Origin of the sequence: Mahella sp. (genome assembly GCF_020054945.1) — a bacterium.
In the GTDB taxonomy this organism is placed as follows: domain Bacteria; phylum Bacillota; class Clostridia; order Mahellales; family Mahellaceae; genus Mahella.
Window position 1 is genome coordinate 1 of the sequence record NZ_JAIHAU010000018.1, and the last position, 40,568, is coordinate 40,568.

Genomic DNA, 40,568 nt, shown 5'->3' on the forward strand with positions numbered 1-40,568 from the left:
CGCTTTTGCAGAAGGAGACGCTTGGTGAAGAAGAAATAGATGCTATTGTTAAAGGAAAGGCAACGGCGTTAAGTTGCTAGAGGCTAAAACCAAAAAAGGCCGGGGATTAATTCCCGGCCTTTTTTGGTTTTAGCCTCTAGCAACTTAACGCCGTTGCCTTTTCTTTAACAATAGCATCTATTTCTTCTTCACCAAGCGTCTCCTTCTGCAAAAGCGCATGAGCAAGATGATCCAAAGTAAATCTATGCTCCCCAAGCAAGCTGCATACATCTTTATAGAAGCCGTCCATAAGCCTCTTGCATTCATCCACCAGCTCAGCGCCTATACTTTGGAGCGAATTGTTATATAACACATCATAATTCAACAAGCCGCCTTTGGCGCTCATACCAAAGCGTTTAACCAGTGCCAACACTATATTTGTAGCTTGTTCTATATCGTTGCTGGCACCTGTGGTTATGTTATCTTCTCCGAATACCAGCTCTTCTGCCGCCCTCCCAGCCATTGCTATGCGTATCTGGTTCTCCATATCCGCTTTGCGCTGATACATCCTGTCGGGCGGTATATTCATACTGAAGCCGCCTACCCCTCTAGTGCTCGGTATTATGGTTACCTTCGATACATGATTCTCCGGCGCTATAAGCTTGGTTACAAGCGCATGGCCGGCCTCATGATAAGCGGTGATTTTCCTATCGATATCCGATACTTGGCTGCTATAATAGCCGCCTCATTGAGCATGCTCTCAAGCTGTGCTCCGCTGAAGTACACCGTCTGCTGCGCCACTTTCCACAAATCCACTTCTGTAGCTATAGGCTTATTGCCGCTATGAAGCTTCAATATTTTATATCTTCCATTTACGTCAGGCAGTCCTACCTCTATTTGCCTGTCAAAACGGCCGGGCCGCAAAAGTGCTTCGTCCAATACATCCAAACGATTGGTGGCAGCCATAGTCACTATGCCTTGGTTTTCGTTAAAGCCGGACATTTCGGCCAGTAGCGCATTCAACGTCTGATCCCTTTCGTCGCTGCCGCCATCCATCCTGCCGCCATTGCGCTTCTTTCCCAGAGCGTCTATCTCGTCGATGAATATAACGCATTTGCCATGTTCACGCGCTTTTTTGAACAGACCGCGTATGCGTGCCGCTCCCACACCCACATACATCTGCACAAAATCCGAACCTGATACAGCATAAAACGGCACTCCGGCTTCACCTGCCAGCGCCCTGGCCAACAATGTTTTGCCGGTACCCGGCGGACCGTACAGTATAACGCCGCGCGGTATCCTTGCGCCGTATTTGGCATATTTCTCCGGCTCTTTTATAAAATCAACCATCTCAGCCAGGCTCTCTTTTGCCTCTTGATTGCCGGCCACGCTATCAAACTTTACGACACCGGCATCCTCCTCCTTAGGTTTTACCGGAGATACCGTATTCAAACCGTTTTGCGCTTGAGCCTGCGGCCCTCTTATAGTAAAGAAAGCAGCTATCATCAAGCCGCCCAGCATGGCAAACATTATAATATTTCCCCATGCCGCAGCCTGTTTCTCTTCCACTTTTATATTATAGAGCAACATCTGCTCTTTAAAGTCCTCCGTTCTAGGATTATCGGTAATAAACGGCGTGCCGTCCTTTAGGCTGCCCGATATCCTAGCACCATCAGACAAATATATCTTGTCGACTTTGCCCGCTTTAGCGCTGTCAAGAAATTGACCATATGTCATCTCGCGCGGTTGCGGTCTGCTATTGTAGTTGTAAAACAACGCGATAGCCGCTGCCGCTATAACTATCACCAATAATATGGCCAGTATCCTTTTGTTCTTTATATACCTCACTCGTTTCACCCCTTTAACTTCAAAGCACATCTATCTGTTTACATAAATATTATAACACGAGAATACGTTTGGTTCAATGTATGGAAAAATGTTCAATCAGCGATGTGCTTCTTCAGAAAATCCAATATATCTTTGGCCTTGGGAGGACATCCGCCGATCGAATCGCGGCACCCGCGGGCGCATATACCTATGCCTATGCCATCCATGCTTTGGCCTTTAAAACCCTGCCCTATGTAAACCCTTTCGTTCAAGCGCCTTAAAAGCCCTTGTTCGTCCAATCTGGCCAATGCATGTATTAGACTGCCATAGCAAGCCGAGCAAGCATCTTTTTCTTCAACCCATTTGGCCAGATAACGCGTCTTATTGCCAGCATCGGTAAAACGACGCACTCCGGCTATATTGGAATTAAGCTCTGTTACATTTGCGTCAGAAAGATCGGCGCTTCCCACACCTATACTCTCGGCTATTTTGATATAACCGATATCATAAGGATCATATCCCATAAGCTCAGCCGCATATGCATCCACGAGCACAGGGTCTTTGCCGGCTATTATTCTGTTCATTTCCACAGGGTTTCCACCCTCTTCAAAGTCAAGATCACCTATGAGCCCGTCGACTACAGTTATCGACGGCCTTATGATTTTATTCAAATATGCTATCGGCTTATGCAACCCCATCGTATGAAATCTTCTTTTTTCTTTATCGGGTATACAGCCTTTCATATTCTTCAAAGCACATGTTATAGCGGTTTGACAATGTCCTTTCAATACGGGCAGATTTATCAGATAGTCTACCTCCATCGCTTTGTCGCATACGTTTATCGACATACCGCCGGCATCGTAAGGACGATAATGATCCCTTTTTGTATCAAAGAGCGGCACATTATATTTTCGGGATATTTCATCATAGCCGCACACCTTAAAAGCCTCTTGCGTATTATCGCCTACCCATGAACCCTCCAGTATTATGATGTTATTATAGCCACATTCTTTGAGATATTCTATTATACCGATTATCATATCGGTTGATGTAGTAGCGCCCGACTCCGGCCTTTTTGCTACTACAAGATTGGGCTTCAACCCTATAAGCGCGGTTTTATCTATTTCTTCTTCTATCTTTATGGTGCTTAAGAGCTGTTTTACCATTTCCTTGCCTTTATCGCCATATATAATATATATATCGTTGTCGTTCAAAATGCTCACCGTCCTCATATTTATATTAACACATACCCCTCGATTATCCAAGTATACTTCGCGAAATATCCCTTTGCCAAAAAAGCCTTGCCGTAATATAATCTACATAGCATATTATTCGCAGCTTACGAAGGGGGAAATGTTTCATGGAACAATATATAATCGCTTTGGACGAAGGAACCACAAGTTGCCGGGCTGTGGCTTTCAATCGCGAGAGCCGCGCTGTGGCCATGCGCAGCCGCCAGTTCAGGCAAATCTATCCTCAACCGGGATGGGTGGAACACGATGCTATGGAAATATGGAACGCTCAATTGGATGCGCTAAGGGAGTTGATACGCGATATGGGCATATCTCCGGCACAGATAGCGGCCATAGGCATAGCCGATCAACGCGAAACGGTGGTATTATGGGATAAGCATACGGGAAAACCCGTATACAACGCCATAGTATGGCAATGCAGACGTACGGCGCCTTTATGCGATGATCTGAAACAAAGTGGCATAACCGAGGTCATACACGAAAAAACCGGTTTAGTCATCGATGCGTATTTCTCCGCCACTAAAATAAGATGGATAATGGACAGCATACCCGGCGTGAAAGAAGCGGCGGCAAATGGGGATATACTGGCCGGCACTATAGATACATGGCTTTTATGGAACCTTACGGGCGGTAAAGTGCATGCCACCGATTATTCTAATGCAAGCCGCACCATGCTGTATAACATAAACGCGTTGTGTTGGGACGAAGATATATTAAATATGCTGAATATACCACAGGCCATATTGCCCGAGGTCAAGCCTTCATCGTGCATATTTGGCTACACGGATCCTTCAATCCTCGGCGCTTCTGTACCCATAGCCGGCGTAGCCGGCGATCAACAGGCCGCTTTATTCGGGCAGCTGTGTCTGCAGCCCGGTATGATAAAGAATACATACGGTACCGGTTGTTTTATACTGATGAATACAGGCGATAAACCTATATATTCTTCTAACAATCTGTTAACCACAATAGCATGGGGAATAGACGGCAAGGTGGAATATGCGCTGGAGGGCAGCGTATTCTCGGCCGGAGCGTCTGTTCAGTGGTTGCGCGATGGCTTAAAGATAATAGATAATGCCGCTCAAAGCCAGCAATATGCCGAGGCTGTACCCGATAACGGCGGGGTATATGTAGTGCCGGCTTTTACCGGTTTAGGCGCACCTTACTGGGATATGTACGCTCGAGGTTTAATAATAGGCATCAGCCGCGGTACACAGCGCCAGCATATCGTGCGGGCTACTTTGGAAAGCATAGCTTATCAGACCATGGATATATTGGATACCATGCAGCGCGATGCCACGCTGCCATTTAAAAGCTTGCGTGTTGACGGCGGTGCTTGCGCAAATGATTTTCTTATGCAATTTCAAGCCGACATACTCGGCATAGAAGTAGAAAGACCGCCTATTGTGGAAACCACCGCGCTGGGAGCCGCATATTTAGCCGGATTAGAAGCGGGTTACTGGAATAAAGACGCGTTAAACGCGGTATGGGTACCCAGTAAAGTATTCAAACCGCAAATGGGCGATGAACAGCGCCTTTACTTAAGCCAACGCTGGCATGAAGCAGTAAAAAGGGCATTATCATGGGCTAATTAATATAAATCCTCCATACTTATGCCATATTTTGCATAGTATGGAGGATTTCATCATATCATAGATAATCGGTCAACTGTCTTTCGCGTATTTCCTGGAGGAGTTTCTTTATATCCTGCGCTCTGTCTTTTGGACATATGAGCGTAACATCGTCGGTATCTACCACTATGAGGTCCTCCAAGCCCAAAAGTGCCAGCAGCTTGTTGTTGCCACCCTGTATAATGCACTTTTTTGTATCCACGCTGAGTATATTGCCTTTGATGATGTTGCCATTTTCATCAGGCTCTTCAATGCGCTCCAAAGCCGTCCAACTGCCGACATCATCCCACCCGAAGTCCGCCGGTATAACATACACCGAATCGGCTTTTTCCATTATGCCGTAATCTATAGATATGCTGTCCAGCCTCTCATATTCCTTATACAACACGCTTTCCGCATCATCGGAATCTATCGCCTGGCGTATGACGCTCAGGGCTTTATACAACTCGGGCATATGGATTTCTATATTTTTCATAATAGTAGACACCTTCCAAAGGAACATACCGCTGTTCCACAAGTATCGGCCGGTTTCAAGATATTTTTCAGCGGTTTCTTTATCCGGTTTTTCTACAAATGCTCCTACCTCATGTACCGGTTCCATACCGCGCGCTGTGATCCTCTGCCCCATTTTTATATAGCCATAACCGGTTTCAGGATGATCCGGCTTTATACCTATGGTAACGATATTGGTATTATGCCTGGCCACTTGCGCGGCTTTCTCCAATACCCTTATATATTCGTCTTCATCCTTTATCATATGATCCGACGGAAGGACCATCATTACAGCATCTTCCCCGCAGCGCTTCTCTATATGTAACGCTGCCAAACCTATACATGCCGCAGTATTTCTGGACATAGGTTCTACCAATATATTGCCGGTCGGTATTTCAGGCAGCTGATTGCTTATTATGGAGGCATAATCCGGGTTGGTAACTATATATATGTTATCATAATCCACTATGCGGTTTATGCGCTTTACAGTAGACTGTATCATAGTATCCTCGCCGGTGAGCTTTAATAACTGCTTGGGCAGCTTAATCCTGCTTTTGGGCCAGAATCTTTCGCCTTTACCTCCAGCCATTATAACAGCAGTAAGCATCACATATACACCTCCACTTCTTTATTATATATTATAATCTATCTTATTATATATCCATTAGATATAGTGACTTTTGGCAGTTGCTCTAATTCTAGATGCATCGCTCCCACATAAGATAAAAGGAACGATATGAGCGATTCCGCGCCTTGATTTTTATTTATGCCCAGGCGCATAAGCCCATCATAGCATCCACCGGTCTCAGGATCATATAAAGTCATACCCGAACGATTACGCCCCCAGAACCATTCCCAACATAGCCTTGCGATATTGCGGAATAATTCTTGGTCTGTGGTGTCATAGGCCTCCGCGCATGCCCAAAGCATGGACGCCGCGTCCACGCACTGCTGGTCGTATAAAGCCTTTTGACCGCCTTTGAGCCACCAACCGTTATTTCCTACTATATCAAGATAGCCTTCAGCAGTAATATTATCTATTAAAAACATCAAGCTGTCAATGCCAACCCTTAGGATCTCTTTATCATTCAATGCATCGCCTACCGCTATCAGGGCATGAGGCAATATACCGTTACAGTATGTTATATAGTCCTCAAACCAATGCCAACCGCTGCGATCATGTACATCATATAAACGGCATAAAGAGCGGGCTAACCGTAAAGCATGGGCTTTCAGATGCTCATCCCACCCGGAATAATGCGCATATCTCACCATCGCCAACGCTGTATATGCCATGGCTCTGGGTGACTTTACATCATCTATGCGCTCCAAACCTTTCTGAAACATATCAAACGCAATATCGCTTATACCGAATATAGACCGGCCCGTAGCATAGCTGCATGCCAGCATGCAGCGCCCGTAACAATCCTGAGATACACTGTCATCTATAAAGCGCCGCGAATAATCCATGAAGTTGCGCCACCAGCCGTCAGCACGCTGCGCATGCTGCATAAATCCAAGATAGGTTTCGGCCAGTGCTATTTGGGAATGCGAGATAACAGGATCGCTAGACGCAGTAATATCCGCCAATGCCAACGCCATGATAAGCGCGCGGCTGTTGTCATCGGTAGAGTAACCGTGATTCCTATCCGGTATGGAATAACGGCTGTGCTGCAACATACCTGTATCATCGGTCATGCGGTAAACGTGATCCAATTTAATAGTATCCACCATAAGCTAGGCCTCCTTATCTAATATATTTATATTATCGGACGATGCTATATAAGACATTAATTCGCTATAGTTTCTCCCCACAGCCTGCCACTGCATATGCTCTCCATATATCATTGCTCTGCGCTCCAGCCTGTGGCGCAGTGCGTCATCGGCCAAAAGCTTGCATATGGCATTGGCCATGGCTCGAACATCGTTAAATGGCACCAATATCCCCCTGTCATCAGCCAAAAGGTCGACGGCATAGGCATACGGCGTCGAAACAATGGCCTTTCCCGCCCCGAGGGCATAGGACAACGTGCCGCTGACCGCCTGCTCTTTGCCTGGGTATGGCGTAATATATACGTCGGTAGCGGCAAGATAATCGCTCAATTCACGCAGGCTCAAAAAATGATTTATAAAACGCACATGCTTATTCAAGCTCAGATTTCGAACCAACTCTATAAGGCTCTCCCTATAGGTCTCGCCTGATTTTCTCTTAAGCATCGGATGGGTCTGCCCCATTATAAGATAAACAACATCCGGAAACCTTCCGGCCACTATGTCTAATGCTCGTATGGCATACTCCAAGCCTTTGCCTGGGCTAACCAGTCCAAACGTGGATATGACCCGTCTGCCGCCGATTTTATATTTCTTCTTTATCTCTTCGGCCATACCAATTTTAAAAATCGGTATGCCATGAGGAATAACCTTTATCTTGTCCTTATCCACATCATAAACGCTGCTCAAGACATTGCCGGCTCGCTCGGTCATAACAACGACCGCTGCAGCCTGACGGCATAAATGTTTTAATATGCTGCGTTGAGATATAGTAGGGCTGCTCAACACAGTATGGCACGTCAACGCAAAGGGTTTATCCAGTAATTTTGTAAGTTCTAGTATATATTGCCCGTCGCTGCCACCGAATATACCATACTCGTGCTCTATCATAACGGCGTCTATGCTGCTGTTGTTTATATGTCGCGCAGCCTTTATATAATCCTTTTTATTGAACTGATTTATGTGAAACCATACCTGATCGCCATAATCATAATGCTCTATGCCATCATCTATAGCGACCACCCGGCATTTCCACTGACCGGCCTTTTCTATGTATTTTACCACATCTGCTGTGAACGTTGCTATGCCACATTTGCGCGGCGGAAAAGTACTTATAAAAGCCAATTCGTGCATAACAAACACCACCCCTTCTGTAGTATTATATTGGCATGATAAAATTATAAGCAATTATTGTTTACATAAATGATTATATACTATATAATAACCTATGTCAATAATTATGCATATAATTTACATAATTTTAACAAGATATCGCATTTGATTTTGGGAGGTTTAAAATATGGATGATTTTCATGCTGCCATCGCTGCTCCAATAGATGCCCTCAAGGCCAAGGGAACTATCGATCTTATAATCGGCATACCGTTTTATAACGAATGCGACCTCATCATACCCATCATAGATAATATAATAAAAGGTATCGAATCATATCCCCGTAACACAAGGGCGGCCATAATATGCGCCGGCGATCCGGCCGGTCAATGCGTTATCGATGCGATAAACAGCATAGACGGCGACAATATCCCTATAACAGCGTTCCTTATGCCAAACGGTGCCAACGGCAAAGGGTGGAGCACAAGAGCTATACTTGAAATAGCCCGAAATCTTCACGCCGATGTATTGATGCTGGAAGCCGATATAATATGCACCGACGAATATCAAACATACGGCATGGACCAACGATGGATACATAAAATGCTGGACCCTATATATAACGGGCCGTACAACGTATCATTAGCCTCGTTTGAAAATCATTTCCTGGACAACCCGATAGCGCACTGCATAGTAAGCCCGTTATTAGCATCTATTTACGGATACAGGCTGGACGACCCGATTAGCGGCATATGGGCTATTACATCTGACGTAGTCGAAGAGGCCGCAGAACAAATGAACCGCTATTGGGAGGCCAGCGTAGGCGGTTATGGTATAGATGTATTCATGGCATGTTTGGAAATAAGCACGCAACAAAATATATGCCGCATAATATTGGGGCCCAAGCCTCATCAGCATTCAGCCAGCAAAAGCGATATAGTATTTCGCGATATAGTGAAATCCCTTTTCGAGCGCATAAAGCAGGATGAACCTTTTTGGAGCAAACGTCAACCCTTCTTAAAATGGCCTGATACATACGGCACATATAGCGGCGAAATCCAAAACAGTGTCCTATCAAAACCGGCAGGCATGATGTCGGCATTTAAATCGGATTTTCGACAGTTTTACAATCTTTTATCTAATATACTGCCGGAAAAAGTACTTGATCAGCTAGAGCGCTTTTCCCAGCCGGAGCAAGATGCCGATGTCGAATGGGATGAAGAATTGTGGGCCCGTTTAACCTATCACATGCTGATATCATATTGTTATCCCGGAGATATATCGACCGAGGATATAATCTCAGCATTTTTGGCCCTCTACAAAGGCTATATATCGGTTTTAGCCTATCATTTGACATCTGCCACCCAAGGAACAACAAATGGAATCATGCAACAGCATATCGATTCTTTCATAGTATATAGAGAAGACTTTATAAGAGGGTGGGAGGATATGCAGAGCCGCGCTTTGCCGCTGCTGCCAAAGATAAGTTATATGGAATTCATACCACATGTATCTATACTGCTTCCTCACGAAGTAAGCGATCGTCCGGGACATAACGTCAATACCATAAGCATATACAACGAGCTGCTCCAATGCTATGTAGATGACTTCAACAAATGGGTATACGACGGCCTGAACGTATCACAGCAGGCCAGCTCCGAACAAGTAGGGCAGGCTATATCTCAATTTATGGATTGCGCTGAAGCGCTGCTTTCGGATCTGCTGCCATGTGCATTGGATGATACATCGGGGATGCAGCGGTATCTCAACGGTATATCTTCCATTTTTCCGCACGGCAAAGTCCTTACATTAAAGCCCGAGGTAGCGCAAATGATACTGGAAACCTTTCCACCGGCAAACCTTATGTTGTTAAAAGGCTGTTCCAGCCTATCCGAGCTATTAGGCATGATGGACGCCGATGATGCTCTAGCTCTGGCCTTATTGGCCGAAGATGACCTGCCCGCACAATTGACAAGCTGGTTTAAGCAAAACGGTCGTCCCGAATATATGCAATGGAGCAATTTAAGGCTTATAGCTGTAAGAGCAGAGGATTTTGGCTCTCTGAAATATACCGCTTTGGATAAACTGACCGGACGGATCATTGTACATCCCTTACCCAAAGGTGTAGGCGGCCGTCTGCCCCGTCTCAGGTATTTTACACGTATAGCCAAGCATATAGCCGAATCCGGACATCTATCTGTTATATGGTCTGAATTCTCGGCTCAACGCCATGGCTTTGGAATTAAAGTAGTAAATTCCATAAGCGGACATTGGAGCAATGAAATGTTCTCTGCCTACAATATAATGGAGGACTGGCATCAGGAAGCTGTAGCCGATGCCATAAATTCTATAGCCGGCAATATGGCCGACACAGCACAAGCAGGTATATTAAGACACATGGCCGCCGGCTATCGGCTAGGCATTACTATGCCTGACGGCATATTTATGCCATGCTCGGCATGGAGCTGGGCCAGCTATAATTTTAAGGGCGGAAAGGGCATTCCGTCGCCTATGTCCATTCATGTAGAAAGAAACGCTTTCGCGCACAAATTGCTTGAGAGGATATGTTTGGCGCTCGGTATGGATACATCGGTCATACTGCAAGAGGCCATAGATCTCATGCAGCAAGGCAAGGCCTATGATGATTTAGCCCAGCAATTATTCTATATGAACAATATAGAAGATGGTATTGTATCCCCCGCTATAAGAGCGTCATCGCCGGCCAAACCGCTGCGCCGATACGAAGGCAATCCTATAATAGCTCCGATAGCCGGGAGCTGGTGGGAATCGCGCTATACGCTAAATGCCGCCGCGTTGCGTATGGACGATCGCGTATATATTTTATACCGCGCCGTAGGCAAAGACGGCATATCTCGGCTAGGTCTGGCTATAACAGACGGCTTCAATGTGATGGAGAGGCTGGCTGATCCCGTATTCACGCCGATGCTGGCAGAGGAACGTCGCGGGTGCGAGGATCCGCGCCTTGTTATTGTAGGCGAGCGCATATATATGACCTATACGGCGTTCGACGGCATTATAGCGCAAATAGCGGTAGCCTCTATAAGCATCGACGACTTCATAGCAAGACGTTTCGACAAATGGCAGCGCCATGGCATGGCTTTCCCTTCTTTCCCGGATAAGGATGCCGTAATAGTACCGGAAAAAATAAACGGCCGATACCCTATATATCACCGAACCGAGCCGAGTATATGGATATCATATACTCCATCGCTTGAATGCCCGTGGCCTCGCGAGGATCACCGCATAATAATGGGGCCCCGTTCGGGTCTTATGTGGGATGCGCGTAAAGTAGGCGCCGGCAGCCAGCCTATAAAGACAAAATATGGGTGGCTTATGATATACCATGGCATCGACAGCCGTTTGGTTTATCGGCTGGGAACTATGTTGGTGGATCTCGACGACCCCGGCCGAATATTGTATCGCTCCCCTAACCCCGTATTGTCGCCTGAAACCGAATATGAGGTGGGGCAAAAAGGCACAAGCTGGGTACCCAATGTAGTATTCACTTGCGGTGCGGTACCAATGGAACAAAAAGATGTGCTGGATGAAAATGATGAAATAATCGTGTATTACGGAGCCGCTGATACTGTATTATGCGCCGCTACCGGACGCGTGGGGGATCTGATAGGGCAGGCCTGACCTGCCCTAAATACCGACTTCTATTATGTCGTTCCCATATCAGAACCAGCGCCTCCGCGCCTTATCCGCTGCTTTATCATATTCCAACCTATTCTCAATTCTTCAACCTTAAGCAAAACGGCCATAACAGCATATATCAATGCCCCGCTTATTATATCTGCGCCAACGCGCATTGCCTGCTCGGTAAAGCTGTTCCCCGTTATTATACCAGCCAGCGCATTATCTATAAAATAAACAGACAATCCCATGACAGCCGATGCTATGCCCAGCTTCACAAAGCTTACGGCTATGCTCCTGCCATCCATTCCGCCGAGCTTCGCCCTCATCTGCACTATTAGACTTACCGACGTTACGATAACGGCTATGGACGTGGCCAGCGCAAGGCCTCCCAAGCCCATAAAACGCACCAGTATAAGATTTAAGCCCACATTTATAGCCACCGATATCACACCGTTTATAGTAGGTGTGCGGGTATCCTGCATAGCGTAAAAAGCCCGGCTGGTAAGGTCCCTTATGCTCAGAGCAACGAGGCCTATCGAATAAAAGAGCAACGCCGTCGCCGTCATATTAGTAGCTCTAGCATCAAAAGCACCGCGTTCAAACAACATCTGTATAATGGGATAGCGCAATACTATCAGACCGGTCATCATGGGCAGCGTGAGCATTATTATAACGCGTATGCCTATATTGAGCGTCCTTTTGAGACGTTCGACATCATTACGTGCCGACAGGCTGGAAAACGTCGGATACAATACGGTCGTTATGGCCGATACGAATATCCCCAATACAATGCCGTTGACGCGATTGGCGAAATCAAGGGCCGATACGCTGCCTTCGGCCAGACCGGATGCCAGCATACGATCCACCAACGTATTTATCTGGCCTGCCATGGTACCCAGCAGCACGGGCAGCACCAGAAAGAATACCTTTTGTAAGCCGGGATCTTTGAAATCCAATACCAAGCTATATTTATAACCTGATTTAAACACCGTAGGCCACTGGATAAACAATTGCGTCACTACCGCGAGTACGGTGGCTGCCGCCAATCCATATATGCCCCAGCCGCTGAAAAACATGAGCTGCCCTATTATAACGATATTAAAGGGTATGCCCACCATAGCAGGCACGGCAAACTGCCGGTGCGCCTGCAAATAACCGGTGGCAAGCGCCGCAAGGGCATTGAATATAACCAGAGGAAACATTATGCGGCTGAGCGTTACCGTAAGGTCAAATACCTCGCCGCTAAAGCCGGGGGCCACTATCCTTACCAATGCTGGTGCAAATACCATGCCTGCTCCAGTCAAAACCAAGCATATCAGTATAACCACATTGAATACGTTGCTCACATAGCGATTGGTTTCCTGAGGGCTTTTTTTATGTATGTATTCGGTAAGCACCGGTATGAAGGTAGTGCCGAGAGCAGCCGCAACGCTGGACAACAGCACCATCGGTATGGTCTGCCCCATCTTATACGCATCGGTTTGCATTGTAGCACCAAAACGCGCCGCTATGGCCATCTCCCTGCCGAATCCAAGCAATTTGCTTATAAGCGTGAAGATCATGATCATGGCGGCGGCTCTGGCAGCTCTATCGGCTGAACCCATATTTTTATCAGCCATCTATTACCTCACAGGACAAGTAAAGGCCGATGCAAAACCCTTACCGAATTCGAAGGCATCGCTTATTTCCTGTTTGGACGGCACTAACCTCGCTTTAAACGGCGGCTCCACAATAGAAAATCCCAAGCCTTTAAGCCTGTCCTCTATAAGGCCGGGAGCTTCACCGCTCCAGCCATATGAACCAAAAGCCGCCGACGGTTTATTGCGATTGGTTATTGCAGATACGCGGCCTAATACCTCCCAAACGTATTCCACACTGTCGCGGTTTATAGTGGGCGAACCTATCAATACCCCATCGGCTTCTGTTATGGCCCTTGCTACATCAGCTATATTATCCTCTTTTATTTCCTCCAGCCTGACATCAAACCCTGAACTTTCGTTTATGCCTTTAGCTATAGCCTGAGCTAGTGCGGCGGTATTTCCATAAGCCGATACATATGCTATAAGTATGTGCTTGTCATTATTGTGGCGTTCGGCAGGTTGGCTCCAGCGGCGATACATATCCACATAGCGCCATGGGTCTTTCCTCAACACCGGTCCATGGCTGGGACATATAATATCTATTTTCAAATCCTTTATCTTATCCACGGCTTCCAGCACATATTTTTTAAATGGGCTCATTATAACATCGTAGTAATATTCAAATGCCGGCAGAAAATCGCCCTTTATCTCATCGTTGAATATGGCATCGCTGCAGTAATGGAAACCGAAAACATCGCCGGAGAATAATACGCTTTCTTCGGGCACATATGTGAATATGGAATCCGGCCAATGCAAGTTCGGCGCCGATATAAACCTTAGCGTATGATGTCCTAGATTTATCTCGTCACCTGTACTCACGATCATATGAGGAAAATCGTGATTCACTATCTCTTTTAAGAATTGATACGCCGGCCTCGAACACACCACAGTGGCATTTTGGGCTCTTTCCAATAAATCGCTCAATGCTCCCGAATGATCGGGCTCGGTATGATCCAGCACTATATAATCCAGCTTAGATAAATCGATCCTTTGCTCCAGTGATTCCATATAAGCCTGTTCGAAACGATATTTTACCGTTTCTATAAGAGCGGTTTTATCATCTTCTATTATATAAGAATTATATGTGGTGCCCCATCGGGTCTCCATAACGATGTCGAATATCCTCAAATCCGGGTCTTTAACGCCTACCCAGTAAATAAAATCTTTTATCTTGACTATATCCATAAATATACATCTCCTTCTTCTGTAAAATAACTTAAGCTATCATTAATTATACAATATAACCAGAAAAAATTCTATTTTAAATATCAATCAAGGGTTTTTGTGTTTGCGCTAACCGTTATCATTCCCTTCTATATGATATCAACCCTTTGCAAAAAAGGCAGTATGGCATAACAGCGGCCATACTACCTTTTGGATATAATATCAGCTTTATTCTCTCACATATCAACAAATTCCTCGTATGCTTTTCTCCGGCTAATTTCACGCTCAATCATGCTTCGTTTTCAGCCACGTTTTCAACCTCTGCGGGTCGCTCTTAGCAGCCTGAATATTGGCCTCCTGTATCTGCAGATATATCTCCTTGCGGTATATAGGCATGCTTTTGGGCGCAATGATACCTATACTCACCTTATCTTCATCTATCCCCAATACGGTTATTTCTATATCATCGCCTATTTTTATGGATTGTTCTACCTTTCGCGTTAATACCAGCATTTATAATTTAAGCGCCTTTCTTTTATCTGAAAAAACGTTATACCTTATATCATAGTCGCTATTATCCATAACGACCTGCATGCCTTTTTTCTCGCGCACATTTATGATTACAGGGGCTTTCATATTAGCCGTCATCTCGGCGATGTCGTCAGGTATCACCAGTATAGCATAATATATAACATCAGATGGGCTTTCTATACCCAATCGCTCAACGATATCATCGTCTATTTCCACCGTATAATCGGACATAATAACCTCGGGATTGATCATCGCAAACGCCAGATCCGGCTGATCCACCGATTGCAGCCAACAAAACGAGCTATCAGGCTGTCCATCGTAAAGCAGTACAAACCTTTGAGCCTGCTCAAAGCCAGGCAATCCTTCCTCAAATATTATAATGCCGTTTTCGTCTATCTCTATATCACCGAAATGTTTAGTATTTAATACCATAAATATACTTCCTCATCTCAAAAAGTCCGCTGAACGTTATATCGTCATCGGCCAAACGATTTTTTACCAGCTCGGCCCTGTTAGATCTTGCTCCGATCGCAGCCCTTTGCTCGAGGACGTTATCCAGCTTTATTTCTATCTCGCCCAACTGCGCCGAAAGATCAACCGTATCGTCCCCTTCAAGGCCTTCCTGTATAGTACCAAGCAACTCGTATATGCCTTTTATCTCTACCTCTTCCCCTGTTATGTTTACCTGTATACGATTAGCCGGCCCTACGCTATATTCTATAGCCCCATCGTTGCCGTTATATGTACCGTTGCTTGCAAACGGCGCTGTAGTAGTCTTGGTACCGGCAAATATGTATCTGTCGGCATATTTGTTATTACCCACCTGCAAAACGTGCTGTTTGAGCTGCCCGATCTCTTGAGCCACCTTTTGTTTGTCCTCATCGGCCAACGCCCCGTTGGCCCCCTGCACCGTGATCTCCTTGGCACGCTGTAATACGCTGTTCAATTCGGCTAGCGATGATTCGGTCATATCCAGCCACGATATGGCATCGTCCACATTTTTGGCATACTGCTGATTGCGTGCAAGATCGGAGCGCGCCCTCAGACTGCGCGAGGCTCCCACAGGATCGTCCGACGGCACGCGTATTCTGCGCCCGGTAGCCAATTGGCTCTGATATTTGTCCAGCCTGTTCAAATTGGCGCTCATATCCCTGAGCATATTGTTTATCATCATAGAATTGGTTATACGCATATCATCATCCTCCTCATCTTCCTACTATCCCCACGCGGTTTACCAGCACATCCAGCATCTCGTCCATGGCCGTTATAACCCGCGCCGCCGCATTATATGACTGCTGGAATTTGACCATATTGGTCAATTCTTCGTCCAACGAAACACCGGATATAGACTGGCGCTTGCTTTCTATCTGGCCGATAAGCGCTTGTTCGTTATCGACCATGCGTATAGCCTGCTGGCTATCCACGCCCAACGTCGATATAAGCGAATTTATATAATCTTCAAAAGATCCGTTTTCGGTAAAAATACCTGTAGTTTTATCCCTAAGCTGCAAAAGCTCAAGCGCATTGGCGTTATTGCCAGGTTGCTCGATATTTCCCGATGCGGCTATGTTGTTCAGATCATCTATATCGGATGACACATTCATATCCTTGGCCGTCCAGTCATCCGCATCAGCCGATTCAAAGAACAGTTTGTCAGTAGTATCGTTTAAGCCATACCCCGTTTTATGCTCTTTATTAAATTCTGTAACAAAGGTTTTAGCCCACTCATTCCATTTAGACATATAGTAAGGAACGCCTACAGCCTCGTTTTGGCTGTCCACCGCCGTCGGGCCTATACCGTCGCGTATATCTATATAGCCTTTGAGCTGGCCACCGGTTATATCAGCGGTTATATCCGCTCCATCCCACATGATCTTAAGCAGCCCGCCTACATCGGCCTCGTTCAGTTTTTCACCATCGGTGCGCGGCTCTATATCCAACGTATGCATGTCAAAATGGTTTACCAGTTCCTTATCGCCCATTTTAATGCTGAAATGGCCGTTTATATCCTCGTTTACGGTTATATCTATCATCTTGGATAACTCATCCACCAGGAGATTGCGCCTGTCGCGCAAATCATTGGCCTTGGTACCTCCAAGCTCATATTTGAATATCTGCTCGTTCAGATCTCTTATCTGTTCTATATGGGAATTTATGTCCTGCACAGTAATGGCCACGCCCTGATCAGCCTGCTCTTGCAAACCCTCAAGCTGAGTATATACATGCTGCACGGTATCGGCCAATGTTATACCGCGTTCTCGCACCAGCGCCCTGACGCTCATGCTCTCAGGATTTTTGCTCAGTTCCTCCAAGCTGCTGAAGAACTGTTCGACTACAGTGGTTATACCAGTTTCGGAAGGTTCATTGAATATACCCTCCAAATGCTGAAGCATATCCCTGCGCACCTCCCATTGACCTGAAAGCTGACTCTCACTTCTGAACTGTGCATCGAGATAACCGTCTCGCAATTGTCTTATCTCCTGTATATCAGCGCCCCCGCCCACCTGCCATCGGCCGTATATATAGCCCATGCCCAAAGTGCTAGGCGGCACTATGGCCTCGGATATAACTTGCTGGCGTGTATAACCCGGCGTGCCGGCATTAGCAATGTTATGAGCGGTCACATTGAGCGCCTGCTGTTGTAAATTTATAGCACTTTTGCCTATCTGTAAGCCATAAAATGTAGACGACATATCCTCTACCTCACACCTTCTGATCCAGTATAGCCGGATTTATTTGTACCTTATGCGTTTTGCCCCCGGCATCATAATTGATTTCCTCGGCGACATCCAGCAAAAGGCCTAACGTATAATCTATAAAATCTATGGAATTTTTTATAAGCTGGCTGTTCATCTCATTGAGGTCTCTAAACTCGGCCAATACAGCGCTCAAATGCTCCTGTATCGACTTAAGCTCCACGGACTCATGACCATCCAGTCTTTCCGTCAAGGTCGAAACGGTTATTTTATCAGCCTCCATATGCAGCTCGTCAGCTATGCGGTTCACGCATTCAACGCGCTGCATCTCGTAAATGCCCACCTGTTTTATCAGGTCGGTTTGGATTTCTACTATCTCGTCCAAGCGCTTCACATTCCCCGCCACAAGCACCTTGGCTTCTTCTCGGCATAACTCGAGCATTTGATCATAGATCTCATTCTCGCCTTGCAGTATCGATACCAACTGTTTTATATTCATTCTTATACCGTCCTATCTACGCTTTTTGGTCAAAACCGATTTCGTTTATTATGCCTTCGGCTATCTTTCCTGCATCAATATTATACAATCCGCTGTTTATAGCGTTTGTTATGCCCTCCACCTTATCCTGGCGTATATCCGGCGCTGCTTTGGCGGCGGCTGCGATATCCTTAAATAAGCGCGCCTCATCGGACAGCGTCATGCCGTCCTTAGACGTCTCGGCAACGCCGCTCCCTTTAGCAACTGAAACCTTCTGGTTTTGGTATACCTGCCATATGCGCTGAGCGTTATTACCAGGTTCTATACGCATATTAAACACCTCTTTATACTATTATCTTCACTGTTTATATCGGCATAAGATAATATTTTATTTATTCTTTCTGCGAAATGTATAATCCCATATTTAACATAAACTTAACAAGATTTTTATTGACATCCGTGAAGTATTAGTGTACTATATATATAGTACACTAATACTTAATTATGGAGGTGGCAATGGAAGGATCGAAGCGTTGCCAGAACAAAATACGGATGAGCGGCAATGTTATTGAAGAAGGGGAGATGAGGTGTTATTGTGGCAATGCAGGCTGTATTCGATGAGAATTCGCCCATATATTTGCAGATAATGGATCTGATAAAGCAACGCATATGCGCCAGCCTATGGAATTTAGGAGATCGGCTGCCATCGGTTAGGGAGATGGCTATTGAGCTGCGGGTCAATCCGAATACGGTGCAAAGGGCATATCAGGAATTGGAAAGAGAGGGGATGGTTTTTACGCAAAGGGGAATGGGGACCTTTGTAACAGAGGACCAAGCAAAGGTCGAAACGGTGAGAAACGAGCTGGCCTCTCGGCTGGTGCGGCAGTTTGTGGACGGCATGGCAAGGCTTGGTTTTGAACGAGAGCAGATACGCGTGAAATTGGATATGTATTTGGAAAATCGACCTATGGAACAACAAGGCGATGATGAAGAAAGGGGATAGGAATGGACGCTATATTGGAGATTAAAAATTTGAAAAAGCGCTATGGCGGGCGCTGGGCGTTAAACGGCATAGACCTTGAGCTGAATAGAGGGGATGTATTGGGGCTGGCGGGGCCCAACGGCAGCGGCAAAACCACCATGCTCAAGATAATCGCGGGCTTGACCTATCCGACCGAAGGTTCGGTGCTGATAGCCGGCCATAAACCGGGGCCGGTGTCCAAAGCCCATACCGCATATCTGCCCGATGTGGATCATATCTATCGCTGGATGACAGTGCGTCAAGCCATAGAGTATGTTTCGGGTTTCTATGATGATTTCGATCACGATAGAGCCGAACGCTTGATAGAATTCATGGACGTTGAAACCGATATGAAGGTGGCCCATCTGTCGAAAGGCATGACCGAACGGCTCAAGCTTGTGCTGATCATGTCGAGAAATGCTGACTTGATATTGCTGGATGAACCTTTAGGCGGCATTGACCCTACCTCGCGCGATAAGGTCATCTACGCCATAGCTACAGAATATCGCTGGGAGAACAGCGCTATGATAATATCCACGCATCTGGTAAGAGACCTGGAGCCTATATTCGACAAAGTGCTGTTCCTCAAAGACGGGCGAACGGCTTTATTCGGCAACGCCGATGAGCTGCGGGCACAGCATAACGGCTCCGTAGAGGATATATTCCGGGAGGTGTTTGCATGATGAATTTCGTTAAGCTTTATAATAAGGAATTTATGAAAGAGCGTAAATCGTTTGTCGTCACCCTCGTGCTTCTGTTTTTAGCGGAGGCTTTCCTGTATTCCCGCATAGGACATTGGCCTACCGGCATACCCACCTTCATATCGGGGATGATCGCTTTTGGCGTCGGCATCGGGGCTTTTTTCAATAGCTTCGACTATATGGGCGATGAATGGAAACGCAGCAACCATTACCTGATGCTGTCATTGCCGGTGCGCGGATGGGATATATTCGGCGCAAAGCTCGCATGGCTTATGACCGAATTCGGCACCCATCTGCTGCTGTTGGGCGCTTATTCCGCTGTGATCCTTTTGGGCGAGGCTAGAGCGGCCGAGGTGCTAACGGCACAGTTGTATCAAGGGGTGATGGCTATGACTTGGAGGGTGTATGGCATCATGATCATACCGATGCTGTATACGCTGGCCAGCATGGGTATATTGGCGCTGTTTGCTTATACCGTGAGCAGGACAGTAAAGCAGCTCAGCTTCCTTGCCAAGGCCGTGGGTTATATAGTGCCGCTTTGGTTATTCTCATATTTGGCTCAAAAGGTCATGGCGGTATCCCCATCGTGGATGCATATAGAGATGCCTTTGGTCGACGCCTTGGCCTTGGATCAGTTAAAGCGGGGCCTGGAGAGCAGCGGCATTGTAAACGTCGATCTATGGGGTTTGGAAAACGCCGTATTGGGCATAGATATGGCATCGGTGGTTATATGGGCGGCAGGCATGGTAGCCATATTCATATTCGGTTCGTGGTTGCTTGAGAACCGCGTGGAAGCATGAAAGGAGAAGGCATGATGAAGCGTATATTTATGGCGGCGATGGTACTGGCGTTGTCCATAGCGCTGTTGTCGGGTTGCGGATTGTATGTGCGCAGCGGTGATGAAGAAGGAAGCGATTGGGTAGGCACAGACTTTGATGTGATGGATTTTGACTTTGATTATGGCAAACCCGCATTTGAGCAGGCTAAACAGCAGAGCTTCGATGGCGGGAAAGTATCGAAGGTCGATATTGAATCCGATAATGCTATAATAAACGTGGAGGCTTATACCGGCAATGAGATACAGATCGAATATAGAAAGCAGATTTACGGCAAAAACGTATCCCAGCAGAAAGCCGATGAGTTGATGGGTGAGATATCGGTAAGCATTGAACAAATCGGCGATAGCATCGTAATAAAGGCTGAAACCGGCGATAAAATGGCTTTTGGCATAAACATACCCGATAAGGTAATCCGGCTGGATATAAAGATGCCGGCTGATAAAGCGCTGGTATTGAAAAACGGCAGCGGCATGATCGACATAAATGGCCTAGCTGAAGATATCGATATAATCAATGGAAGCGCCATGATAGATTTAATGGATATAACCGGCAACATCGAGATAGAAACCGGCAACGGAATGGTCACCCTTGATACCGCGAGCATTAAGGATTTATCCTTGAAATCGGGCAACGGTATGATCGATGCATCGATAAATGAATTGGCCGGCGACAGCTATGATATCAATACTGGCAACGGCATGGTGATACTAAAGCTTGGCCAGAACGCATCAGCCGACTTTACCATAACCACAACGAATGGAGCGGTGAATGCAGATATCCCATTGACCAAAAACGGCCGGACCTACAGAGGTTCCTTAAATGGCGGCGGTCCTAATATGAATATTTCAACCGGCAACGGCATGGTCAGCGTTTCATATAAGGAATAGCCCAGAGGGCTATTCCTTCATGTATGATCGATAAACAGTGTGCGCTCTTATCTGCACCAGTCTCGGTTTGTTCTTGCGTTTACAAATAAACATGGTGATTTATTCTTTACGTTTATTGATTCTATCCGCTATAAATAACTTATCCTCGGATTTTGTCTTTTTTGCTACAACTTTAGGTGCCAGGCCGTCGGTTAAACCTCGTTCCAGCTCTTTTAAGCAACTGGCACAGAATCTGCCAGTGGTTATCGGTTTGCCGCATCGCTCGCATTCCAAACCCAGTCCCGGCTCCTTGAGCTCTAATCGGCCTTCTCTCAAAAATTCAAATATAATTTTTTCCTCCACCCCTGTGGCATCGGAAACCTCGGGTATAGTGGCCTTAGGGTGGTCATATACATATTCTCTTACAACTTTATACTGTTCGTCTAATTCTTCCAAGCATGCGGGGCAAATCTCTCCGCCGTTGGATGCAAACAGCTTGCCGCATCGGCTGCAATTGCGCAGTTCCATAAACTCTTTCCCTCCTATTTCAAAACACCTGTCGCTAATGTAAAAACATAAACAGCCCTTGCTCCGCCGGCTAATAGCGCCTGTGTACAGGCATCGGCGGTAGCTCCCGTCGTCAATATATCATCTATAAGCATAATGGTCTTGCCTTCCGTATATTTTAAATTCTTTACAGTAAATGCCCCAGCTATATTGGCACGGCGTTCAGCTCTATCCAGCGCAGCCTGGGCTTTGGTATCCCGGCAACGGTACAATGCTTTGTCCAACACAGGGAGGTTGAGCTCGTAGCCCATGTATCGCGCCAGCAATGCCGACTGATTGTATCCGCGCTGCCTAAGCCTCTCGGAATAGAGCGGAACCGGAACCAACGCGTCGATATCCGGCCATGCTAGCCGGCTAACAACATGGGCCATAAGAATACCCAGAGGCTTGGCCAATTCACTATGGCCTTTGTATTTATATCGGTATATTGTTTCATGAACTGAAGGCATATACTCCAAAACAGCACCGGCTTTTATAAATGACCGGCTGTATTCGGCGCAGTCGCGGCATATGTGCTGCTTAGCGCTATCTATCGGTTTACCGCAGATATCGCATAGCGGCGGCCTTACAAAAGGCAGCATATCCCAGCAACGTCTGCATATATTATATGGCATTACGAGCTCGTTCTCTTGCTCACAAAATATGCACGTATTAGCCGGAGGATATATTATATCGCATATATCCTCTATAAACGTCCGCCAATTCATAATCGCTTGGCCGTTGCCACAGCCGTCTTTACTGCGCACAATCTTTCTTTAAGGCCCGAGTAACGCTGTGCTACAAAATCATTGTTTATCATAGCCTGCAAATGTTGCGGCCTGCCGACCAAAACCACGAGCTCTTTAGCCCTGGTTACCGCCGTGTAAAGGAGATTTCTGGCCATAAGCATGGGGGGACCATTTATTATAGGCATGACCACCACAGGAAATTCGTTGCCCTGGCTTTTGTGCACCGATATGGCATAGGCCAATTGTAACTCATCCAATTGGCCGAAATCATAAACAACCTCTTTGTCATCATCGAACAGCACGGTGAGACATTGCTCTTCATCGTTTATATGGGTTATGTATCCGACATCACCGTTAAATACCCCCTGCCCTTCTTCTCCTCCTTCGCGCTTCTGCCAAAGCACATTATAATCGTTCTTTATCTGCATCACTCTATCACCTAGCCTAAATATTATCTCTCCAACAGACCTCTCGGATTTATGAGGCGCAGGCGGATTAAGCTGCTGCTGAAGCTGAGCATTCAGATTCCACACGCCGGCCACGCCCTTTTTCATCGGCGATAACACTTGTATATCCTTTAGCGGATCATAACCGTAATAAGATGGCAACCGGCTCGTACACAGCCCGACAACGGCCTGCATTATCCGGTTTTGCCCGTCTTTAACCTCCATAAAAAAATCGCTGCCTTTAACGTTTATAAACGGCATCTGCCCATGATTGATCCTGTGTGCATTGGTTACTATCATGCTGTGGCCCGCTTGCCTGAAAACCTGTTCCAATTTCACTACCGGCACTATACCACTGCCTATAATATCGCCGAGCACATTGCCCGGGCCCACCGACGGCAGCTGATCAGCATCGCCCACCAGCACCAGGCGCATCCCGGATCGCATGGCCTTGAGAAGATTATGCATCAGTATTATGTCTACCATAGATACCTCATCGACTATGACAGCATCGCATTCCAGCGGTCTCTTTTCATTCCGTTGAAAGCTGTCGCCCTCGTCTTCGGAAAATGTATATTCCAACAACCTGTGAATGGTCATGGCGTCGCAGCCGGTGGCCTGCGTCATGCGTTTGGCCGCTCTGCCGGTGGGAGCGGTAAGCACAACTTTTAAGCCTTGTTCCATCATGAGGCGTATGATACAATTTATCGCAGTGGTTTTGCCTGTGCCCGGTCCTCCTGTTATCACCACCACACCTTCGGTCAGTGCTGTCATAACAGCTTTGCGTTGCTGCTCGGCCAATATTATACCCTGTTCCTTCTGTATGGCTTTCAGGCGTTCTTCCAAACCGGCGGCATCGCATAAATCTACCCCGTTAGCCAAGCTGTACAGCTTGGCCGCCACACCGGTCTCGGCATAATAAAACGGCGCAAGGTATACTCTGGTATCCTCTTGATCGGTTTCGAAAAATACGTCGCGGCTTATAGCCAGAGCCGTCAATGCCGATGACACCATATCGTTATCCACTTCCAGCAAGGCTACAGCCCTCTCTATAAGCAGCGAACGCGGCAAAAAGGTATGCCCCTCGTTGGATGCCTGAGACAGAACGTATTTCGTGCCGCACGCCACCCTGTATGGCGACATGCGGTCTACGCCGAGGCTTTGGGCCATGCGATCGGCTGTCTTAAATCCTATACCGTATATATCCTCGGCCATCCTGTATGGATTTTCGGACAATATGCGCTGCGTCTCAGTACCGTATTGATTATAGATCTTTACCGCATAGGAAGGGGTTATGCCATGAGATTGCAAGAATACCATAACCTGCCTTAATTCAGCCTGCTTGGCAAAAGATGCCGCTATCTTCTCAGCCTTGCTTTTGCCTATCCCTTCTATCTCGGTTAAACGATCGGGATCGCACTGCATTATATCCAATGTTTTTTCACCGAAATGCTGTACCAGCTTTTTTGCAGTGGAAGGCCCTATTCCCGCTATCATACCTGATGCCAAATAACGTTCTATGCCCTTCAAATCGGTGGGCTTATAGGATTCGTACGATTCCACCTTAAACTGCTGCCCATAATCCGGATGCAGCACCCACTGTCCGCGTAATAGGAGCTGTTCTCCTACCGCCACATACGGCATATAGCCCACTGCCGTCATTATCTTTTTACCCCAACGGGCTTCCAATACCGTAAACCCATTGGCTTCATTGGTATATACTATATTTTCCGCGCGGCATTCTATCTCCTGCATATCGCGCTCACCTCATTGACCCAATCGGTTCATGAGCGTCATGAGCCTATCCGCTATAACGGCTATATCGCCCTTTGTAGCCGGCATATTATATTGTTCCTTCATCTCGTGAAATACTGATGATTTTTCCCGCCGTTCTATATAGCAACGCAAAAAATCCTGACGCACTACTGTAGCATCTCTGAGATGATTGCGCACCGTATTTACCGATTGCAACACTCGGAGCCGTTGACCCGAACGGAACTTTATATATACACCCTCATCGTCCTGGCATACATCATTTATCTGAAGTATGTTGACAAAACCTGAAGCAACGTCGCCATCTACAACAGGCTTGCGCACTTTGACCGGCATAAATATAGCATCCACAGCCAACGGTATGGGCAGGTTATGCTTGATATTGAGCATTTTCGCATAATGTGCCTTTATAGATACAAGGTCTACGCCGTAATACTGCGCTATATGTTTCAGCGCCCACTGTACTGTATGCGGATATGATGCGGCCAGGCCATCGGCTGTTATAATTTCCACCACATTACCGCTACCCTGTTGGTATTTTGGAATTACAGCCGCTATACCTCTGTCCAGTAACGTTTCCATATCTATCATAATAAGCTCGGCACTCCTTCCGGTAGTTTGTCCATCAATCTGAGACAATTATAATGCAAACATACGTTCGTGTCAACAATAGTTTTCCATATCTTTGTCTTTCTATAATTATATCATATATCAATATTGTGTTGCTATTTATTTGCCAAATATCGCTGTTCACAACCCGATCAGCAACACTACCGGAGCAAGTCTGTCAAAAGATCCAAAATGCTGTCGAAAAATATTTTAGCGCGCCTTTGGAATATAAAAAACGGAATGGCATGAAAAGATACCATTCCTTAAAAGCATCGTTATCATCGACAGTATAATGATCTCGTCGATAGCGATGAATGTGTGTCACTTGCTTTGCTTATCCTCGACGTATTTAGCAGGATTCTCATCAAATTCCATCTTGCAGTGCTTGGAGCAGAAGTAATAAGTAACGCCATTATATACAGATGTTGCGGCAGCCTTCTTTTCATCTACCATCATATCGCATACCGGATCTTTGGCCATCTTTCTCACCTCTTCGCGTTCGATATACCATCATTTATTGTACTATACCCTTGTAGGGTATCTGTAAATATCATAACACTTCTGCTTTTGGTATGTCAAGAAATATTATATTTATGAACAATCAATGCACTTTTGGTTGCTTATCAAAATATTTGGATATGTATGAGCTCAAGCGAAATTATATAATTGAAATATTGCATATTTATACGCATTGATATTAGCTTTATGGATAAAATCAATATTGTCTAATTTTTAACACACGTCGTATGCATAATTTAAAAAAAGTACTTTCAATTATGAGATTTTTTTGATATAATAAGAAGTGTTGGATTATAATAATAAAAGCACATGGTTCTTTAAGGAAGGAGAAAAGCATGTATAACAACAAAGCTGTAGCACAATGGGTAGATGAAATGGCCAAGCTGACCAAGCCGGATAACATAGTATGGCTAGACGGCTCAGAAGAAGAAAAAGAGCGTCTAAGCAAACAGGCTTTTGCAACAGGAGAATTAGTCGAATTAAATCAAGAGAAACTGCCGGGCTGTTGCCTACATAGAACCGCTGTAAACGACGTGGCTCGCGTAGAGGACCGCACATTTATATGCACCAGAAACAAGGACGATGCGGGTCCGACCAACAATTGGATGGATCCTGCAGCTACTTATGAGAAGTTAGGAAAACTGTTCGACGGCTCCATGAAAGGCCGCACTATGTATGTGGTACCTTATGTCATGGGCCCTGTCGGCTCGCCTTTCAGCAAGGTCGGCGTAGAATTAACCGACAGCATATACGTGGTATTGAATATGCGCATAATGACGCGCATGGGTAAGGTAGCCATGGACCAACTCGGGGATTCATCGGATTTTGTTAAATGTTTACATTCAAAAGCCACGTTGGATCCAAATGAGCGATATATTTGTCATTTCCCGGAGGATAATACGATATGGAGCGTTAATTCCGGTTACGGCGGCAATGTTATCCTTAGTAAAAAATGCTTTGCATTGAGGATTGCCAGTTTCATGGGACGGCAACAGGGTTGGATGGCCGAGCACATGCTGATAGTAGGCATAGAGGATCCGGAAGGGCATGTAGATTATATAGCCGGAGCATTTCCCAGCGCCTGCGGTAAAACCAACCTGGCTATGCTGGTGCCGCCTGAAGTCTTTAAGAAAAAAGGATACAAAGTATGGACGGTTGGCGATGATATAGCATGGCTGCGCATAGGCCCGGACGGACGCTTATGGGCCGTTAATCCCGAAGCCGGTTTCTTCGGCGTGGCCCCCGGCACCAATTACAAGAGCAATCCCAACGCTATGGAAACTGTAAAGAAAAATACCATCTTCACCAACGTCGTGCTCACTCCCGAAGGCACCGTATGGTGGGAAGGCATGGGCGAGCCGCCAAAGAGCGGCATAGATTGGAAAGGCAATCCCTGGACGCCGGAAAGCGGCGAGAAGGGCGCTCATCCAAATTCTCGTTTCACCGCACCGGCCAGCCAATGCCCGTCAATATCGCCTGAGTGGGAAAATCCGCAAGGCGTGCCATTGACAGCTATAATATTTGGCGGGCGCCGTGCCAGAGTAGCACCGCTGGTATATCAATCGTTTGATTGGAATCACGGCGTATACGTTGGCGCCACCATGGCTTCTGAAACCACAGCAGCTGCCGCAGGTCAGGTAGGCGTTGTGCGCCGCGACCCGATGGCCATGCTCCCGTTCTGCGGTTACAATATGGCCGACTACTTCGCATATTGGTTGGAGATGGGCAAGCGCATACCCAATCCGCCTAAGATATTCAACGTTAACTGGTTCAGAACTGACGACGAGGGTAACTTCATATGGCCAGGCTTCGGTGAAAATCTGAGAGCGCTGCTATGGATTATAGAGCGCTGCAAAGGCGAGGGTAAGGCCGTGGAAACACCTATAGGCTATGTACCTGAGGAAGACGCAATAGATTTAGAAGGCTTGGATATATCACCGGATGTTATGAAGGAACTGCTTAAAATAGATAAAGACGTATGGGCCGATGAGGTGAAGAGCCAAAGCGAGTTCCTGGAAAAATTCGGCGATAGGCTGCCTGAAGAGATGCGTAAACAAAATGAAGCTTTAAAAAAGCGTTTCGGTTTTTAGTCATATAAACAAAAGCCCGGTAATACCGGGCTTTATTTTATGCCTTCTGCGCACCAAACACCAGCTTGTTATCCTCATCCAAGTCCACTAATATCCTGTCACCGCCCTTAAAATCTCCCTTTAATATCATATTGGAGATCTCATTCTCAAGCTGTCTCCGTATAAAGCGCCTAAGCGGGCGGGCACCGAATTGCGGGTCATAACCTTCCTGAGCGATATAATCTTTAGCCCTATCGGTCACTTCAAGTTCCATGCCCTGACCCCGCAATTGTTGACGCACCTTTTCTAACATCAAGTCCACAATAGCTCTCATGTGTTCTTTTTCTAAACCATGGAATATTATGATTTCGTCTATCCTGTTGAGGAATTCCGGTCGGAAATTCCTTTGCAGCTCTTCATGTATAAGCTTCTCCAGCTCTTCTTTGCCATATCCGGCCTGGAAATACCTCGCTCCTATATTGGAAGTCATTATTATCACGGTATTCTTGAAGTCGACGGTTTTGCCGTGGCTGTCCGTCAAGCGCCCGTCATCTAGTATTTGGAGCAATATATTGAATACATCCGGATGAGCTTTTTCTATCTCATCGAACAAGACCACCGAATACGGTTTACGCCTGACAGCCTCGGTCAATTGACCGCCTTCTTCGTGCCCCACGTATCCGGGCGGAGCGCCTATTAAGCGCGATACCGTATGCTTTTCCATGTATTCCGACATATCTATGCGTATCAGGGCATCTTCATCGCCGAACAGGAATTCAGCCAGCGCCCTTGCCAGTTCGGTCTTGCCTACCCCAGTAGGGCCAAGGAATATAAACGAGCCTATAGGCCTGTTGGGATCCTTCAAGCCTGTCCGCGCCCGCCTCACGGCCTCTGAAACCGCCTTTACCGCCTCATCTTGGCCAACGACGCGTTTATGCAGTTCACCTTCCATGCGCAACAGTTTTTGCGCTTCTTCCTCCACAAGCTGATTAGCCGGTATGCCGGTCCAAGCAGCTACTATGGCCGCCACATCATCTGCGGTGACCATCGGTGTATGATTCTCATCTTTTTTAGAATGTCTCTGCTTTTGCGCTTCCTCAAACTTGCCTTTCAACTCTTCTTCCTGCTGCCTGTACTGAGCCGCTTTCTCATATTCTTCATTTTTTACTGCTGCTTCTTTCAGCTTGCGCACGCGCTCCAATTCAATCTCCAATGCCTTAGTGCTGTCGGATTCCGAAAGGGAATCCACGTGTACCGCCGACGCCGCCTCATCCAGCAAATCAATGGCTTTATCAGGCAGATACCTATCGGTGATATAGCGGTGCGAAAGCGTAGCCGCTGCCACCAATGCATCGTCGGATATCGTTACCCTGTGATGCGCTTCGTATCTATCCTTTAATCCCCGAAGTATCTCTATGGTTTGCTCCACCGTAGGCTCACCTATAAGCACCGGCTGGAATCGTCTCTCCAAAGCCGCATCTTTTTCTATATATTTGCGGTATTCTTCCACTGTGGTAGCGCCTATGCAATGGAGCTCTCCCCTTGCCAAAGCCGGTTTCAACATATTGGCGGCGTCCATAGCGCCTTCAGCCGCGCCTGCGCCTAATATCGTATGCAATTCATCTATAAACAATATGACTTCATCGCTGGCTTGTTTTATCTCATCCATGACCTTCTTCAGCCTCTCCTCAAATTCGCCGCGATATTTGGTGCCGGCTATCATGCCGCCCAGATCCAGTGCTATTACACGTTTATTGACGAGATTCTCCGGTACATCGCCCATGACTATACGCTGGGCAAGTCCTTCTACTATCGCCGTTTTCCCTACCCCAGGGTCTCCTATAAGCACAGGGTTGTTTTTGGTCCTTCTGCACAATATGCGTATAACACGTTTTATCTCATCCTCGCGCCCTATGACGGGATCCAGCTTACCCTCCTGCGCTTCCTGTGTGAGATCCCGCCCAAATTCAAGCAGAGTAGGATATTTATTGCTTTTAATCCCCTTTGAAGAAGGTTTATTTCCGCCCATCTTCTGCATCAAACTATCGGCCGTCACATTATGATCCCTGAGCAATCTAGCGCCTAGCCCTTCTCCTTCTCTTATTATGCCGAGCAGCAGATGCACCGGTTCCACCAACTCATCGCCCAGCTCGCGCGCCGCCCGCAAAGCCTCCTCCAGAGCCATCTTGGCATGAGGCGTCATCTCTATATTCTTGCCGGCATCTTTGGACCCTTTGCCGGCCAAACGCTCTATCTCGCTTTTAATGGTATTTTTATCAAGATCGACAAATTCGTCCACTCCGGCATCAGGTGACAGCAACGCCAGTAGCAGATGCTCTGTGCCCAGATAATCATGTCCTAGCTGTCTGGCCTCTTCATAAGCCTGTTGCAACACGGCCGTAGCATCTTCCGTAAAAGAGAGCAGCGGATCTCTATCTTGATAGAATGTAAAAGTCGGAAGAAAATCCCTTATCCAATCCAGATCACTCCGCCAACCGAAAGACGGTTTATTCATAGAAGTCCTGGCTGCGCACTGCTCGCAAAGGTGTATGGATTCGCTGACCCCGTTCACTATACGCGTTCTATGGACAGTCGCCGGCCTTTCATGACACATTTCGCATAACATATAGTCACACCTCCTACTTATTAATCAAGCTCTGGAGACTGCTCCAGAGCTTGTCACAGTATAAATACTATTTGTTCTCGCCTTTATCTATTTTAAGCTTTATAGCTTTGCGTTTAGAAGTCTCAGCCTTGGGTATGGTAATCTCTAATACACCGTTGCTAAACTTGGCCTGAGCCTTATCAGGTACTATGTCAACGCTTATAGGAATAGTACGGCTGAAAGCACCGCTGCGGCGTTCATGTACTATATAGCCTTTGCCTTCGTCTTTGGTTTCTTCTTCATACTTGCCGCTTATCGTGACGTCATTATCCGTCACTTCTATATCGATATCTTTTTCATTCATTCCAGGGACATCGGCCTTAATAAGGATGTCGTTGTCGCGTTCCAAAACATCCACGCGAACATCGCCGAACAAATCAGCTTCGCCGCTATACGGTATAAGGTCTCCAACACCACCTAAAAGATCGTTGAAAATCCTATCCATATTACGCCTTAAAGCATTTATTTGCCTATCCATCTCATAAAATGGATCACGTCTAATTATGTTTGCCATAATATCAACCTCCCTTTTTATGTTATTATGGTATTCTTGCTAGCACTCTCAGTTGGTGAGTGCTAACTACACTTATAATATTACTCAAATATTATTGTATTGCAACATCAATTATAGCTAATTACAAGTGATGATAAAGCATATAAAACGATTATTTCAATTTATATCCATATATCTAATTTTTTCATGTTTTTTCTCAACAAATCACCTTTATTCATAAAATTAAAGTAGGGTATATGTCGGTTAAGCATATACCCTACCCTATTATTCTTATAGCGGCTCAAAATCGGATTTAGCAGCGCCGCATTCAGGACATGTCCATGTTTCGGGCAGCTCCTCAAATGGCGTACCGGGCGCGAAACCGCGCTCAGGATCTCCTTCTGCCGGATCATAGATATGGCCGCATATAGTACAAACCCATTTCTGCATGTATGTACACCCCCTTTAGCTCTATGTTTCTATTTTAACACACGGCCTTCGCTTTTCCAAGTACAGCAAAAAATAAAAGTGGATACCGATTATATTCAATCAATGTTCCCCATTACGATCAGCCCATTTCATAATTTCCCAAATGGACGAGCCGGAAAAGACGTTCAAACTCATCCATTAGGTTTTTCAGGGTAGAGGAAATGTACTTGTCCTTGTGATAAATGACCCGAAAGCTTCTTTCCATCGGAAAGTCTTCAATCGATAGTTGAACAACTCTGTTCTCATGTAGCAACAGAGATTTTGAGAGAATTGAAACTCCCTGCCCAGACGCCACGATGTTGATGATCGCATCAGAATCGTGGCAGACCCATTTTTTTACAATTGAAATGCCCCGTTTCTCCGTTAGATCAATCAAAAAATCCCTTGTACCGGAACCTTCCTCTCGCAGCACGCAGTCCATGTTTGCAAGATCAGCCAACTTGATAGACTTTCGAGAGGCAAAGGGATGCTTTTTTCCGCAGATCAGAACCATTTCATCCACGTAGATTTCCTTTGAGATCACATCCTCCGAATGGACGTTCCCTTCAATCACAGCAACATCCAATGTTCCCTCAGAAATCTTCTGGATAATATCCTTAGAATTGTCGATATAGACGCGAATGCGGATCTTTGGATTTTCTTCCTCATATTTTGAAACCATATCCGCTAGAAAGAGACTCCCCACGGTCATGGAAGCTCCGACATGGATCAGAAGCTGCTCGGAGGCATGGTACAAGTAATGTTCCATATCGTTAAAATTGGCAAGAATACGTCTCGCATATTGCAAAAATTCCTGCCCCACTTCCGTGATATACAGCTTGCGGGAAATTCTTTCAAACAGCTTTACATGATAGTCTTCCTCGATCTGCGAGATAGCATGGCTAACGGTCGGCTGTGCAATATACAGCTTTTTAGCGGCCGTCCCCATCCGACCGGTTTCCGCCACGGTAACGAAAATTTCAAGATCCCGGATAGTCATACGCTTTCCTTCCCTTTATCTATAGATAAAAACCTATGAAAACATAATTATATTAGTATTTTACAGCAAAAAAGTCAAGTGATACAATACTCCTAAGGAACCTTGATAATATATTAACAATATTCCCAGTTTATCTTATTGGAAAGGAAGCGGCTTTATTGAAAAATACAAAAACCTATCGGCTCGAACTGGATGCCCTCGATGCGCTCTTCGAAAAGCTCGAAGAACGGTACGACATCTACGCTCCGGTCAGGGTCCCTGCCGGAGGGCGATACGCACAGCAGGATTCCGTCCTATATCGGCAGGTACATAGATATGACGAAATCGAGTTTCACGAACGGTCCACCTACCCGATGAAGGAGGTGCTCATGCCGATCACGCAGACCCTGTTTTACTTTACGGAAAATGAATACCGAGAAAGCAAGTGCCCTCAGAAGGACCTTTTGCTTTTCGGCAGGGTGTGCGACATTAACGCCATCAAAATCCAGGATCAGATTTACCTTCAGAATGGCGGTATAGAAGATCCCTTTTATAAAAGAGTCCGGAACAAGGTAAAATTCGCACTGATAGAGTGCAAAGAGCAGTTTGAGGGCTGTTTCTGCTGCAGTGTAGGGGCAAATGTGACGGACCTGCATTCTCTCGCTTTTTCCTGCGGAGATAACAGGGCTCACATTGAGCTCTTGGACGAGGCATTTGAAGGGTACTTCGACCATGCCGAGCCGTCGGATTATCGAATTCAGTTCCCACAGGAGAACGAGCTTAAAGTGAAGTATCCCGTTATCGACAGCATTGATCTGGCAAATAAACTCAAGGATCATCCCATGTGGAAGGAATTCGACGACAGATGCATCGCCTGCGGCTCCTGTACGGTGGCCTGCAGTACCTGCACCTGCTTTGAGACTGTGGATCTCGTTTACACGCAGAACGCGCACGTCGGCGAGCGCAGAAGGACCTGTTCCTCTTGTATGGTGGATGGCTTCGACGAGATGGCTGGCGGTCAATGTTTCCGGAAAACGACCGCCGAAAAATACCGGTATAAGATTCTTCATAAGGTCTACGGTCATAACGCGCGGTTCCACACAGGCCCAATGTGTGTGGGATGCGGGCGGTGCTCTGCCAGGTGCCCAGAGCTGATCAGTTATCCGGCAACACTGAACAAACTGACAAAGGCGATTAAAGAAATCAAACGAGAGGAGGAAATGCAGCATGCTTAACAATCCGGTAAAACCATACCCACACAAAATTCTTGAGATCCTACCGCAGACGGAAACGGAATGGACCTTCCGCGTAGCAAATGATCTTCCGATCCAACATGGCCAGTTCATGCAAATCTCCCTCCCAAAGGTTGGGGAAGCACCGTTCTCCATCAGCGGATTCGGGGATGGCTATGTAGACTTCACCATCCGCAAAGTGGGAAAGGTGACTAATGAGCTGTTCAACCTGAAAAAAGGCGATTTCATCTTCCTGCGCGGCTGCTACGGCAATGGCTGGCCTGTGGAGCAGTTCGAGGGTAAAAACGTCGTCATCGTGGCCGGAGGTACCGGTGTTTCCCCGGTCAAAAGCCTGATCCATATGTTTTATGAGAATTCGGATTACGCCAAGGAAATCTATCTGATTCTCGGTTTCAAGAATTCTAGGAGCATCCTGTTTGCTGACGAGTTAGCCGAATGGAAAGCCGCGAAACATTTCCATGCTGTTTACACGCTAGATAACGAGGAGCGCGAAGGTTGGAACAAAGGGTTGGTCACCGATTTTTTGAAAACCGTTCCGTTTGATTCCTTCGGCGGGAATTATGCGTGTATCGTGGTGGGACCGCCCGTGATGATGAAATTCACCGGCCTTGGTCTTCTGGCTACTGGGGTCTCTGAGGACAAAATCTGGATGTCCTTCGAACGGAAAATGTCCTGTGCCATCGGAAAATGCGGCCATTGCCGGATCGACGAGACCTATGTGTGTCTGGACGGGCCGGTCTTTAATTATACGGTTGCCAAAAAACTCGTGGATTAGGAGGATAAAATTGTGGTAGAAGATTGCAATGTCAAAGATCTACGGAATAACTGCTTCCGCCAATCGAAAGTCCCCGGCGAATTCATGCTCCAGCTCCGGGTCCCGGGCGCGGTCATAGATTCGAAATGGCTCGACGTTATCCAGCACGTCTGCCAAACATGGGGCAACGGTTCCTTTCACCTCGGGCTGCGACAGACCCTGAACGCGCCGGGGATCAAGGCAAAGGATATTCCCGCCGTGAACGATTATATACAGCCCTACCTGCAGGCCATTGAGTGCGATTTGTGTGGTGTAGAGATGGAGACGAAGAACGGCTACCCCTATATTGCCCCCCGAAACATTATGGCTTGCATCGGCAGCGTCCACTGCATCAAGGGCAACGTCAACACCCAAGCGCTCGCCCGGAAGCTGGAAAATATAATCTATCCAAATCCCTATCATATCAAGATTTCGGTGTCTGGTTGTCCGAACGACTGTGGCAAGGCGCATTTCCAGGACTTCGGTATCATCGGCTGCACAAAGCCCATCTATGACATCGACCGATGTATCGGCTGTGGGGCATGCGTGCGCAAGTGCGAGAGCTCGGCGACCCGCGTGCTTTCCCTGAATGATAAGAACAAGGTGGAGAAAGACACCTGCTGCTGTGTGGGCTGCGGGGAGTGCGTCACTGCCTGCCCGACTGGTGCGTGGAGGCGTCCGAACAAGGACTTTTATAAGATCATCGTGGGTGGCCGGACCGGCAAGCAATACCCTCGGATGGGCAAGATGTTCGCCAACTGGCTGACAGAAGAAAGCGTGCTGGCAATTATGAAAAACTGGCCGAGGTTTTCCGAGTGGGTCCTGGGCGGGAAGCCCGTCTATATCCACGGTGGGCATCTGATCGACCGGGCTGGATATCAGCGCTTCAAGGAATTTATGCTGGAGGGCGTAACACTGAACCCGGAGGCTTTCATTGCCGAGAATATCAACTGGACGGAAACGGAGTACCGCAGCAATATCCACGTGAAGCCTCTCAGTAAACACCAAAGCGTCAAATAGAAATGCTTATCTTGGTCTGGCAGGCCTCGGCGCTTTCGATCAATCTTAAAAATGCAAAGCAGGTGAAAAAAATGGGATATTTCCCGCTTTTTATAAACCTTTCCGGTAAAGAGGTACTGGTTGCGGGTGGCGGAAAGGTAGCGGAACGCAAGGTGCGGATTCTGCTGGAGTTTGACGCCGCCATCCGACTTGTCAGCCCCGAGACAATACACGCCCTCCGGGATCTCGCCGATTCGGGTGCGATCCGGTTGTTGCCGAGGAAATACCGTGCGGAGGACGTCGACACCGCAGCTCTTGTTATCGCGGCCACATGCGACAGGACTGTCAACCGGCAGATCCACGACGACGCCCTTCGAAAATGCGTACCCGTCAACGTGGTGGATGACCCAGAGCTGTGTACGTTTTTCTTTCCCGCCGTGGTCCATCGAACCGATTTCGTCGTTGGGATCACGACCTCCGGCAGTTATCCCGCGCTCGCCAAATATGCCCGACAACAGATCGAAACGCTTTTCCCTGAACAATACGGAGAGATCACGAACGTTCTGAAAGAATACCGAAAAAAGATTTGGAAAGAAATACAAAGTCCTGCGCAACGCGCGGCAGTTCTCGAAGGGCTGATAGATACAGCAGCGCACGTGGCGAAAAATGACGAAATATTGGACCGCCGCATTCTTATTGAACAACTTGACAAAACCTGCGGAAAACTGACGCAGCAGATTTCCGAGCTAGGATGTGACACCCAGTGAACATCTGTATGGCCGGCATCGATATCAGTAGCGCTGCAATCGGACTGCGCGAAGCATTTGCCTTTACCAGCACACAGGCCGTACAGGCTATGCATGTCATAGCGAAAATGCCAGGGGTAGAAGGTTGCGTGCTGGTTTCCACCTGCAACCGGACGGAACTCTGGCTGTGTATGGAAAGCGACGGGCGGGCTGACCCGGCAGAGTTGCTCTGCTCGCTGAAAGGCTTTGAGAAGAGCCGTCTTTCGAACGTGATGAAGGTGAGGAACGACACAGAAGCGGTCCGCCACCTTTTTGAGACAGCCTGCGGATTGCGTTCCCGGATATGGGGCGAGGACCAAATCGTCACCCAAATACGGGATGCTGCCGATCTGTCCGTGGCCGAAGGCACGGCGGGAAAAATGTTGGGAAAACTGTTTCAAACGGCCGTCACCTCCGCTAAAGCAATCAAAACCCAGATACGCTTTTCTGCCGGAAATTCTTCCGTGGCCGCGGCGGCCGTTGAAAAATGCCGGGAGATGTACGGCAGCCTACGAGGCCTGCACTGCCTCGTCGTCGGGAGCGGTAAGATGGGGCGTCTTGCGGCGCAGGCATTCGCGGAAACCGGCGCGAATGTCCTTATAACGCTCCGGCAATACAAATACGGGATTAGTGTGGTCCCTGACAACTGCGGCAGCCTTCCCTACAACGAACGATATACGGAAATCAGCAATGCCGACATTATCGTCAGCGCCACTTCGAGCCCGCATTATACCCTTCTGTATGCACCAATTCAAGAAGCCTGCGCCGCAAATCCAAAGGACAGAATTTTCATCGATCTTGCCGTGCCGCGGGATATGGATGCTCAGATCGCGGAATTGTCAGGTTGTTACCTCCTAACCATTGACGACATCCCCTGTGATGTCCGGGCGGAGGAAAAAAAGGCGGCAGTAGAGACCCAATGCGGTGAAATCATCGACCATTATATCAAAGAGTTCAAAAGACATCTGGTTGCATGGTCCACATTGCCAGCTGTTCAAAAACTTGCTCATGAATTTGAAGTTTCCCTGTGCAAAGAGTTGGAAAAAGAACTTCGGCGAGTAAATGTTTCTTCAGAAGAGATGCAGACGGTCCTGGACGTGGCGCGGAAGCTCTCCGAAGCAAAGGCCAGCAAAATGCTGTTCGCATTCCGGGACTGGATGGAAGAAAGCACCGTGGCGCGGGAAATGCGGCCGAGCGATGCGCCCCGGGCTATAGAATAAATGAGAGGATAGCTTATGCGAAAGAAAAAAATCCGGATCGGTAGCCGCAAGAGCAAGCTTGCCGTGATTCAGGCTGAAATCGTGGCAGGTTTGCTTCGCCGCGCTCATCCGGAACTTGAAACGGAAATCGTCGCCATGGATACCACCGGTGACATCGTCCTCGACCAGCCGCTCGATGCAGCGGGCGGCAAAGGGCTTTTCACCCTCGAACTGGAACACGCGCTACGGCGAGGAGAAATTGATCTTTCAGTGCACAGCCTAAAGGACATGCCTGCAGTCATTCCAGAAGACTTGCCGATTCTCGCCTATTCCAAGCGGGAAGATCCACTCGACGCGTTGGTTCTCCCCGCCGACGTTGCTTACGATGGGCTTGGCCGGCTTTCGGGTGAAAGGCCTGTAGGATGCTCGAGCTCCCGGAGGACATTGCAGCTGCTTGCCCTTTGCCCGGAGCTTTCGGTCGCGCCTATCCGCGGCAATGTGCCGACGCGGATCAAAAAGCTGGACGAGGGCGGCTACAGCGCGCTGGTTCTCGCGGCGGCAGGGCTCAAAAGGCTAGGCCTCGCTAACAGAATATCAAGACTTTTTTCGGAGAAAGAGATTCTGCCGGCAGCCGGTCAGGGAATTCTCGCCGTGCAGGGCCGGAAGGATTTTGACGCAGACCTGCTAGCCTGTATCGACGACCCGGACAGCCGGACCGCCGCATTAGCCGAGCGGGCAGTGATTGCGGGAATTGGCTGCGGTTGCAGCTCGCCCGCAGCAGCATTTTGCCGCGTGTTGAGAAACGAGGTTCAGATTCGTGCGCTCTATATCGACCTAGAAACTGGGAAAATGACGTCGGATATTATTTCTGGCAGCAGAGAAGAAATTATAAAGCTTGCCGAAACACTCTCAGCCCGTCTTTTGAAGGAGGCAGAGCAGCATGGGTGAGAAAACCGGAAAAGTATGGTTGGTCGGCGCCGGTCCTTCAGACGCCGGTCTGATGACCCTGCGCGGCCGCGAAGTTTTAAATAAGGCAGACGTGGTCATCTACGACCGGTTGCTCGGCGTCAGCATTCTCGCCATGATCCCGCCCGGCGCAAAAAAAATCGACGTGGGAAAAAGCCCGGACCAGCATCCCATCCCGCAGAAGGAGATCAACCGCATCCTTGTGCGGGAGGCACTGGCCGGGAATCGGGTCGTGCGGCTCAAGGGCGGCGATCCGTTTCTGTTCGGCCGGGGTGGTGAAGAACTGGACGCACTTTGGGAAAACGGAATTCCCTATGAGGTTGTCCCCGGTGTCTCTTCGGCAATATCCGTACCGGCTTATGCGGGCATTCCTGTGACTCATCGAGAATATAGCTCCTCCCTGCATATCTTTACCGGCCATTTCTCCAAAGACAATGAGATAAGCTTGGATTATGCCGCGTTGGCAAATCTTCGAGGTACGCTCATTTTTCTGATGGGAGTGGCCTCGGTAGAGCGTATCTGCTATGGGTTGCTGCGGGCCGGTATGCCGGGTGATACTCCAGCCGCCGCAGTCGAAAACGGCACAACCGCACGCCAGCGATGTGTCGTTGCCACTCTAGAAACACTCGCCGGGAAAATTGCGGAGCATGGGATCCATTCCCCGGCCGTGATCGTCATCGGTCAGACTGTCTCACTGGCAAACCGCCTATCATGGGTCTCAAACAGGCCGCTTTATGGTAAGCGGATCGTCGTCACGAGACCCCGCAACCAGAGTGATGATTTTTGCGAGAAGATCCGGAACCTTGGCGGTGAGACCATCGCATTCCCATGCATCGAAACCGTCCCGTTTGAAGAGAACAAAATGGCAGAAACGATCCAACAGCTTGATAGCTTCGTATGGATCACCTTTTCAAGCGTCTTCGGAGTGGATGTTTTCTTCGAAGCCCTGCGCCGTACCGGCAGGGATACCCGTGCGCTGGGATCTACCAAAATCGCCGCGATCGGCACCGCCACCGCGAAACGATTGGAGATGCACGGTGTCCTGCCAGACCTGATCCCGCAGTGGTTTGACGGTGCGCATCTGGGAAAAGCCCTGGCGAAATCCGCAGAACCAGGCGATAACATTCTGATCATCCGGGCGCGTGAAGGCTCCCGTGCACTGGAAGAGCAACTTTCTCGCGCTGGAATCCCATTTGAGGCGGTCCCGGTATACGAAACGCACTTCACAGCCCAGACGGAGTTCCCCGAAATCCGGAAAAGCATCGAGAACGGAGAATTCGACCTCATCGCTTTCACCAGCCCTTCTACGGTGAAAGGATTTGCGCAGGCATTTCCGCATCTGAGTTTTTCACACTGCATCGCCGTATGCATCGGCCGTGAAACGGCCGCTGAGGCGGATAAATTCGGACTACGCGTTATTACATCCAAAGTCTCTACCGTAGACGGCATGCTGGAAACAATGATTAATCTATGAGCACAAAAAATGTACGCTATATCAGATAGGAGCATTCCTGTAATGCTTTGAAAGGCTAAAATGGGTTTTGACAAAAGAACCCCTGCCTGAGATAATTTAAATATAAAACAAACAAAAATCTCAA

At 47.5% G+C, this 40,568-nt stretch carries 37 protein-coding genes; 14 read left to right on the forward strand and 23 right to left on the reverse strand.

The annotated features are described in order from the left end of the window. Positions 1-136 precede the first annotated feature (136 nt). The 3 genes from JG770_RS05190 to JG770_RS05200 all read right to left on the reverse strand — a co-directional run bounded on the left by JG770_RS05190 (position 137) and on the right by JG770_RS05200 (position 3,020). On the reverse strand, positions 137-694 hold the full coding sequence (locus JG770_RS05190; RefSeq protein WP_363320929.1) for a hypothetical protein: 558 nt from the start codon (positions 692-694) through the stop codon (positions 137-139). After that, a complete protein-coding gene (locus JG770_RS05195; protein ID WP_291956086.1) occupies positions 646-1,827 on the reverse strand; it encodes an FtsH/Yme1/Tma family ATP-dependent metallopeptidase in 1,182 nt (393 codons plus the stop codon). Before JG770_RS05195 ends, JG770_RS05190 begins: the two co-directional genes overlap by 49 nt. 92 nt (positions 1,828-1,919) lie before the next feature. Beyond that, positions 1,920-3,020 carry a DUF362 domain-containing protein gene (locus tag JG770_RS05200; RefSeq protein ID WP_291956089.1) on the reverse strand — a complete coding sequence of 367 codons (1,101 nt, stop codon included), beginning with the start codon at positions 3,018-3,020 and terminating at the stop codon, positions 1,920-1,922. A gap of 146 nt (positions 3,021-3,166) precedes the next feature. Here JG770_RS05200 and glpK point away from each other — a divergent pair, with 146 nt between their 5' ends. Continuing rightward, complete coding sequence (gene glpK, locus JG770_RS05205) at positions 3,167-4,654, forward strand: glycerol kinase GlpK (protein WP_291956092.1); 1,488 nt, start codon at positions 3,167-3,169, stop codon at positions 4,652-4,654. Between the two features lie 55 nt (positions 4,655-4,709). Here glpK and JG770_RS05210 read toward each other — a convergent pair whose 3' ends face one another. From JG770_RS05210 to JG770_RS05220, 3 genes are read right to left on the reverse strand one after another with little or no spacing between them, the layout of a single operon-like run. Continuing rightward, positions 4,710-5,789 carry a mannose-1-phosphate guanylyltransferase gene (locus JG770_RS05210; protein ID WP_291956176.1) on the reverse strand — a complete coding sequence of 360 codons (1,080 nt, stop codon included), beginning with the start codon at positions 5,787-5,789 and terminating at the stop codon, positions 4,710-4,712. 38 nt (positions 5,790-5,827) lie between these two features. Then, positions 5,828-6,916 carry a hypothetical protein gene (locus JG770_RS05215; RefSeq protein WP_291956095.1) on the reverse strand — a complete coding sequence of 363 codons (1,089 nt, stop codon included), beginning with the start codon at positions 6,914-6,916 and terminating at the stop codon, positions 5,828-5,830. 3 nt (positions 6,917-6,919) lie between these two features. Then, positions 6,920-8,086 carry a glycosyltransferase family 4 protein gene (locus JG770_RS05220; protein WP_291956098.1) on the reverse strand — a complete coding sequence of 389 codons (1,167 nt, stop codon included), beginning with the start codon at positions 8,084-8,086 and terminating at the stop codon, positions 6,920-6,922. Between the two features lie 166 nt (positions 8,087-8,252). Between JG770_RS05220 and JG770_RS05225 the strand changes: the two genes are divergently transcribed. Further along, complete coding sequence (locus JG770_RS05225) at positions 8,253-11,723, forward strand: glycosidase (protein WP_291956100.1); 3,471 nt, start codon at positions 8,253-8,255, stop codon at positions 11,721-11,723. A gap of 23 nt (positions 11,724-11,746) precedes the next feature. On the opposite strand, the gene murJ is transcribed toward JG770_RS05225, so the two are convergent. The 8 genes from murJ to flgM all read right to left on the reverse strand — a co-directional run bounded on the left by murJ (position 11,747) and on the right by flgM (position 18,563). Continuing rightward, positions 11,747-13,342: a murein biosynthesis integral membrane protein MurJ gene (gene murJ / locus JG770_RS05230; protein WP_291956102.1), complete on the reverse strand. Its 1,596-nt coding sequence runs from the start codon at positions 13,340-13,342 to the stop codon at positions 11,747-11,749. A gap of 3 nt (positions 13,343-13,345) precedes the next feature. Continuing rightward, positions 13,346-14,548 carry an FprA family A-type flavoprotein gene (locus JG770_RS05235; protein WP_291956104.1) on the reverse strand — a complete coding sequence of 401 codons (1,203 nt, stop codon included), beginning with the start codon at positions 14,546-14,548 and terminating at the stop codon, positions 13,346-13,348. A gap of 264 nt (positions 14,549-14,812) precedes the next feature. Then, entirely contained in the window at positions 14,813-15,040 is a 228-nt protein-coding gene (csrA, locus tag JG770_RS05240) for a carbon storage regulator CsrA (protein WP_291956106.1), read from the reverse strand. Next, entirely contained in the window at positions 15,041-15,490 is a 450-nt protein-coding gene (fliW, locus tag JG770_RS05245; RefSeq protein WP_291956109.1) for a flagellar assembly protein FliW, read from the reverse strand. Next, complete coding sequence (flgL, locus tag JG770_RS05250; RefSeq protein WP_291956112.1) at positions 15,474-16,250, reverse strand: flagellar hook-associated protein FlgL; 777 nt, start codon at positions 16,248-16,250, stop codon at positions 15,474-15,476. The genes fliW and flgL overlap by 17 nt, the downstream gene beginning before the upstream one ends. Positions 16,251-16,263: 13 nt before the next feature. After that, the gene (flgK, locus tag JG770_RS05255; RefSeq protein ID WP_291956116.1) at positions 16,264-17,751 is read right to left on the reverse strand and encodes a flagellar hook-associated protein FlgK; all 1,488 of its coding nucleotides are present in this window, start codon (positions 17,749-17,751) and stop codon (positions 16,264-16,266) included. Between the two features lie 10 nt (positions 17,752-17,761). Next, positions 17,762-18,253, reverse strand: a complete 492-nt coding sequence (locus JG770_RS05260; protein WP_291956119.1) for a flagellar protein FlgN — start codon at positions 18,251-18,253, stop codon at positions 17,762-17,764. A gap of 16 nt (positions 18,254-18,269) precedes the next feature. Next, a complete protein-coding gene (gene flgM / locus JG770_RS05265) occupies positions 18,270-18,563 on the reverse strand; it encodes a flagellar biosynthesis anti-sigma factor FlgM (RefSeq protein ID WP_291956122.1) in 294 nt (97 codons plus the stop codon). A gap of 270 nt (positions 18,564-18,833) precedes the next feature. Between flgM and JG770_RS05270 the strand changes: the two genes are divergently transcribed. Genes JG770_RS05270 through JG770_RS05285 form a run of 4 tightly spaced genes read left to right on the forward strand, consistent with a single transcriptional unit; the run spans position 18,834 to position 21,680 of the window. Continuing rightward, a complete protein-coding gene (locus tag JG770_RS05270; protein ID WP_291956178.1) occupies positions 18,834-19,235 on the forward strand; it encodes a GntR family transcriptional regulator in 402 nt (133 codons plus the stop codon). 2 nt (positions 19,236-19,237) lie between these two features. Next, positions 19,238-19,936: an ABC transporter ATP-binding protein gene (locus JG770_RS05275; RefSeq protein ID WP_291956125.1), complete on the forward strand. Its 699-nt coding sequence runs from the start codon at positions 19,238-19,240 to the stop codon at positions 19,934-19,936. Further along, complete coding sequence (locus tag JG770_RS05280) at positions 19,933-20,754, forward strand: hypothetical protein (protein ID WP_291956128.1); 822 nt, start codon at positions 19,933-19,935, stop codon at positions 20,752-20,754. The genes JG770_RS05275 and JG770_RS05280 overlap by 4 nt, the downstream gene beginning before the upstream one ends. Before the next feature lie 11 nt (positions 20,755-20,765). Then, positions 20,766-21,680, forward strand: coding sequence for a DUF4097 family beta strand repeat-containing protein (locus tag JG770_RS05285; RefSeq protein ID WP_291956130.1), 915 nt, complete (start codon positions 20,766-20,768; stop codon positions 21,678-21,680). A 99-nt stretch (positions 21,681-21,779) separates the two neighbouring features. Here JG770_RS05285 and JG770_RS05290 read toward each other — a convergent pair whose 3' ends face one another. From JG770_RS05290 to JG770_RS05310, 5 genes are all read right to left on the reverse strand, one after another. Continuing rightward, the gene (locus tag JG770_RS05290; RefSeq protein ID WP_291956132.1) at positions 21,780-22,187 is read right to left on the reverse strand and encodes a TIGR03826 family flagellar region protein; all 408 of its coding nucleotides are present in this window, start codon (positions 22,185-22,187) and stop codon (positions 21,780-21,782) included. A 14-nt stretch (positions 22,188-22,201) separates the two neighbouring features. Then, positions 22,202-22,972, reverse strand: coding sequence for a ComF family protein (locus JG770_RS05295; protein ID WP_291956135.1), 771 nt, complete (start codon positions 22,970-22,972; stop codon positions 22,202-22,204). After that, entirely contained in the window at positions 22,930-25,155 is a 2,226-nt protein-coding gene (locus tag JG770_RS05300; protein ID WP_291956138.1) for an ATP-dependent RecD-like DNA helicase, read from the reverse strand. The genes JG770_RS05295 and JG770_RS05300 overlap by 43 nt, the downstream gene beginning before the upstream one ends. Positions 25,156-25,167: 12 nt before the next feature. Further along, complete coding sequence (locus JG770_RS05305; protein WP_291956141.1) at positions 25,168-25,764, reverse strand: hypothetical protein; 597 nt, start codon at positions 25,762-25,764, stop codon at positions 25,168-25,170. Positions 25,765-26,103: 339 nt separating this feature from the next. Further along, positions 26,104-26,262 (reverse strand): YHS domain-containing protein, encoded by a 159-nt coding sequence (locus tag JG770_RS05310; protein ID WP_291956144.1) that lies wholly within the window; start codon positions 26,260-26,262, stop codon positions 26,104-26,106. A 374-nt stretch (positions 26,263-26,636) separates the two neighbouring features. Here JG770_RS05310 and JG770_RS05315 point away from each other — a divergent pair, with 374 nt between their 5' ends. Further along, positions 26,637-28,391, forward strand: a complete 1,755-nt coding sequence (locus tag JG770_RS05315; protein ID WP_291956147.1) for a phosphoenolpyruvate carboxykinase (GTP) — start codon at positions 26,637-26,639, stop codon at positions 28,389-28,391. 37 nt (positions 28,392-28,428) lie between these two features. On the opposite strand, the gene JG770_RS05320 is transcribed toward JG770_RS05315, so the two are convergent. The 4 genes from JG770_RS05320 to JG770_RS05335 form a co-directional block, all read right to left on the reverse strand. After that, positions 28,429-30,996 carry an AAA family ATPase gene (locus JG770_RS05320; RefSeq protein WP_291956150.1) on the reverse strand — a complete coding sequence of 856 codons (2,568 nt, stop codon included), beginning with the start codon at positions 30,994-30,996 and terminating at the stop codon, positions 28,429-28,431. A 67-nt stretch (positions 30,997-31,063) separates the two neighbouring features. Beyond that, complete coding sequence (locus tag JG770_RS05325) at positions 31,064-31,549, reverse strand: Hsp20/alpha crystallin family protein (protein WP_291956153.1); 486 nt, start codon at positions 31,547-31,549, stop codon at positions 31,064-31,066. Positions 31,550-31,819: 270 nt separating this feature from the next. Beyond that, positions 31,820-31,978, reverse strand: a complete 159-nt coding sequence (rd, locus tag JG770_RS05330; RefSeq protein WP_291956155.1) for a rubredoxin — start codon at positions 31,976-31,978, stop codon at positions 31,820-31,822. Between the two features lie 118 nt (positions 31,979-32,096). Then, positions 32,097-32,996, reverse strand: coding sequence for a LysR family transcriptional regulator (locus tag JG770_RS05335; protein ID WP_291956156.1), 900 nt, complete (start codon positions 32,994-32,996; stop codon positions 32,097-32,099). A gap of 158 nt (positions 32,997-33,154) precedes the next feature. Here JG770_RS05335 and asrA point away from each other — a divergent pair, with 158 nt between their 5' ends. Genes asrA through cobA form a run of 7 tightly spaced genes read left to right on the forward strand, consistent with a single transcriptional unit; the run spans position 33,155 to position 40,444 of the window. Beyond that, positions 33,155-34,210, forward strand: a complete 1,056-nt coding sequence (asrA, locus tag JG770_RS05340; protein ID WP_291956158.1) for an anaerobic sulfite reductase subunit AsrA — start codon at positions 33,155-33,157, stop codon at positions 34,208-34,210. Further along, complete coding sequence (gene asrB, locus JG770_RS05345; protein ID WP_291956160.1) at positions 34,203-35,003, forward strand: anaerobic sulfite reductase subunit AsrB; 801 nt, start codon at positions 34,203-34,205, stop codon at positions 35,001-35,003. Before asrA ends, asrB begins: the two co-directional genes overlap by 8 nt. Positions 35,004-35,015: 12 nt before the next feature. Then, positions 35,016-36,041 (forward strand): sulfite reductase subunit C, encoded by a 1,026-nt coding sequence (asrC, locus tag JG770_RS05350; RefSeq protein ID WP_291956162.1) that lies wholly within the window; start codon positions 35,016-35,018, stop codon positions 36,039-36,041. A 2-nt stretch (positions 36,042-36,043) separates the two neighbouring features. Continuing rightward, entirely contained in the window at positions 36,044-36,787 is a 744-nt protein-coding gene (locus tag JG770_RS05355; protein ID WP_291956165.1) for a bifunctional precorrin-2 dehydrogenase/sirohydrochlorin ferrochelatase, read from the forward strand. Further along, positions 36,784-38,025: a glutamyl-tRNA reductase gene (gene hemA / locus JG770_RS05360; RefSeq protein WP_291956168.1), complete on the forward strand. Its 1,242-nt coding sequence runs from the start codon at positions 36,784-36,786 to the stop codon at positions 38,023-38,025. Before JG770_RS05355 ends, hemA begins: the two co-directional genes overlap by 4 nt. A 15-nt stretch (positions 38,026-38,040) precedes the next feature. Then, positions 38,041-38,952 (forward strand): hydroxymethylbilane synthase, encoded by a 912-nt coding sequence (hemC, locus tag JG770_RS05365; RefSeq protein WP_291956170.1) that lies wholly within the window; start codon positions 38,041-38,043, stop codon positions 38,950-38,952. Beyond that, positions 38,945-40,444: a uroporphyrinogen-III C-methyltransferase gene (cobA, locus tag JG770_RS05370; RefSeq protein ID WP_291956172.1), complete on the forward strand. Its 1,500-nt coding sequence runs from the start codon at positions 38,945-38,947 to the stop codon at positions 40,442-40,444. The genes hemC and cobA overlap by 8 nt, the downstream gene beginning before the upstream one ends. The last annotated feature ends 124 nt before the right edge of the window (positions 40,445-40,568 follow it).

What these genes read in the sequence shown, in the direction of transcription:
- glpK (WP_291956092.1), top strand. Translation starts at nt 3,167, where the DNA reads ATGGAACAATATATAATCGCTTTGGACGAAGGAACCACAAGTTGCCGG.
- JG770_RS05210 (WP_291956176.1), bottom strand. Translation starts at nt 5,789, where the DNA reads ATGCTTACTGCTGTTATAATGGCTGGAGGTAAAGGCGAAAGATTCTGG.
- JG770_RS05215 (WP_291956095.1), bottom strand. Translation starts at nt 6,916, where the DNA reads ATGGTGGATACTATTAAATTGGATCACGTTTACCGCATGACCGATGAT.
- JG770_RS05220 (WP_291956098.1), bottom strand. Translation starts at nt 8,086, where the DNA reads ATGCACGAATTGGCTTTTATAAGTACTTTTCCGCCGCGCAAATGTGGC.
- JG770_RS05225 (WP_291956100.1), top strand. Translation starts at nt 8,253, where the DNA reads ATGGATGATTTTCATGCTGCCATCGCTGCTCCAATAGATGCCCTCAAG.
- murJ (WP_291956102.1), bottom strand. Translation starts at nt 13,342, where the DNA reads ATGGCTGATAAAAATATGGGTTCAGCCGATAGAGCTGCCAGAGCCGCC.
- JG770_RS05235 (WP_291956104.1), bottom strand. Translation starts at nt 14,548, where the DNA reads ATGGATATAGTCAAGATAAAAGATTTTATTTACTGGGTAGGCGTTAAA.
- csrA (WP_291956106.1), bottom strand. Translation starts at nt 15,040, where the DNA reads ATGCTGGTATTAACGCGAAAGGTAGAACAATCCATAAAAATAGGCGAT.
- fliW (WP_291956109.1), bottom strand. Translation starts at nt 15,490, where the DNA reads ATGGTATTAAATACTAAACATTTCGGTGATATAGAGATAGACGAAAAC.
- flgL (WP_291956112.1), bottom strand. Translation starts at nt 16,250, where the DNA reads ATGCGTATAACCAATTCTATGATGATAAACAATATGCTCAGGGATATG.
- flgK (WP_291956116.1), bottom strand. Translation starts at nt 17,751, where the DNA reads ATGTCGTCTACATTTTATGGCTTACAGATAGGCAAAAGTGCTATAAAT.
- JG770_RS05260 (WP_291956119.1), bottom strand. Translation starts at nt 18,253, where the DNA reads ATGAATATAAAACAGTTGGTATCGATACTGCAAGGCGAGAATGAGATC.
- flgM (WP_291956122.1), bottom strand. Translation starts at nt 18,563, where the DNA reads ATGCGTATAGAACCTGGTAATAACGCTCAGCGCATATGGCAGGTATAC.
- JG770_RS05270 (WP_291956178.1), top strand. Translation starts at nt 18,834, where the DNA reads ATGCAGGCTGTATTCGATGAGAATTCGCCCATATATTTGCAGATAATG.
- JG770_RS05275 (WP_291956125.1), top strand. Translation starts at nt 19,238, where the DNA reads ATGGACGCTATATTGGAGATTAAAAATTTGAAAAAGCGCTATGGCGGG.
- JG770_RS05280 (WP_291956128.1), top strand. Translation starts at nt 19,933, where the DNA reads ATGATGAATTTCGTTAAGCTTTATAATAAGGAATTTATGAAAGAGCGT.
- JG770_RS05285 (WP_291956130.1), top strand. Translation starts at nt 20,766, where the DNA reads ATGATGAAGCGTATATTTATGGCGGCGATGGTACTGGCGTTGTCCATA.
- JG770_RS05290 (WP_291956132.1), bottom strand. Translation starts at nt 22,187, where the DNA reads ATGGAACTGCGCAATTGCAGCCGATGCGGCAAGCTGTTTGCATCCAAC.
- JG770_RS05300 (WP_291956138.1), bottom strand. Translation starts at nt 25,155, where the DNA reads ATGCAGGAGATAGAATGCCGCGCGGAAAATATAGTATATACCAATGAA.
- JG770_RS05305 (WP_291956141.1), bottom strand. Translation starts at nt 25,764, where the DNA reads ATGATAGATATGGAAACGTTACTGGACAGAGGTATAGCGGCTGTAATT.
- JG770_RS05310 (WP_291956144.1), bottom strand. Translation starts at nt 26,262, where the DNA reads ATGGCCAAAGATCCGGTATGCGATATGATGGTAGATGAAAAGAAGGCT.
- JG770_RS05315 (WP_291956147.1), top strand. Translation starts at nt 26,637, where the DNA reads ATGTATAACAACAAAGCTGTAGCACAATGGGTAGATGAAATGGCCAAG.
- JG770_RS05320 (WP_291956150.1), bottom strand. Translation starts at nt 30,996, where the DNA reads ATGTTATGCGAAATGTGTCATGAAAGGCCGGCGACTGTCCATAGAACG.
- JG770_RS05325 (WP_291956153.1), bottom strand. Translation starts at nt 31,549, where the DNA reads ATGGCAAACATAATTAGACGTGATCCATTTTATGAGATGGATAGGCAA.
- rd (WP_291956155.1), bottom strand. Translation starts at nt 31,978, where the DNA reads ATGCAGAAATGGGTTTGTACTATATGCGGCCATATCTATGATCCGGCA.
- JG770_RS05335 (WP_291956156.1), bottom strand. Translation starts at nt 32,996, where the DNA reads ATGACTATCCGGGATCTTGAAATTTTCGTTACCGTGGCGGAAACCGGT.
- asrB (WP_291956160.1), top strand. Translation starts at nt 34,203, where the DNA reads ATGCTTAACAATCCGGTAAAACCATACCCACACAAAATTCTTGAGATC.
- JG770_RS05355 (WP_291956165.1), top strand. Translation starts at nt 36,044, where the DNA reads ATGCTTATCTTGGTCTGGCAGGCCTCGGCGCTTTCGATCAATCTTAAA.
- hemC (WP_291956170.1), top strand. Translation starts at nt 38,041, where the DNA reads ATGCGAAAGAAAAAAATCCGGATCGGTAGCCGCAAGAGCAAGCTTGCC.
- cobA (WP_291956172.1), top strand. Translation starts at nt 38,945, where the DNA reads ATGGGTGAGAAAACCGGAAAAGTATGGTTGGTCGGCGCCGGTCCTTCA.